36 protein-coding genes and 1 pseudogene are annotated in these 42,887 nt (G+C 31.3%); 26 read left to right on the top strand and 11 right to left on the bottom strand.

Features of this window, described 5'->3' with window-relative positions; all coding sequences use genetic code 11:
* Positions 1-202 precede the first annotated feature (202 nt).
* The 8 genes from ACN0WB_RS11070 to ACN0WB_RS11035 all read left to right on the top strand — a co-directional run bounded on the left by ACN0WB_RS11070 (position 203) and on the right by ACN0WB_RS11035 (position 10,124).
* Positions 203-1,306 carry a M14 family zinc carboxypeptidase gene (locus tag ACN0WB_RS11070; protein WP_417431751.1) on the top strand — a complete coding sequence of 368 codons (1,104 nt, stop codon included), beginning with the start codon at positions 203-205 and terminating at the stop codon, positions 1,304-1,306.
* Between the two features lie 130 nt (positions 1,307-1,436).
* Entirely contained in the window at positions 1,437-2,528 is a 1,092-nt protein-coding gene (ychF, locus tag ACN0WB_RS11065) for a redox-regulated ATPase YchF (RefSeq protein ID WP_417431749.1), read from the top strand.
* 200 nt (positions 2,529-2,728) lie between these two features.
* Positions 2,729-3,274, top strand: a complete 546-nt coding sequence (locus ACN0WB_RS11060; RefSeq protein WP_417431747.1) for an NADPH-dependent FMN reductase — start codon at positions 2,729-2,731, stop codon at positions 3,272-3,274.
* 333 nt (positions 3,275-3,607) lie between these two features.
* Positions 3,608-5,491, top strand: a complete 1,884-nt coding sequence (locus ACN0WB_RS11055) for a DNA topoisomerase IV subunit B (RefSeq protein ID WP_417431745.1) — start codon at positions 3,608-3,610, stop codon at positions 5,489-5,491.
* A 75-nt stretch (positions 5,492-5,566) separates the two neighbouring features.
* Positions 5,567-5,992, top strand: a complete 426-nt coding sequence (locus ACN0WB_RS11050; RefSeq protein ID WP_417431743.1) for a hypothetical protein — start codon at positions 5,567-5,569, stop codon at positions 5,990-5,992.
* Positions 5,989-8,598, top strand: coding sequence for a DNA gyrase/topoisomerase IV subunit A (locus ACN0WB_RS11045; protein ID WP_417431741.1), 2,610 nt, complete (start codon positions 5,989-5,991; stop codon positions 8,596-8,598). Before ACN0WB_RS11050 ends, ACN0WB_RS11045 begins: the two co-directional genes overlap by 4 nt.
* An 8-nt stretch (positions 8,599-8,606) precedes the next feature.
* Complete coding sequence (locus tag ACN0WB_RS11040) at positions 8,607-9,263, top strand: rhomboid family intramembrane serine protease (protein ID WP_417431739.1); 657 nt, start codon at positions 8,607-8,609, stop codon at positions 9,261-9,263.
* 300 nt (positions 9,264-9,563) lie between these two features.
* Positions 9,564-10,124, top strand: a complete 561-nt coding sequence (locus ACN0WB_RS11035) for a hypothetical protein (protein ID WP_417431737.1) — start codon at positions 9,564-9,566, stop codon at positions 10,122-10,124.
* Positions 10,125-10,130: 6 nt separating this feature from the next.
* Here the strand turns inward: ACN0WB_RS11035 and ACN0WB_RS11030 are convergent, their stop codons facing one another.
* Positions 10,131-11,081, bottom strand: coding sequence for an EamA family transporter (locus ACN0WB_RS11030; protein WP_417431735.1), 951 nt, complete (start codon positions 11,079-11,081; stop codon positions 10,131-10,133).
* Between the two features lie 169 nt (positions 11,082-11,250).
* Here ACN0WB_RS11030 and ACN0WB_RS11025 point away from each other — a divergent pair, with 169 nt between their 5' ends.
* Complete coding sequence (locus ACN0WB_RS11025) at positions 11,251-12,321, top strand: DUF2891 domain-containing protein (protein WP_417431733.1); 1,071 nt, start codon at positions 11,251-11,253, stop codon at positions 12,319-12,321.
* 1 nt (position 12,322) lies between these two features.
* Here ACN0WB_RS11025 and ACN0WB_RS11020 read toward each other — a convergent pair whose 3' ends face one another.
* Both ACN0WB_RS11020 and ACN0WB_RS11015 read right to left on the bottom strand, forming a co-directional pair.
* Complete coding sequence (locus ACN0WB_RS11020; protein WP_417431732.1) at positions 12,323-13,054, bottom strand: hypothetical protein; 732 nt, start codon at positions 13,052-13,054, stop codon at positions 12,323-12,325.
* A gap of 5 nt (positions 13,055-13,059) precedes the next feature.
* A complete protein-coding gene (locus tag ACN0WB_RS11015) occupies positions 13,060-14,670 on the bottom strand; it encodes a peptide chain release factor 3 (protein ID WP_417431730.1) in 1,611 nt (536 codons plus the stop codon).
* Positions 14,671-15,012: 342 nt separating this feature from the next.
* Here ACN0WB_RS11015 and ACN0WB_RS11010 point away from each other — a divergent pair, with 342 nt between their 5' ends.
* The 8 genes from ACN0WB_RS11010 to ACN0WB_RS10975 all read left to right on the top strand — a co-directional run bounded on the left by ACN0WB_RS11010 (position 15,013) and on the right by ACN0WB_RS10975 (position 21,353).
* Complete coding sequence (locus tag ACN0WB_RS11010; RefSeq protein WP_417431728.1) at positions 15,013-15,624, top strand: hypothetical protein; 612 nt, start codon at positions 15,013-15,015, stop codon at positions 15,622-15,624.
* Positions 15,625-15,733: 109 nt separating this feature from the next.
* Complete coding sequence (locus ACN0WB_RS11005; RefSeq protein WP_417431726.1) at positions 15,734-16,561, top strand: CPBP family intramembrane glutamic endopeptidase; 828 nt, start codon at positions 15,734-15,736, stop codon at positions 16,559-16,561.
* A 65-nt stretch (positions 16,562-16,626) separates the two neighbouring features.
* Positions 16,627-17,208 carry an RdgB/HAM1 family non-canonical purine NTP pyrophosphatase gene (rdgB, locus tag ACN0WB_RS11000; RefSeq protein ID WP_417431724.1) on the top strand — a complete coding sequence of 194 codons (582 nt, stop codon included), beginning with the start codon at positions 16,627-16,629 and terminating at the stop codon, positions 17,206-17,208.
* A gap of 30 nt (positions 17,209-17,238) precedes the next feature.
* Positions 17,239-18,156, top strand: coding sequence for a ribonuclease Z (locus ACN0WB_RS10995; RefSeq protein ID WP_417431722.1), 918 nt, complete (start codon positions 17,239-17,241; stop codon positions 18,154-18,156).
* A complete protein-coding gene (locus ACN0WB_RS10990; RefSeq protein WP_417431721.1) occupies positions 18,153-18,932 on the top strand; it encodes a TIGR02757 family protein in 780 nt (259 codons plus the stop codon). Before ACN0WB_RS10995 ends, ACN0WB_RS10990 begins: the two co-directional genes overlap by 4 nt.
* Positions 18,933-19,014: 82 nt before the next feature.
* Entirely contained in the window at positions 19,015-20,259 is a 1,245-nt protein-coding gene (locus tag ACN0WB_RS10985; RefSeq protein ID WP_417431719.1) for a TCR/Tet family MFS transporter, read from the top strand.
* A 197-nt stretch (positions 20,260-20,456) separates the two neighbouring features.
* Complete coding sequence (locus ACN0WB_RS10980) at positions 20,457-20,774, top strand: Sec-independent protein translocase subunit TatA/TatB (RefSeq protein ID WP_417431717.1); 318 nt, start codon at positions 20,457-20,459, stop codon at positions 20,772-20,774.
* 6 nt (positions 20,775-20,780) lie between these two features.
* Positions 20,781-21,353 (top strand): phosphatase PAP2 family protein, encoded by a 573-nt coding sequence (locus ACN0WB_RS10975; protein ID WP_417431757.1) that lies wholly within the window; start codon positions 20,781-20,783, stop codon positions 21,351-21,353.
* A 71-nt stretch (positions 21,354-21,424) separates the two neighbouring features.
* Here the strand turns inward: ACN0WB_RS10975 and rlmH are convergent, their stop codons facing one another.
* Positions 21,425-21,898, bottom strand: coding sequence for a 23S rRNA (pseudouridine(1915)-N(3))-methyltransferase RlmH (gene rlmH, locus ACN0WB_RS10970; RefSeq protein ID WP_417431715.1), 474 nt, complete (start codon positions 21,896-21,898; stop codon positions 21,425-21,427).
* A 30-nt stretch (positions 21,899-21,928) separates the two neighbouring features.
* On the opposite strand from rlmH, the gene ACN0WB_RS10965 reads away from it, so the two are divergent.
* Positions 21,929-22,936 (top strand): YihY/virulence factor BrkB family protein, encoded by a 1,008-nt coding sequence (locus tag ACN0WB_RS10965; RefSeq protein WP_417431713.1) that lies wholly within the window; start codon positions 21,929-21,931, stop codon positions 22,934-22,936.
* Here ACN0WB_RS10965 and nhaA read toward each other — a convergent pair.
* The 3 genes from nhaA to ACN0WB_RS10950 all read right to left on the bottom strand — a co-directional run bounded on the left by nhaA (position 22,933) and on the right by ACN0WB_RS10950 (position 26,931).
* The gene (gene nhaA / locus ACN0WB_RS10960; protein ID WP_417431711.1) at positions 22,933-24,135 is read right to left on the bottom strand and encodes a Na+/H+ antiporter NhaA; all 1,203 of its coding nucleotides are present in this window, start codon (positions 24,133-24,135) and stop codon (positions 22,933-22,935) included. The two genes, ACN0WB_RS10965 and nhaA, sit on opposite strands and share 4 nt — an antisense overlap.
* Before the next feature lie 58 nt (positions 24,136-24,193).
* Complete coding sequence (locus ACN0WB_RS10955) at positions 24,194-26,398, bottom strand: RelA/SpoT family protein (RefSeq protein ID WP_417431709.1); 2,205 nt, start codon at positions 26,396-26,398, stop codon at positions 24,194-24,196.
* Between the two features lie 101 nt (positions 26,399-26,499).
* Entirely contained in the window at positions 26,500-26,931 is a 432-nt protein-coding gene (locus ACN0WB_RS10950) for a hypothetical protein (RefSeq protein WP_417431707.1), read from the bottom strand.
* Positions 26,932-27,099: 168 nt separating this feature from the next.
* On the opposite strand from ACN0WB_RS10950, the gene dacB reads away from it, so the two are divergent.
* Both dacB and ACN0WB_RS10940 read left to right on the top strand, forming a co-directional pair.
* The gene (gene dacB / locus ACN0WB_RS10945) at positions 27,100-28,473 is read left to right on the top strand and encodes a D-alanyl-D-alanine carboxypeptidase/D-alanyl-D-alanine-endopeptidase (protein WP_417431705.1); all 1,374 of its coding nucleotides are present in this window, start codon (positions 27,100-27,102) and stop codon (positions 28,471-28,473) included.
* Positions 28,474-28,476: 3 nt separating this feature from the next.
* Positions 28,477-29,634, top strand: coding sequence for a sensor histidine kinase (locus ACN0WB_RS10940; protein WP_417431703.1), 1,158 nt, complete (start codon positions 28,477-28,479; stop codon positions 29,632-29,634).
* A gap of 3 nt (positions 29,635-29,637) precedes the next feature.
* Here the strand turns inward: ACN0WB_RS10940 and ACN0WB_RS10935 are convergent, their stop codons facing one another.
* From ACN0WB_RS10935 to ACN0WB_RS10920, 4 genes are all read right to left on the bottom strand, one after another.
* Positions 29,638-30,210 (bottom strand): sugar O-acetyltransferase, encoded by a 573-nt coding sequence (locus ACN0WB_RS10935; RefSeq protein ID WP_417431701.1) that lies wholly within the window; start codon positions 30,208-30,210, stop codon positions 29,638-29,640.
* Positions 30,211-30,236: 26 nt separating this feature from the next.
* On the bottom strand, positions 30,237-31,874 hold the full coding sequence (locus ACN0WB_RS10930) for a M1 family metallopeptidase (RefSeq protein WP_417431699.1): 1,638 nt from the start codon (positions 31,872-31,874) through the stop codon (positions 30,237-30,239).
* A gap of 6 nt (positions 31,875-31,880) precedes the next feature.
* Positions 31,881-32,708: a twin-arginine translocase subunit TatC gene (gene tatC / locus ACN0WB_RS10925; RefSeq protein ID WP_417431697.1), complete on the bottom strand. Its 828-nt coding sequence runs from the start codon at positions 32,706-32,708 to the stop codon at positions 31,881-31,883.
* Positions 32,709-33,053: 345 nt separating this feature from the next.
* Positions 33,054-33,683 carry a DUF6266 family protein gene (locus tag ACN0WB_RS10920; protein ID WP_417431755.1) on the bottom strand — a complete coding sequence of 210 codons (630 nt, stop codon included), beginning with the start codon at positions 33,681-33,683 and terminating at the stop codon, positions 33,054-33,056.
* Between the two features lie 603 nt (positions 33,684-34,286).
* Between ACN0WB_RS10920 and ACN0WB_RS10915 the strand changes: the two genes are divergently transcribed.
* The 6 genes and pseudogenes from ACN0WB_RS10915 to ACN0WB_RS10890 all read left to right on the top strand — a co-directional run.
* Positions 34,287-37,850 (top strand): DUF6443 domain-containing protein, encoded by a 3,564-nt coding sequence (locus tag ACN0WB_RS10915; RefSeq protein ID WP_417431695.1) that lies wholly within the window; start codon positions 34,287-34,289, stop codon positions 37,848-37,850.
* An 8-nt stretch (positions 37,851-37,858) separates the two neighbouring features.
* The gene (locus ACN0WB_RS10910; RefSeq protein WP_417431693.1) at positions 37,859-38,368 is read left to right on the top strand and encodes a hypothetical protein; all 510 of its coding nucleotides are present in this window, start codon (positions 37,859-37,861) and stop codon (positions 38,366-38,368) included.
* A 40-nt stretch (positions 38,369-38,408) separates the two neighbouring features.
* Positions 38,409-39,443, top strand: coding sequence for an RHS repeat-associated core domain-containing protein (locus ACN0WB_RS10905; protein ID WP_417431753.1), 1,035 nt, complete (start codon positions 38,409-38,411; stop codon positions 39,441-39,443).
* Between the two features lie 537 nt (positions 39,444-39,980).
* Positions 39,981-41,228, top strand: a complete 1,248-nt coding sequence (locus tag ACN0WB_RS10900) for an RHS repeat-associated core domain-containing protein (RefSeq protein WP_417431692.1) — start codon at positions 39,981-39,983, stop codon at positions 41,226-41,228.
* 8 nt (positions 41,229-41,236) lie between these two features.
* A complete protein-coding gene (locus ACN0WB_RS10895) occupies positions 41,237-41,782 on the top strand; it encodes a hypothetical protein (protein ID WP_417431690.1) in 546 nt (181 codons plus the stop codon).
* 37 nt (positions 41,783-41,819) lie between these two features.
* Positions 41,820-42,887, top strand: a pseudogene (locus tag ACN0WB_RS10890) (RHS repeat-associated core domain-containing protein); the annotation flags it as partial.

The following is a 42,887-nucleotide window of genomic DNA, read 5'->3' as shown; positions in this document are numbered from 1 at the left end:
AAATAAGATTTTAATTAATACTTCAATTAAATTTCATAAAGTTTTGATTAAAATAATTTTAAGTATTTAGATTTTGAATAATGTAATCCACAAAAATACCAACAGACAAACTGTCATTTTGACGTGTTTAATAAATATACAAATGTATAATATTGCTTATTTTAAAAAATAGATTAATTTTGAATTTTGTAAATCCTTAAAAATGAGTGAAGATTTTATTTATCATAAAAATCCCAATTTTTCAAACCGCTATATTTCCCCAAAAAAATTATTTTTTTTCCTACAAGAGAATTACAGAAATTGTATTACTAAAATTGGAACTTCAACTTTAAACCACCCTATTTTTAAATTTTCTTTCGGGTCGGGAAAATTAAAGATTGCAGCTTGGTCCCAAATGCACGGAAATGAATCTACTGCAACACTTTCAATGTTAGATTTTCTTTATTCATTAGAAGTAGATTTTAAATTAAAATCTAAATTGGAAAAAGAGATTTCTTTAGATTTTATTTTTATGTTAAATCCCGATGGAAGTGAAAGATGGACACGCAGAAATGCTTTGGAAATTGATCTTAACAGAGATTTTAATCAAGAATCTAGTTTAGAAATAAAAATTTTAAAAAACTTACTTCAGAAGGAAAATTATGATTACGCATTGAATTTGCACGATCAAAGAACAATATTCACCACAGACGGAATTCATCCTGCAACTCTTTCATTTCTTGCACCATCAGAGAATTTTGAACGAGAAATTACCGAAACACGTAAAAAAAGCATGTCCATTATTGCGTTTATTTTTAATAAGTTGAGTACAAAATTACCCAATCAAATTGGACGTTATTCTGATGAATATTATCCAAATTCTGTGGGAGATAACTTAACCCAAATGGGAATTCCAACTCTCTTATTTGAAGGTGGTCATTTTCAAAATGATTATTACAGAAATGAAACCCGTAAATTTTATACTATTGCTCTATTTTATGCAATTTGCGGAATGGTTGAATTAAATAATTCAACAACAAATTTTGAAGATTATTTTACAATTCCAGAAAATATAGAAACGCATTACGATATAATTTATAGAAACGTTAATTTAAATACAGACTTTCCTTGCGTTTTAGATGTTGCAATTCAGTTTCGGGAAGATTATAACAACGGCGAAGAAATTCTTTTCACTCCAATTGTGGTAGAAGTTGGTGATGTTGGCAAAAAGAAAGGCTGGAAAGAGATAGATTGCACAGGAAAATTCTTTAAATCTGCTAAAAAATTTCCAAAATTAAATGAGATTCAAAATTTTGAAATTATTTAAATTGAAGCAATTTTAAACCTTTTCATTCTTTAAAACCCGAAATAAATTTTAAAAAAATCCTCTTTAAAATTCTTATCTTTGCACTCTTAATTTTTGAGTGTCAAATCTCAAATCTCAAATCTCAATATTTATGAAATGTGGAATCGTAGGTTTACCAAATGTTGGAAAATCAACTCTTTTTAATTGTCTTAGTAATGCAAAAGCGCAATCTGCAAATTATCCTTTTTGCACTATAGAACCAAATGTAGGAACTGTTTCTGTTCCAGATCCAAGGTTATTTGAACTAGAGAAATTAGTCAATCCAGAACGAGTTTTACCTGCAGTTGTAGAAATTGTAGATATTGCAGGTTTAGTAAAAGGTGCGAGTAAAGGTGAAGGTTTAGGAAACCAATTTTTAGCAAATATAAGAGAATGTGAAGCTATAATTCACGTTTTAAGATGTTTTGAAAATGACAACATTATTCACGTAGAAGGTTCTGTAGATCCACTTCGCGATAAAGATATTATTGATATTGAACTCCAATTGAAAGATGCAGAAACTTTAAATAAAGCCGTAGATAAAGCAAAAAAACACATAAAATCAGGTAAAAAAGAAGATGTTTTAACTTATGAAACTTTGGTTAAATTGACCAATTTTGTAGAAGAAGGTAATAATGCAAGAGAATTCCCAACTGATGATTTTGGTTTAAAAGTGATGAACGAAATTCAACTTCTTACCAATAAACCGATTTTATATGTTTGCAACGTTGATGAAAATTCTATTAAAAACGGAAATCCTTGGATCACAAAAATTGAAGAAATGGCAGCAAAAGAAAATGCCGAAACCATAGTTTTAGCTGCACAAATTGAAGCCGATATTAATGAATTAGACACTTTTGAAGAACGCCAAATGTTTTTAGAAGAACTTGGTTTAGAAGAACCCGGTGTAAACCGATTGATTCGACAAGCTTATCATTTATTAAAATTACAAACTTATTTCACAGCCGGAGTAAAAGAAGTTCGTGCGTGGACAATTGAAAAAGGATTTACTGCGCCACAAGCTGCAGGAGTAATTCACACTGATTTTGAAAAAGGATTTATCCGTGCAGAAGTAATTAAATATGAAGATTTCATTAAATTTGGTTCTGAAGCTAAAGTAAAAGAAGCAGGGAAATTAGCTGTTGAAGGCAAAGAATACATTGTTCAAGATGGTGATATGATGAATTTTAGATTTAATGTTTAAAAATAATTACACATTTTAAATTTTTTTAATCTGTGTAAATCTGTGAAATCTGTGCCTCAAAAGCACACAGATTTCACAGATTTTTTTTTATTAAACTAAAAGATTTTAAACTATGAATTTCAGAACTTTTTTCTTAATTTGTTAATATTAATTTTTTCACTTAACTTCTCAAATTGTAATTTTAATTAAAATTAAAAATTATGCAAAAAAAAATCGCAGTTTTAGTGGGAAGTTTAAGAAAAGAATCCTTCAACAAAAAAATAGCAAATGAATTGATTCGTTTAGCATCACAAACTTTAGAAATGAAAATTGTAGAAATTGGCGATTTACCTTTCTATAATGAAGATTTAGAAGAAAATTGCCCTGAAAAATGGACGGATTTTAGAGAAAAAATTAAAAACTCAGATGCGGTACTTTTCGTTTCTCCAGAATATAATAGAACAATTCCTGGAGTTTTAAAAAATGCAATTGATGTCGCTTCTCGTCCTGGTGGAAAAAGTGTTTGGAAAGGAAAACCTGGCGCAGTTATCACAGCTTCTCCAAGTGGAATTGGTGGTTTTGGTTCTAATCATAACATCCGTCAAGCGGTTGTTTTTCTTGATATTCCAATGATGCAACAACCAGAAATGTATCTCGGAAAGATAAATGAATCTTTCGAAGATAATGGAAAGACCGTAAATGAAAGAACGCAAAAAATTCTTCAAAAATTTCTGGATGCTTATGAAACTTGGATCAATAGATTTTAATTTTTTTTTTAATTATTTAAAATCCAACAATTTCAATTTGATTTTTTCACTTTTTCAAAATTTTCTGAAGAGTGCTTGTATTTTGACAAAGTTAAAATAGAATCTGTGAAAACTGTACATCAATTTTTCCGCAAACAGATTATAGATTTTTATACATTTTTTTTAAACTGTTTTCTTTAAATTTTAAAATCACAAAGCTTTTATTCCTTTTGTAATTAAAAAAATATCGCAACAATTTATATTAAAATTATATTTCAAAAATTAAAATGGATTTCCTATTTTTGTGATTATCCGAAAATTTTGGATTTTAATTAAAATTTTCTAAAAAAATTAATGAGCGAAAATATACAAACGCACTATTCCGAAGATAATATCAGAACCCTCGATTGGCAAGAACACATCAGAATTCGTCCCGGAATGTATATTGGGAAATTAGGAGATGGTTCTTCTGCAGACGACGGAATTTACATTCTCATAAAAGAAATCATAGATAATTCTATTGATGAATTTGTGATGAAAGCCGGTAAAAAAATTGAAATAAAATTAGACGAAGGCAAAATTACGATTCGTGATTACGGACGTGGAATTCCTTTAGGGAAAGTTGTAGATGCAGTTTCTAAAATGAATACTGGTGGAAAATATGATTCTAAAGCATTCAAAAAATCAGTCGGTTTAAACGGAGTAGGAACGAAAGCGGTGAATGCACTTTCAGATTTTTTTCAAGTAAAATCGGTAAGAGAAGGACAAGTAAAAATTGCTGAGTTTTCTAAAGGTTTAATAAAGGAAGACTCTAAAGTAGCAGAAACTGTGGAGAAAAACGGAACTGAAATCAGTTTTATTCCAGATGCTACCATTTTCACTCATTTTAAATTTCGTAAGGAATATATTGAGAAAATGCTGAAAAATTACGCCTATCTCAATCCAGGTTTGAAATTATATTTTAATGGCGAAATTTTTTACAGTGAAAACGGATTAAAAGATTTATTGGCGGAAGAATTGGAAGAAGAAACACTTTATCCAATTATTCATTTGAAAGATGATGATATTGAAGTTGCGATTACCCATTCTGATAAATCACAATCTGAAACCTATTTTTCTTTTGTTAACGGACAAAATACCACGCAAGGTGGAACTCACTTAAATGCTTTTCGCGAAGCTTACGTCAAAACTATTCGAGAATTTTTTAATAAAAATTTCGAAGCTGCAGATATAAGAAAGTCCATAATTGCTGCGGTTGCAGTTAAAGTTGTAGAACCCGTTTTTGAATCTCAAACAAAAACAAAACTTGGTTCAAACGAAATGGAACCGGGAAAGCAAACGGTTCGAACTTTCGTAATTGATTTTATGAAATCTAAACTGGATAATTTTTTACATAAAAATCCAGATGTTGCAGAAGCTATAAATAGAAAAATAATCGTTTCAGAGCGTGAAAGAAAAGAACTTTCCGGCATTCAGAAATTAGCGCGAGAAAGAGCGAAAAAAGTATCGCTCCACAATAAAAAATTGAGAGATTGCAGACAACATTATAGTGACCAAAAAGCTTCAAGAAAATCGGAATCAACAATTTTTATTACAGAAGGAGATTCTGCTTCTGGTTCAATTACTAAATCTAGAGATGTTGAAACACAAGCTGTTTTTAGTCTTAAAGGAAAACCTTTGAACTGTTACGGAATGACTAAAAAAGTGGTTTATGAAAATGAAGAATTTAATTTGCTACAAGCCGCTTTAAATATTGAAAATTCATTAGAAGATTTACGCTACAATCACGTTGTAATAGCAACTGACGCCGATGTTGATGGAATGCACATTCGTTTGCTTTTGATTACTTTTTTCTTGCAATTTTTTCCAGATTTAATTAAAAATGGACATCTTTATATTTTGCAAACACCACTTTTTAGAGTGAGAAATAAAAAAGAAACTAGATATTGTTACACAGAAGAAGAACGTCTAAAAGCCTTAGAAGAATTAGGTAAAAACCCAGAAATCACCAGATTTAAAGGTTTAGGTGAAATTTCTCCAGATGAATTTAAACATTTTATTGGTAAAGATATTCGCTTAGAACCCGTTGTTTTAGGAAAAGATATTAGTATAGAAAATCTTTTAGAATTTTATATGGGAAAAAATACACCCGATCGACAATTATTTATTTTGGATAATTTGGTAATAGAAGAAAATTTAATAGAAAGTAAAGCGATTTTAGAAACTGCAGAAAAGTAAATTTTTGCTATGAGATTAAGTAATAAAGCGAGAATTCCCAAATATAATCTTTTATTGACGGTTATAAATTTAATCATGTTTGTAAGTGTTTTTGCTTATTTATTAGACATATTCAAATTTAATATTTTAGGGTTTTCCAAGTATATTTTACTATTAATATCCATTTTACTTTATGGTATTTTTATTTTAAGAGGTAAACAAATTTTTGAATATGATAGTGATGGAGAAACTCTTAATATTAGAAATAGAAATATTATTGTTCTTTTTAGTGAAATTAAAAATGATGATTTCCCCAAATATAAATTAGTAAAATTTGAAATTAAAGACTTTATAATTTATAAAAGACTTTACATAACTATAACCAGTAAAAAAAAGAATTTCATCACATTAAAGTATGATATTTCATATTTAACTAGAAGAGAAAAAAGAGACTTAAAATTTTCTCTAAATAGGATTTCTAGATTTAACAGAGAAAAAGCAAAATTCGATACAACGAAATGACAGAAGAAAATTCTAACGAAGAAGAAAGTTTAAAAAAAGTTTCCGGGCTTTATCAAGATTGGTTTTTAGATTACGCCTCTTATGTAATTTTAGATCGCGCCATTCCTTCAATTTTTGATGGTTTCAAACCTGTGCAACGTAGAATTATGCATTCTATGCGTGAACTGGAAGATGGTCGTTACAATAAAGTTGCGAATATTGTTGGAAATACGATGAAATATCATCCGCACGGCGATGCTTCTATCACAGATGCAATGGTACAAATTGGTCAAAAAGATATTTTAATTGACACTCAAGGAAACTGGGGAAATATTTACACAGGAGATTCCGCTGCTGCAGCAAGATATATTGAAGCGCGATTAACACCTTTTGCGTTGGAAGTTGTTTTTAATCCGAAAACTACAGAATGGTCTAAATCTTATGACGGAAGAAATAATGAACCTGTAGATTTACCCGTAAAATTCCCATTACTTTTAGCGCAAGGTGTGGAAGGAATTGGAGTAGGACTTTCCACGAAAATAATGCCACATAATTTTAATGAATTAATTAATGCTTCAATTGCCCATTTAAAAGGCAAAAAATTTGAACTTTTTCCTGATTTTTTAACAGGCGGTTTATTAGATGTTGCGAATTATAACGATGGAGAAAGAGGTGGAAAACTTAGAACCAGAGCAAGAATCATTCAAAAAGATAAAAATACTTTATGCATCACAGAATTACCTTTTGGTAGAAATACAGGAGATTTAATAGATAGCGTAATTAAAGCCAATGAAAAGGGCAAAATAAAAATTAAAAAAATTGAAGACAATACTTCTGATGTTGTTGAAATTAATGTTTATTTAAATTCTGACGTTTCGCCGGATAAAACCATCGATGCACTTTACGCATTCACAGACTGTGAAATTTCAATTTCACCAAATGCGTGTGTAATTGTTGGTGACAAACCGATGTTTCTCACGGTTTCAGAAATCCTACGTAGAAATACAGAATTTACAAGAGATTTATTACAACGAGAATTAGAAATTGAACTCCACGAACTTCAGGAGAAATGGCATTTCGCAAGTCTTGAAAAGATTTTTATTGAAAATGAAATTTACCAAGAAATTAAAAATAGAGCTTCCAAAGAAGAAGTTTATGCCGCAGTTGATAAAGCTTTAAAACCTTTTACCAAAAACCTTTTACGAGAAGTTACAACTGAAGATATTATCAAATTAACGGAACTTCCTTTTATGCGGATTTCTCGTTATGATCAAGATAAAGCAGCGGAAAACATTGTTGGTTTAGAAGGTAAAATGGAAGAAGTAAAACACCATTTAGCAAATTTAACAGCGTATGCAATTGCTTATTTTGAAAATATTCAGAAAAAGTATGGTAAAAACCGCGAACGTAAAACAGAATTAAGAATTTTTGATACCATTGATGCTTCAAAAGTTGCCGTTGCAAATGAGAAATTCTACGCTAATTTTGAAGAAGGTTTTATCGGAACTTCGCTAAAAAAAGACCAATATTTATTTGACTGTTCGGATATCGATGACATCATTATTTTTAGAAAAGATGGCGTGATGCAAGTTGTAAAAGTGGAAGCGAAAACTTTTGTCGGTAAAGATTTATTGCATGTAGGGATTTTTAAGAAAAACGACAAACGAACGGTTTATAACATGATTTACCGCGAAGGCAAAGTCGGGCCTTATTTTATGAAGCGCTTTGCTGTAACTTCAATTACACGAAACACTGAATATTTTTTAGCTTCTGAAACCAAAGGTTCAGAAATATTGTATTTCTCCGCAAATCCAAATGGAGAAGCAGAATTGGTTTCTGTATTATTAAAACCCAATGCAAGAGTTCGGAAAAATAAAATTGATATTGATTTCTCAGAATTGGCGATTAAAGGAAGAAATTCCAAAGGGAATTTGGTCACAAAATATGCTGTTAAAAAAGTAGATTTAAAAGAAGAAGGTCATTCAACTTTAGCACCGCGCAAGATTTGGTTTGATGATACAGTTCGCCGTTTAAACGCAGATGCACGTGGAAATTTACTCGGAACTTTTAAAGGCGATGATAAAATTTTACTCGTTAATTCTCACGGTGAAGCAAAACTCATTTCATTTGATTTGCAAAATCGTTTTGATGATGACTATTTAATTTTAGAAAAATGGAAACCAGAACAAGCGCTTTCTTGTATTTACTTTGACGGTGAAAAAGGGATTTATTTTCTAAAAAGATTTTTATTAGAAAATACTTCAAGTGTGCAAAGTTTTTTCCCTTCAGAACATCCGAAATCATTTGTAGAAATGGTAATTACGGAACCAAATGCAACTGCAGAATTAATTTTCGCCAAAGAAAAAGGCAAAGAAAAAGAAAATGAAATTATTAAAATTGATGAATTTATTTCTGTAAAAGGAATAAAAGCGCTCGGAAATCAATTAACAAAAGGCAAAATAAAACTCATTAATTTGGAAATTCCTGAAGCTACGGAAGAATTTAATCCAGGTTTTGACGAGGTAGAATATACGGAAGGTCACGTCAGTTTTATAGACCACGACGTGAAAGACGAGGATTTTAATGAAGAAGGAACAATCGGTTCACTTTTTGGTGACGAAGAATAAAAAAATTTATGAACAGTATTTTATTAATAATAATCGCCGCAACTGCAATTTTCAGTTATTACGGATGGCAAAATCCACCTATTTTTGAAAAATATAAATTCAACGTAGGCGCAATTTTGCGCAACAAAGAATATGTACGTTTGGTTTCTGCAGGTTTTCTGCACGCAGATCCAACGCATTTGATTTTCAATATGTTGACTTTGTATTTTTTCGGTCCGGTTGTTTTGCAATTTTTTGGTCCGCTTGGTTTTATTGTAGTTTATTTTGGTTCAATAATCTTAGGAAATTTATTTTCACTTTATCTTTATAAACATCAAGCGTGGTATTCCGCAATCGGCGCGAGTGGCGGAGTTTCTGGGATTTTATTTGCCGCGATTGGTATGATTCCTACAATGTCAATTTACTTTTTCTTCATTCCAATTGGTATTCCCGGATTTATTTTTGGCTTTGGTTATTTCGCCTATTCCGTTTATTCTATGTTGAAACCGCGCGCAAATGATAATATTGGTCACGCTGCACATTTAGGTGGCGCTGCATTTGGTTTGGTTTACACCATTTTATTACAACCAGAAAGTGCTCAAGAAAATATTTTATTTTTAGGAATTATGGCTTTACCACTGCTTTATTTGGCTTATGTGGTTTTCGTTCAGAAGAAAATTAATTAAAATTTTTAGAAGCAACACGTTTTCATTTTCTCCGAAAACTGTTCCCGCTTTCCACTATATCTTTTCCTTTTTTTGTAAAAAAAGAAAAAGGATGTCGTTACAATCGGGGCTAAAAAGTTTGGGAATTCTTTTTCATTGGGAAGAAATTACATTTACGAATTAATTTCATATTTGTTCTCTTACTTACATTTAAAAAGTAATTTTAAAAATAATATAAAAAATTATTAATTTTATCTTTTTATATGATTAAATAAGAATAAACTGTTTTGAATAAATAAATTTCACTTGAAACTAGAAGCTATGTCAAAATTATTTATAACTAACTTCTTGGCAATTTTTTTCTGCCTAATTACATTGAATGCAAAATCTCAAATAAAAACTGAAAAAGCAACTTTTTCAGATATGGTAGAAAAATTTGATTCAATGCCTTCCGATTATTATTATCATTTTATAACAGATAATTCTGGCAAATTGATAAAAAAAATAGAAGGCTTTAAGGCTTTTGGTCTTAATTCTTTTAGATTCTGGCCAAAAGAACGAACTTTTGTTTATATTTTAAATGAAAGAGTTTCCACAGGTGGAGCTACCACAGAAACTCATGTGAAAAGAGAAGACACTTTCCAAATTGATGAATCATCAATACAATATATTCCATCCAATAATTCTTACAGTTTTAATGGCTACAAAATTCAAGAAGAAAATATCACTTATAATCCTCGTAAAATTATTAAAAAAACAATCGATGATGATGTTGTTTATTATTTTATGATAAGCAACGGAAAAAAATATTTTAATTCCGTAACAATCCTTACAAGACGTGATGATGGGAATTTAGATACCAGAAGATTTTATGATCAATAAGCAATTCTAAACCCTTTTCCATTTCACATTCATTATTACAATTGCAGCAATAATCAAAGAAATCCCAATCCATTGGGAAAAAGCGACGTGTTCGTGCAATAAAGTGAAAGCCATCATCACAGAAACCGGAAGTTCTAAAGAAGAAACAATACTTCCCAAACCAATTCCTGTTAAAGGAAATCCTGCATTTAACAAAAGTGGCGGAATCACTGTTCCAAATAAAGATAAAACAATCGCCCATTTTGCGAAAATCATAAAATTAAATTCTTTAGGTGTAGAAAAAATTCCCATTAAATGATTAAAGCTTTCAGATTGACTTGGTAAAATTTGAGTAATTATTGTAAAAATTAAAACTAAAATTCCACCGCCAAAAAGCATGTATAAACTTCTTTGCGCTGAAGAAATATTTACAGCAATTCTATTGGCTGTAAACATAGTTGTTGTGAAAGAAGCAGCTGCTAATAAACCGAAAAATAAACCAATTGGATTAAGATGAACAGAAGTATTCATTAAATTCGTCGCTAAAGCGGTTCCAATTAAGACAATTACAACTGCAATAATTTTTAAAGTGGATGGTATTTTTTTCTCTAAAATCATTTCTAAAACTACACCCATCCAAACAGTTTGCATTAATAAAACGATGGCGATAGAAACTGGAATATCAAATTTTACTGCCAAATAATAAAAAATACTTGTCATTCCTGTGGAACTTCCCGCCAACATAAGTTGTCTAATATTTTTCTTTGAAGCTTTTTCTGCGGTATTTTTGTTTTTCTTTTTTAAAAATAGATTAATTAAAAGCATTGCAATGATACCAAAAGAGAATTGTGAAAATGTAATTTCTGCCGTAGTGTAACCTTCTTCATAAGCCATTTTCACAAAAGTTGCAAGCATCCCATAACTTGTCGCGCCCAATGCAACTAAAAAAACACCTTTCAATACTGAATTATTTACCATTTTATTTTTTTAAAAAGACGACAAAGATAATGAATTGAACTTATACAATTTAATTTTGAATGCGATTTTGATTTGTATATTTTAAGTTTTTAAAATAATATTTTTTTAAAACATAGGGAAAATGAAACTAAATTTTTATTTTTATAACTGAATACTTTAAATTTCATCTATGAAAAATTTTTCTTTTTTATTTTTGCTAATTAGTGCAACAGTTTTCGCACAAAAAAATATTGAATTCACTGATGAAGTTGCAGCAAAATTGGCGGAAAAACCAATGCTTTGTATCAATCAGCAATATCCAAATAAAACAGCACATATTATTAATAATGCGGAAGAAGCAGTTTTAACACCGCAAGAATTACATCCTATTTTTTATGGTTGTTTTGATTGGCATTCTTCTGTTCATGGACATTGGATGTTGGTAAAAATTTTAAAAACTAAAACAAGTTTTGCAAAATCTGCAGAAATTATAGCTATTTTAGATAATTCATTTCAGACTGATAAAATGAAAAAAGAAGCTGATTATTTCACAAAATATGAAGTTTCACAAAATTTCGAAAGAACTTATGGATGGGCGAGGCTTTTAAAATTAGATGAAGAATTGGCATTTTGGGACAATCCGAAAGCCAAAATCTGGCATAAAAATTTAAAACCTTTAACCGATGAAATTCTGAGACTTTGGAAAAATTATTTACCCAAACAAACGTATCCAAACAGAACCGGCGTTCATCCAAATACCGCGTTTGCAATGTCTTTTGCATTAGATTTGGCGAGAGCGACCGGCGATAAAGATTTCGAGAAAATGTTGGTAGAAAAGACAAAATATTTTTATTTAAAAGATAAAGATACGCCTGCTTATTTAGAACCGGACGGAAGTGATTTTTTCTCGCCAAGTCTAGAAATTGCAGGTTTAATGCGGAGAATTCTTCCGCAAAATGAATTTGTAACTTGGTTAAATCAATTTTATAATAAAAGAAGTATTGAAAATATTTCTAAAATCCCCGTAATTAGTGATATTAATGATTTTCAAACGGTTCATTTGGTTGGATTGTCTTTTACAAAAGCCTGGTGTATGAAAGGTATTTCCGATGTATTACCTAAAAATCATCCGTTAAAAGAAAAATTCAAAAAAACTGCTAATGTTTTTCTGGAAAATGGATTGCCTTTGGTTTTCGCAGGAAATTATGGCGGAGATCATTGGTTGGCGAGTTTTGCGGTTTATGCGCTTTCGAATGAATAATTTAACTACAATATTTTTCGCGTAATAATTTTGCTCCTTGGTCAGAATTATAACCAATTAATGAAATTCCATAGCCACATTCGATTTCTTTTTTAATTAATAAATCGGCGACAAAATTTTTAAAATATTCAGTGTTTTTAATATTTTCAGGAAGATTGTAAAGTTTATTTAAATCTAAATTGATTTTGTTTTCAATTACCGTTTTCGCAAAATAATCATTAAGACTTTCAATATCATATTTTGAATTAATTAAAAATTCTACTTTAATTTTTTCGTTATTTTTAGCAAGAATTTCAACAAAATTATTTTTTCCAATTTGAAAATAAGGCTCATAAATTCTACTATATAAAACAGAGGGTAAAATGCGCTGACCTTTGTAATAATTAGCCTTTACATTTAGTTTTGAAATTTCATTAAAGTTTATAATTTTATTATTTATTGAAATATATTTTTCATCAAAAATAACTTTTCCTATTATAAAAGCATTTAAATTTTGATATGTAACTGGTGACATATTTGATATATAACCAAATAGTAAACAAATAATGAAAACAAATATTAATAAATTTGATGTTCCATCTTTTATTTCAATAGTTGAGTGAAAACATTTAGTTAAAATTTCGCCATATAATGCGAAAAGAAATAATAAGATAAACGGTCCGAGTGCAAGATATTGCGACCAAGTTATTTCCCCGATCCAAGATTTTCTTTTTATGGTTTGAAATTTTAGCATTAAAACTAAATCTTCTCAAAATTATCCGCATTTCTAAACTCACTTATAAAATGCAGTTTCACATTCGGGAATTTTTCCTGCGTCATATGGATTGTGAAAGAAGAATCTGCTAAAAATACCAGTTGGTTAAATTTGTCTCTTGCTAAAAAACGTTGTTTTAAACGCGCAAATTCTTTAAATTCTTCGGATTTTTCATCGGCTTCGATCCAACACGCTTTATGAATGGAAAGTGGTTCATAACTACATTTTGCACCATATTCATGTTCCAATCTGTATTGAATAACTTCATATTGCAACGCGCCAACTGTTCCGATAATTTTACGGTTATTCATTTCCATTGTAAACAATTGAGCGACACCTTCATCCATTAATTGGTCAATTCCTTTATTTAATTGTTTCGCTTTTAATGGATCAGAGTTATTGATATATCTAAAATGTTCCGGTGAAAAATTGGGAATTCCTTTAAAATTAATTTTTTCTCCAGCAGTTAAAGTATCTCCAATTCTAAAATTTCCAGTATCGTGAAGTCCAACAATATCACCCGGAAAACTTTCTTCCACTATTTCTTTTTTGTCGGCAAAAAAGGCGTTTGGCGAAGAAAATTTTAATTTTTTACCATCACGCACCAAAAGATAATTTTCATTTCTTTTAAAAGTTCCCGAAACGATTTTCACGAACGCCAAACGGTCGCGGTGTTTCGGATCCATATTTGCGTGGATTTTAAAGACAAATCCTGTAAAATCATTTTCTTCGGGTTTTACTAAACGAATATCTGAATTCTTTGGTTGCGGTTTTGGCGCAATTTCTATAAATGCATCAAGCAATTCCCGAACACCAAAATTATTTAAAGCAGAACCGAAAAAGACCGGCTGTAATTCACCTGAAAGATATTCCTCTCTATTAAAAGGTGGATATACCTCCTGAATTAATTCCAATTCTTCACGCAATGTTTCCGCTGCTTTCTTACCGATAACTTCATCGATACTTTCATCATTAATATTATCAAACTTAATGGTTTCGCTTACTCTTTGTTTTTTTTCCTCTAAAAATAATTGAATATTATTTTCCCAAATATTATAAATTCCCTGGAAACTTTCGCCCATTCCGATTGGAAGCGAAAGAGGACAAGTTCGTAAACCTAATTTTTGTTCTACTTCATCTAATAAATCAAACGCATCTTTTCCTTCTCTATCCAATTTATTAATGAAAACCAACATCGGAATATTCCGCATTCTACAAACTTGAACTAATTTTTCAGTTTGCTCTTCTACACCTTTTGCCACGTCTATCACGACAATTACGGAATCTACAGCCGTTAAAGTTCGGTAAGTATCTTCCGCAAAATCTTTGTGACCGGGCGTATCGAGAATATTTATTTTATAATTTTTGTATTCAAAAGCCAAAACAGAAGTTGCCACAGAAATCCCTCTTTGCCGCTCGATTTCCATAAAATCGGAAGTTGCACCTTTTTTTATTTTATTTGATTTTACCGCGCCCGCTTCCTGAATTGCGCCACCAAAAAGCAATAGCTTTTCTGTTAAAGTCGTTTTACCGGCATCTGGATGCGAAATAATTCCAAAGGTTTTCCTTTTATTGATTTCTTTTTGTAAAGACATTTATGAAATTTTAAATTTTTTGATTCTGAATTTTAAATTCAAATCTTTTGTAAACTTTATCTAAATTTAATCAACAAAATAATATTTTCTCTTTTGTCGTAAAATTCAGATTGCAAAAATCGTGTTTTTTTATGGAAAATGAAAACGATCTTTTGGTATGAAAATAAAAGAGGATTTCGTTAAAAAAAATTTAAAGCATTTATTTAATTTCAAATAAATAGATTATTTTTAAAAGTAATTAATGAGAAAGAAATTAAAAATACGACAATTGCCTTATTGTAAAGTAATGTGGTATTATCGAATTTTACAATGATAAATATTTCAATTTTAATAATTCGGATTATGAAAAAACTTACAATTTTACTGTTACTTATTTTTAGTAACACGTTTCTTTTTGCGCAAATTGCGTATAAAATACAAGTCGGAGATCAATTGGTTTACCAAGTTGAAGCGGGAAATGTGGAATACGATTTCATTGTAACTCCAACAAAATTAAGTTCGAGTGGAATTACGTTTGAGTATAAAATGACTGAACCTGCGAATAAAACCGGAACTATTTCGATGAATGAAGAAGCGCTAAATAATGCCACTGCAATGTACAATAGATTTTCTGGTGGAAATGTGAATCTTACCGATCAAACTTCTGTTTTTGCAAGTAAAAAAATGATGAATGAAGCTGAAAAAGGATGTGCAGATTTTTTTATAAATGGCATAAATTCTCCTGCAGAACATTTTGAAACTCTACAAACAGATACAAGTCCAACCACTAATTCTACTTATATAAGATGGATAAAAAATATTAACGGAAATGATTATTTTCTTGACGGTCCAATTATGGAAAATGCAGATGGTTCCAAAGCGATTCGTTTTACTGATGGAGACGGTTTTCCTTTTATTACTTTTATGGAACTTGATTTTAAAATTTATATAAAAGAAATCATTCGAAAAAATTAATTTTTTCCCTTTTTAAATGAATTTGTAATAAACATTCTGAATATAATACCGGGTTCGTTCCTTAGAAGTTTTTCTTCAATTTTAATTTATCTTTGTGAAAATTTAATTATTGGAAACATTCAAAAAAAATAATTTTACGATTGGTTGGCGTGAAATCGGTATTTTATTGGGCGGTTATTTTGCTGCACAAATTGTACTTGGTTTTATAATGGCATTTTATATTTATGTTTTAAAATCAGATTTCCAGTCTTCTTCCAGTTTTCTGTTGATTGCGTATCTTTTAAGTTTAGGTTTGCCGATTTTATTTTTTGATTTATTTGTAACCAGACCAAAAGGTTATAAACTTAATTTCAATTTTTCTTCAAAACCATTTCTTACTTATTTTTTAATCTTTCCGATGATGTTCGGAATGATGTTGATTTCTGAATATTTAACTAATTTAATTCCTACAACAGGTCCGTTTTTCGGTTGGCTTTATTTAAAATTTATGGCGCAAATGAATTCCATTTCAGTGGATCATGTTGCAATGCTAATTATGGTTGCTGTTTTTGCACCGCTTTTAGAAGAGATTTTATTTCGTGGGATTATTTTAAGAGCAATGCTAAACAAAGGTATGAATCCTAAAAAAGCCATTGTTTTTTCAGCTTTAATTTTTGGTGCAATTCACGGTTATCCGTGGCAATTTTTGGGCGCATTTTTGCTTGGCTTAGTTTTAGGATTGGTGTATTGGAAAACAGAATCTTTATTAATGTCAATTTTACTTCACGCTTTTAATAATTTTATTGCAGCAATGTTAATCATTTTTACAAAAGGCCAAAGTTTTACTCAAGGTTTTGGTGTCTCAGAAATTTATATTTTACTCATTGGTTTAGTATTATTTGGGACTTCCTATTATTATTTTATGCACCGAAACAAAGTAGTTTATCAAGATAATTAAGGAATTTTTTTAACAATATTAGACAACTTCACTATCAAACGAATTAAAATAAAACAGAATTAATAATGGAACTTTTAGTTGCAACACATAATCTTCACAAAAAAGAAGAAATTCAACAAATTTTAGGCACAGAATATTTAGTCACAAGTTTAACGGATTATGATATTAATGATGAAATTGTAGAAGACGGAAAAACCTTTCAGGAAAATGCATTAATAAAAGCAAAATATTGTTTCGAAAAAACCGGAAAACCAAGTTTGGGCGATGATTCTGGTTTAGTTGTTGAAGCTTTAGATGGAAGACCGGGAATTTTTTCTGCGCGGTATGCAGGAAATCATGATTTTAAGAAAAATATTGCCAAAGTTTTAGAAGAATTAAAAGACGAACCCAATAGAAAAGCTTATTTTGTTTCTATGCTTTGCTACAAAGATGAAAATGGAGAACATTTTTTTGAAGGCAGAGTTTATGGAAATATTACAGAAAAAACTTTTGGTGAAGAGGGTTTTGGTTACGATCCAATTTTTACGCCGGAAGATCAAAACCAAACTTTTGCGGAAATGCACGCGGAAGATAAAAATAAAATTAGCCATCGTAAGCTTGCTTTAGACCAATTTATTCAGTTTTTAAATGTGGAAAATAAGTTATAATTTGTAACTTCAAATTCTTAAGCAAATATTTTGAGTTCTTATCTTACAATTCTTGGTTTTAATTCTGCAATTCCAACCATTAATACATCTCCAACTGCTCAGTTTTTAGAAATGGAAGATCGCCATTTTCTGATTGATTGTGGAGAAGGAACTCAAGTTCAGTTGAGAAAAGCAAAGGTGAGATTTTCTAAAATAAATCATATTTTTATTTCACATTTACATGGCGATCATTGTTTTGGTTTGCCTGGTTTAATCGCATCTTTCAGACTTTTGGGTAGAGATAAACCTTTAAATGTTTATGGTCCGGAAGGAATAAAAGAAATGCTTGAAACTATTTTTAGAATTACCGAAACTTACCGTGGTTTTGAAATAATTTACCACGAATTAAATAAAAATTATTCCGAAAAAATTTATGAAGATAATAGAGTAGAAGTCTTCACAATACCTTTAAATCACAGGATATATTGCAACGGTTATATATTTAAAGAGAAGGAAAAAGAACGGCATTTAAATATGTCAGAAATTTCAAAATATTCTGAAATTGAAACCTGCGATTATCAAAATATTAAAAACGGAAAAGATTTTGAACTTTCTGATGGTTACGTTTTAAAAAATGAAAAATTGACAACCGAACCATCTCCACCAATTTCTTACGCTTTTTGCAGTGATACTCGGTATTTAGAAGATGTAATTCCAATAATTAAAAATGTAAATGTATTGTATCACGAATCTACTTTTTTACATAATTTAAAAGAAATGGCAGATTATACAGGACATACAACTGCATTTGAAGCGGCTCAAATTGCAAAAGCTGCGAACGTAAAAAAATTAATTTTAGGTCATTTTTCTAATCGATATGGAGATTTGAGTGTGTTTACAGATGAAGCAAGACAAATTTTTCCTGCTACATTTTTACCAAAAGCCTTGGAAACTATTAAATTAGAATGAGCAAAAACAAAGTAAATTTGGATGAAGTTTTTTTATTATTAAATGAAAAAGCGGAACAATACAATCATCCAGATTTTATAGAACTAGATCCAATAAGCATTCCGCATCGTTTTTCACTAAAACAAGATATAGAAATTTCAGGCTTTTTAACTGCGACAATTTCATGGGGAAACCGAAAATCTATTTTAAATTCAGCACAGAAAATGCTGGATTTTATGGATAATTCGCCTTATGATTTTATCCAAAATTTCACGGAAAAAGATTTAAAAATTCTTGAAAATAAAGCGATTCATCGAACCTTTAATGGTGAAGATTTTTCTAATTTTTTAATTAATTTAAAAAGAATTTATCAGAGTTTTGAAAGTCTTGAAGATTTGTTTCTTTTAAAGGAAAATGAAACCAATTTTTATCATTCTTTAGAAAGATTTCGCACCTATTTTTTGCGAGAAAATTCTGGAAGATCTTCGAAACACGTGAGTTCAACTTACAAGAATTCTGCAGCAAAAAGATTGATAATGTTTCTGCGTTGGATGGTTCGCAAAGATTTGAAAAGAGTAGATTTTGGAATTTGGAACAATTTAAATCCACAATATTTATCAATTCCATTAGATGTTCATACCGCAAATATTTCACGTGAATTAGGACTTTTAAATCGTACGCAAAACGATTGGAAAGCGGTGGAAGAATTAGATTTAACCATTAGGAAGTACAATCCAGAAGATCCCGCAGTTTTAGATTTTGCATTGTTTGGAATGGGTGTGAATAAAGATTTTTAAGAGATTTTTAGATTGGATTTTTAGGTTAAAAAAATCAAAAAAAGTTTTGTGTTTTTTATCTAGAAAAAAATATCTTTACGTAATGAAAAAAACTCAAAAATCTGCCGCGGTAGGTTTTATTTTTATTACCATATTAATTGATGTTACAGGATGGGGAATTGTAATTCCTGTTGTACCAAAATTAATACAAGAATTAATTCACGCAGATGTAAGTGAAGCTGCAAAATACGGTGGTTGGCTAAGTTTTGCATATGCTTCTATGCAATTTATTTTCGCGTCTGTCTTAGGTGGATTGAGTGATAAATTTGGAAGAAGACCAATAATTTTATTTTCACTTTTGGGTTTTGCAGGAAACTTTTTTCTTCAAGCTTGGGCGCCTACAATTTTTTGGTTGTTTGTTGGTAGAATTTTTTCTGGCGTTACAGGAGCGAGTATTACAACGGCAAGTGCTTATATTGCAGATGTTTCAACAAATGAAAATCGAGCGAAAAATTTTGGTTTAATTGGGGCAGCTTTTGGTTTAGGATTTATTATAGGACCTGTAATTGGTGGACTTTTGGGACAATTTGGTTCGAGAGTTCCATTCGTTGCTGCAGGAATTTTATGTTTAATTAATTTTCTTTACGGTTATTTTGTTTTGCCAGAAAGTTTGCCGAAAGACCAGAGAAGAAATTTTTCTATTAAAAGAGCAAATCCGATTGGTTCTTTATTAAGATTAAAAAAATATCCGGAAATTTTAGGTTTAATTGCGGCGTTGATTTTAGTTTATATTGGTGGACACGCTGTACAAACGAATTGGACGTATTTCACAATGTATAAATTTAATTGGTCTGAAAAAACGGTGGGACTTTCTTTGGGTGTAGTTGGTTTAATTACAGCTTTAGTTCAAGGCGTTTTAATACGCTACATCAATCCAAAAATTGGGAATGAAAAAAGTATTTATTACGGTTTAATTCTCTATTCTTTTGCGATGATTTTGTTTGCATTTGCTACAAATAGTTGGATGATGTTTGCTTTTTTAGTTCCTTACGGATTGGGCGGAATTGCAGGTCCAGCTTTGCAAAGTGTAATTTCTGCACAAGTTCCCAGAAATGAACAAGGCGAATTACAAGGTGCACTCGCAAGTTTGGTGAGTTTAACTGCCATTATTGGTCCGCCTTTAATGACAAATACTTTTTTCTATTTTACTCATAAAGAAGCGCCATTTCTTTTTCCAGGTGCGCCGTTTTTTCTCGCATCCGTTTTAATGGGAATTGCTGCGATTGTTTCTTATCGTGTTTTTAAAACTGAAAAATTAAAAAAAGAAAATGAGATTATAGATTTATAAAAATTAATATGATAAATTTTAAATATTAAATTAATAATTCTTCGTAAAATCTTTAATATTCAGTATTTCGTAAATATATATTAAAAAGAATTTAGACTTTAATAATAAGAAAAATCTTTTGATACAATACATAAAAGAGAAGTATTAAATATTTCTTAAAATCAATTTTCAATTAAAATCTTTTGTAATTTAGCCGCATGGAATTGAGTTTAGGTGAAATGCTAATGATTGTTTTAGCAATCGTAGTATTATTTGGACCGGATAAAATACCGGAAATCGCCCGCGGTTTAGGGCAAGGTGTTCGCAAAATGCGTGGCGCAATGGAGGATATCAAAACTGATATTATGAAAGAAACAGACAATCCTGTCTCGGAAATAAAAAAGGAAATTGATAAAATTAGAGATGCTGCAAAAGATTTTAATCCTTTAGTGGACGTTGAAAAAACAATCGGCGAAGATTCTTCTGTTCAAAATTTGTTGGAAGATCCAACGCATGAAGGTCCAGTAAGTCGATAAAAAATGATTGAGGAGTTTATAAACAAAGATCAAGAGGCTTTGCTTTTCCTCAATGGTTTAGGGACAAAAAGTTTTGATCCCTTTTGGATTTTAATGTCAGATAAATGGATTTGGGTTCCACTTTACATAATTTTTGTTTACTTACTTTATAAAAATTATAAACTCAGAAATTTAATTTTCATTTTAATTTTCATTGGTCTTGGAATAACAATTTCTGATCAAATAGCAACAATTTTTAAATTTGGAGTTTTAAGATTAAGACCTTGTCACAATCCATTTTTAGAAACGAAAATGAGATTAGTAACTTGTGGCGGAATGTATGGATTTTACTCTTCTCACGCTTCAAATACTTTTTTTCTAGCTACTTTTCTTTCTGCACTTTTAGGAAAAAAATATAAATTTTTCACTATTTCTGTATTTCTTTGGGCGATAATTGTTTCTTACAGTAGAATTTATCTAGGTGTGCATTTTCCTTTTGATGTGGCATTTGGAGCTGCGGCTGGTTTTCTTTTGGGCGGTTTATTTTCAGTTCTAGCGAAGAGAACAATTAGAATTAAAAGATTAAAAAATTACCATTAAGAATTATTAAGTAATTAATAAAATTAAGTTTTGTTAAATTCTAAACTTCACTTTTACCTTTTATCTTTTCCTTAATCATTATGATAAGGTTTACCCTGCAAAATACTTGCTGCACGATAAATTTGTTCCACAAAAAATAAACGAATCATTTGATGTGTAAATGTCATTTTTGAAAGTGATATTTTTTCTGTGGCTTTTTCATAAATTTCATCTGAAAAACCATAAGCTCCACCCACTAAAAAGCAGATTCTTTTCACTGAAGAATTCATATAAAAATCTAATTTTTCTGAAAATTCTCGGCTGGTAAATTGTTTTCCTTTTTCATCTAAAAGAACGACATAATCTGAAGAATCAAATTGATTTTGGAATAATTTTGTTTCTTCTTTTTTAATTAAATCAGGCGTTAAACTTTTGGCATTTTTTACATCGGGTAAAATAATAATTTCAAAATTCCAATGTTTTGGAAGCCGCTGTAAATAATAGGAGAGTAGGCTTGAAATTTCTTTGTCGTCAGTTTTCCCAATGCATATTAAATTGATTCTCATTTCTTATCTTTGTTTTACAAATTTACTTTAATGGGCATAAAAACGCCTCTTTTTATAAAAAAAATCCACAATTATTTAGACGGAATTCATATTCCGTTTTTAGGTATTTCTCTATGGAAAATGTTTGAAATTTACGGAAAAGGAATTTTTAGGATTCAATTAGGAAGACAAGCTGCAAGTATTTCTTGGAGTTTTTTTCTAAGTCTTTTTCCTTTTTTGCTTTTTCTGCTTTCACTTTTACCCATTTTACCACATTATGATAAATTGCAATTTTATGTCTTTGAAATTTTAATGCGCAATATTTTCCCATCGCACATGCAAAGTGATGTTTCTGATTATCTTCAAAATTATATTGTACCCAATTTAAAAAATTTTAGTAATCTTACTATTATCTTCGCTTTAGTTTTTGCAACAAATGGGGCTCATTCTTTAATAAATGGATTTAATATTAATACCAATTTAAAACGAACTTTTGTAAAAGAATATTTGGTTTCATTCGTTATTACAATTGCATTTATTGTGATTATTTTACTTTCCCTTTTAGGAATTTATTACAGCGAAGTGGTTCTAAAATTATTTACACCGCAATATAATATCAGTTGGTTTGTGCAAAATCTTTCAAAAATAATTGGATATATTTCGTTTCCATTTTTCTATTTTATTTTACTTACTTTTTTTTATTGGGTAGGTTGTTTAAAAATTACAACTATGAAACAAGCAGTTCCAGGTGCAATTTTTACTACGGTTTTATTTGTTTTAATCACTTTTATTTTTGCGTTTTATGTTAAAAAATTTGCAAAATATAATGTTCTTTATGGTTCTATTGGTTCTATAATTTTGGTAATGGTTTGGATAAATTTAAATATTATTTTAGTGCTTTTGGGAAATGAACTCAATATTGCGATTAAAAAAGTACGAGTAGAAAAGTTAATAGCAGAAGAATTGGGGAATTTTGATGAAAATTTTAATCCTTCTAATCTTCCTACTGCAGCGGAAGATGATGAAAAACATAATTTAATTTTGACAGATAAAAATTAAAACTTTTTGTGGTATTTTTTTCTGTAATTTGATAAAAACATTTTTTTCTGTTTTGAATATTTTAATAATAAATAGCCAGAAAAACCTGAAATTAATGAAGCTGCTAAAATGGCAAATTTTGCTTCGTCTTGAATATTTGGATGTCCTTTAAAGCTCAATAATGCAATAAAAATAGACATTGTAAAACCAATTCCTGCTAAAAGTCCAACTCCAATCATTTGATTCCATCGGCTTTTGTAAGGTAATTCACTCAAACCTAATTTGATTGCAATCCAAGAGAATAAATTTATTCCAACAATTTTCCCGAGAACTAAACCTAAAATAATTCCTGCGCCAAAATTGGTAAAAAGTCCGTCTATCATTCCTGTGTGAAATGTAATATTGGTATTTGTTAAAGCAAAAATCGGCATTATAAAAAAACTAACTGGAACATGAAGTTTGGATTCTAATTTTTCTAATGGTGACGGAATATCTTTTGAAATATTTGTAGGAATTGTAAAAGCTAAAATTACACCCGCAATTGTGGCGTGAATCCCAGAATGTATCATGAAATACCAAAGAAAAACACCGGGAATTAAATAATAAAAATAATTTTTAAATTTAAAAAAGTTAAGTAAAATTAAAATGACCACGATTAATAAACAAATCCCGAGATTTATCCAATGCAAAGAATCTGTATAAAAAAACGCAATAATTAAAATAGCGCCCAAATCATCTACAATTGCTAAAGCGGCAAGAAATATTTTAATAGAAGCAGGAACCGCTTTTCCAAGCATTCCTACAATTGCTAAAGAAAATGCAATATCAGTTGCCATCGGAATCGCCCATCCTTTCGCATAAGCATTACTGTGATTGAAAAAAATATAAATTAAAGCAGGAATTATCATTCCGCCAACTGCTGCAAAAATAGGCAATGACGCACTTTTTATTGTGGAAAGTTCACCTTCTACAATCTCTCGTTTAATTTCTAAACCAACTAAAAGAAAAAAAACAGCCATCAAACCATCATTAATCCAATGACTTACAGAAAATTTTAAATTTATAGATTCTAAACCTATGTAAGTATGTAAAAAATTATTAAATCCATCAGATGCAGAAGAATTGGCGATAAACAATGAAATAATTACACAGATAATGAGTAAAACACCAGAAGCTTCACTGCTTGTAAAAAATTTTTTGAAATAATTGGTTAAAATCATATTTGGTTATGGAGAATGTTCTTAAGTTATTGTTATTGTTTAATTTATAAAAAATAATTTAAAGTCTTTTTACTTTATTTACGCCATTAATATTTTTTAATTGTTTGAAACTTTCTTCTAATTGTGTTTTATTTCGAACTTCAAGACTGATGGTTCCACGGAAAATTCCGTCGTTAGATTCTATTGTCATACTTTTCATGTCCATATTCATTCCGTTGCTTATTACAGCGGTTATATCGTTAATCATTCCCATTCTGTCTAAACCTTCAATTTCTACTTTAATTCTGTTTTTAAAACGCTCTTCATTTACCCATTTTGCAGGCATCACGCGATAATCATAATTGGCGCGAAGATTTATGGCATTTGGGCACTGATCATTATGAACTTTAATTCCATCAGAAATGGTGATGAATCCAAACATTTTATCACCAGGAATTACAGTGCAACATTTTGCAAAAGAATAATTTAATTTTTCTTCATCTTTACCAAAAACTATTAAATCTAAATCAGTTTGTGGTGCTTCTTGATATTCAATATTTTTAGGAGAAGTTTTCTTAAATCTATTTAATAAATTATTGAATATTCCTTTTCCTTCAGTATATCTTTTTATGTCAGAAACGTCTAAAGTACCGTTTTGAAAGGATAAAAATAATTCTTGTGAAGTTTTTAAATTGAAGAAAACTTGCATTTTATTAATTTCTTCATCATTAAAATTCAGTTTCGCATGTCGCAATTTTCTTTGTAGAATTTCTTTTCCTTCTTCTACAAGATGACTTTTCTCTGAATTTAGAATTGCTTTTATTTTAGATTTTGCTTTGGAAGTCACTACAAAATCCAGCCAATCACTTTTTGGTTTTTGATTTTGAGACGATAAAATATCCACTTGATCTCCATTTTGCAAAACATAACTTATGGGAACTAACTTTCCATTCACTTTTGCTCCCAAACATTTCATTCCTAAATCTGAATGCACTGAAAAGGCAAAATCTAAAGCAGTGGAACCAATTGGCAAAATTTTAATTTCACCTTTTGGAGTAAAAACAAAGACTTCTTTGCTGTACAAATTTAATTTTACCGTATCTAAAAGTTCAGAAGTGGTTAAAGATTGTTGGTTTTCTAAAACGTCACGAATTTCTGAAACCCAAGCTTCAAAATTTCTATCGTCCGAATTTTGTTTGTAACCTTCTTTATATTTATAATGTGCAGCAACTCCTTTTTCTGCAATATCATCCATTCTTTCACTTCGAATTTGCACTTCAATCCACTTTTTATCTGGACCTAAAACGGTAAGATGTAAACTTTCATAACCTGTAGAACGTGGTTGCGAAATCCAATCGCGCATTCTTTGAGGATTACTGTGGTATAAATCTGTTACGATGGAATATATTTTCCAAGCTATAAATTTTTCATTTTTCGCATCAGATTTATAAATAATTCGAATGGCATAATTATCGTAAACTTCCTCAAAAGTTACGTTCTGCTTTTGCATTTTTCTATAAATAGAGCTAATTGCTTTTACTCTGCCTTTAATTGTAAAATTTAAATGTTCTGCTTCTAATTGCTCAGAAACTTCTTTTTCAAATTCTTCTACATATTTTTTTCTAGCTTCTTCGGCTGATTCTAATTTTTTAGTAATTTCATTAAATACCTCGGGATTATTATATTTTAAAGATAAATCTTCTAATTCAGATTTTATCCCATAAAGCCCCAATCTGTGAGCTAAAGGTGCGTAAATATAAACCGTTTCACTTGCGATTTTGCGTTGTTTACTTGGAGCCATAGAATCCAAAGTCCGCATATTGTGAAGTCTGTCTGCAATTTTAATTAAAATCACACGAAAATCTTCTGAAAGTGTGAGTAGTAATTTGCGGTAATTTTCAGATTGTACAGAAATATTTTGATGGTTCATTACCGAAATTTTGGTTAAACCATTTACAATTTCTGCAATTTTATCTCCGAAAATTTTTCTTAAATCATCATCTGTATAATCTGAATCTTCCACCACATCGTGGAGTAAAGCACAAGCGATAGAAGTTGCGCCTAAACCAATTTCATTTGCAACAATTTTTGCAACATCTATTGGATGATAAATATAAGGTTCGCCACTTTTTCGGCGTTGATCTTTGTGAGCGTCTAATGCAACATCAAAAGCTTTCCGGATGAGTTTATTGTTTTCCTCATCTAAAGTTCTGTAAGTATTAGAAATTAAATCTTTATAACGCGCAAGAATTTCCTTATTTTCTTGCTCTAAGTCGTATGGCATCTTCCGTGTCTATTTCTCACGAAAATACGAAAAATAGTTTTTTATTCCTATTTAAATTTTCAGGAAATAAAAAAAATATTAAATAGTATAAAATATAAATCTTACCCGAAAAAAACTTCTGAGTTAATTCCTTCATTTTGACCACGACGTTTAATTTCAGGGCTCGAAGAAATTAAAGCTCTTGCTCTTATTGCAACGATTCTTTTTAAAAATTGCAAAGATCTGGCGTCTCTAAATTTTATATTTTCAATATAATTTTGGTGAATGCAATCATTGTCTTTGAAAATCTGCGTGACTTTCTCTTTAGAATCTGCATCTTTTACTTTTACACTCACCACCAAACTTTCATCTGCGACTTTGGTATTATCACCAAAAAAAGAGCGCCAAATTGAAGTTTTCACTTCCTCAGAAATGGGTTTGTCGTGTAAATAAATGATAAAATTATTCTCTGGGAAACCTGCGTTTTCTAAATCTTGTGAGATTTCAGTCGATTGGCTTTGGCTTTTAAAAAGACCTGTAATTATTGAAGACATAATGTTATATTTTTTTAAATTCCCAACAAAAGGTACAAATAATTTTTAAATAACACAACATTTTATATTTTTAGTTGGAAAAATATAATCTCTATATTTTTTAGCTACGGAGTTTTCTAATCATTCTTAAATATATAATTTCTTTATATTTGAAAAGAATTTACCAATATGAAATCAATTGTCATTCTCTTTTTCTTTTCTTTTCAAATAATTTTCGCACAATCTGTAACTCAAAAATTAGAAAATGCAACAAAAACTTTAATGGATTCTCCAAGTGCATATTCTGCGAATTTATCATTTTTCGTTTCTGACACAGCTGGAAATCTAGTATATGAGTACAATGGGAATAAAGGTTTATCCACAGCTTCCACACAAAAAATATTTACTGCAGTGGCTGCTTTAGAAACTTTAGGAAAAGATTATAAATATTCTACAACCGCTTCTTACAATGGGAAAATTTCAAATAATGAACTTTCTGGCGATTTAATAATTACTTCTAACGGTGATCCAACTTTGGGAAGTTGGAGATATGATGGTTATAAACCCGAAGTTTTTAAGAAAAAATTGATTGCTGCTTTAAAAGAAAAAAATATTACAAAAATTACAGGAGATATTGTAATTGATGATACTTATTTTGATTTTCAAACAATTCCTGGAGGATGGCCGTGGAATGATTTGGGAAATTATTATGGCGCTGGAGTTTGGAGCGTTAATTGGCGTGAAAACCAATTTGATCTTAATATCAATGGAGATAAATTTAAAAATTTTAATATTGATTTAGGTGGTGTAAAATGGGTAAATGAATTAAAAACGGGGGGGAATTCTGACCAAAGTTTAATCTTTACTGCGCCACTTTCTGAGGTGGCATATATTAATGGAACTTTACCTGCAGGAAAAATAACAACAGTTTCTGGTTCTACTCCAAATCCACCTTTGCAATTGGGAATTGAGATTGAAGATGCAATAAGAGCTGAAGGAATTGGTCTCAATGGAAAAGTAGTGACAAATTCTCAAAATTTAGTTAATGGAGAAAAAATAATTTCAAGCCCAAAAGAAAACGTATTTTTCACTTACAATTCGCCAACTTTGGATAAAATTGTGTATTGGTTTTTGAAAAAAAGTATTAATCTTTATGGAGAAACTTTTATTAAAACAATGGCAAAAGAAAAACGCAAAGTGGGAAGTTTTGAAGAGGGAGTAGATTATCTTAAAGATTTCTGGAAAGCAAAAGGAATTAAATCTCAAATGATCAATTTTGCTGATGGAAGCGGACTTTCACCACAAAATTATGTTTCTGCAAGAGCAGAAGTTCAAGCTTTAATTTATGCCAAAAAGCAAGATTATTTTGCTGAATTTTACGATGGATTTCCCACGCAAGGAAATGGAATGAAAATGAAAAGCGGAACAATTAAAGACAGTAAATCTTTTGCAGGATATATTAAATCTAAAAGTGGGGATTATGTTTTTTCAATCATCATCAATAATTATAGTGGAAATGACGTTAGTAATGCTTTGTACAAAGTTTTAAATGTTTTAAAATAACATATGAAAAGACTTAGTTTTTTCTCCCGTTTTAATAATTGGTTTGTTTTTAGTTTGTTTTCAGCGATGATAATTGCTGTGATTTTGGCAACAACTATTTTGATTAATTATTTAAGAAAAGAAGAAATTAAGCGCATTAATCTTTTTGCAACCGCTATAAAATACCAACAGGAAATAAAATCGCCATCGCCCGAAGTTTTAGATTTGGTTTTGCAAATTGGGCAGTCCAATAATTCAATGCCCGTAATTGTAACAGATAAAAATAATACACCAACTTTTCAAGCAAATATTCCAGAAGAAATTGAGAAAAGTCCGGAGAAAATGCAAAAATTAATTCAGCGGATGAAAAAGATATATCCGCCAATTGAAATTCAATTTCCAGATGATAACAACCAATTTGTTTACTATGATAATTCGGCTTTATTAAACAATTTACGTTATTATCCTTTTGCTTTGGGTTTGTTTATTTTTGCTTATTTACTATTTTCTTTTTGGTTTTTTAGAACAATTAAAAAAACGGATGAAGGATTTCTTTGGGCGGGTTTGGCTAAAGAAACGGCGCATCAAATCGGAACTCCTTTATCTTCTATGATTGGTTGGATTGAAGTTTTACGTGGTGAAAATCCCGATTCTGAAGGTGTAAAAGAATTTGAAAAAGATATTTACAGACTAAAAACAATAAGCGAAAGGTTTTCAAAAATTGGATCTGTTCCTACTTTAAATGATTTGAATATTAACGAAACTTTACAACAAAATTTTGATTATTTAAAAAATAGAATTTCAACTAAAATTAATTTTAATTTAAAACTTCCGAATCATGAAATATTAATTCCTCACAGCAAAATTTTGATGAGTTGGGTGATAGAAAATTTAGTGAAAAACGCAGTAGATGCAATGAGAGGTGAGGGTAATTTAGAAATAAGTTTAGTAGAAAAAAATAATTTACTAACGATTGAAATTAAAGATTCTGGTAGCGGAATGACCACCACGCAAATTAGAAATGCTTTTAATCCTGGATTTTCTACTAAGAAACGCGGTTGGGGTTTAGGTTTGTCTTTGGCGAAAAGAGTGATAAAAGAATATCATAAAGGCGATATTAAAATTGTAAATTCTGAAGTTGGGAACGGAACTACTTTTCGGATTTCAATGAAGAATTCTTAGGAATTATTTTAAAGTTCTTTCAAAATCAGTTTTATCTTTTGTAGTAATTTCTCTTAAAACTTTACATGGATTTCCTACTGCGATTACATTTTCGGGAATATTTTTTGTGACTACACTTCCAGAACCGATAATAGAATTTGTACCAATTGTAACGCCTGGATTTACCGTTACATTTGCGCCAATCCAAACATTATTTTCAATAATAATTTCCTTAGAAATCTCAAAGCCTTCTTGTCGTAAATCTTTATCAATCGGATGATTTACTGTGATTAAACTTACATTTGGGCCAATCAAAACACGATCACCAATTGTTACTTTTGCTGCATCTAAAACAGTAAAATTATAATTAGCGTAGAAGTTTTTCCCGATTTCAATATTGTAGCCATAATCGCACCTTAAAGGTGGTTCTAAATAAAAACTGCCTTTTATTTTGCCAAATAATGATTTTATTAATTGATGGCGTTCTTTAATTTTAGAAGGTGGAAGATTGTTAAATTCAAAAAGTAATTCTTTGGCATTTTGTCTTTCATGAAATAATTCTTTTCCAAACGCTTTGTAAGGTACGCCAGTAAGCATTTTTTCCTTTTCAGATTTCATTTAATCTAATTGGTTTCTGGAGTTATTTCTTCATAACTGACATAATAATTTTTATCAAATGAAACGGGTGTTTCGTTGTCAAGAGTAATGTACTGAATTTTATCTGAAGGATTTATCAAAATTAGTTTTCCGCCATTATTAATTCTGATTGGCAATTTAAAATTCTCAACTGTATTCTTCCAAATAATTTGAAGATCTTTTCCTTTCTGGAAATATCCAAGTATCGGAATCTTTGTAGTTTCTAAATATTGTTTAAAAACAGAAGTGAAATCAATCCCAGATTTTTGATTGATATATTCTTCCACTTGCTTTCCAGTAACGGTTTGGTGATAAAAATCTTTATTTAAACCGCGCAGAATTTGACGGAATTTCTCATCATCATTTATTACCTGACGAATTGTGTGCAACATATTTGCGCCTTTGTAATACATATCACCACTTCCTTCATTTCTCACACCAAATTTTCCAATAATTGGTTTGTCATTTTGAATATTTTTTCTCAAACCAATAACGTATTTTTCCGCCGCTTCTTTTCCCATAAAATTTTGGGTAAAAAGCGTTTCGGAATAACAGGTAAAACTTTCGTGAATCCACATATCTGCTTGATCTTTTGCGGTAATATTATTCGCAAACCATTCGTGTCCACTTTCATGAATGATGATAAAATCCCAGTTTAATCCAACTCCAGTTCCAGATAAATCTCGTCCGAGATAACCATTTTCATAATGATTTCCATAAGCCACAGAACTTTGATGTTCCATCCCGAGATACGGACTTTCAACTAATTTATAAGAATCTTCATAAAAAGGATATGGTCCAAACCAATATTCAAAAGCTTTAAGCATTGGTTTTACTTGCTGAAATTGTTTTTTTGCTTTATCTAAATTATAATCTAAAACCCAATAATCTAAATCTAATTTTCCTTTTTCACCGTTGAAAGTGTCTTTAAAATTGACATATTTCCCCATATTTGGAATAATAGAGTAGTCGCCAATTGGATTTACAACTCTCCAAGTGTAAACTTTAGAATCTCCATCAGTTTTAGCGGAAATTAATCTGCCGTTTCCAACGCCCACTAAATCTTTTGGAGTTTTAATTTTTAAAATTAAACCGTCATCTGGTTCATCGCTCCAAATATCTTTCAAAGGCAACCAAACAGATGCACCAATTCCTTCATCTGCAACAGAAATCCACGGGTTTTTATTTTTATCTGTTGTGAAAACCCAACCACCGTCCCATGGTGCATTTTTAGTAATAATTGGTTTGCCAAAAAATTGGATTGTTAAAGAAAATTTTTCACCTTTTTTAAATTTTTGATTGGTTTCCAAAAAAATAAAATCTCCGTCTCTTTTATCGCTTTTAAATTTAATATTGGAAGATAAAATCTTATAATCCATCGGCTGTTGCAGATCAATTTGGAAAGTTGGATTTTCTACATCTTTGCTAATTTCAAAAGATATTTTATTAGTTCCAGTAATTGATTTGTCTTCAGATTTTGGCGCAACAAAAACTTCATATTTTTTCACATCCCAGAAATTTCTGAATTCTGTATTTGAACCTTTTAAAGTATCAGATTTGGTGAAAGTTTGCGCCGATGCAAAACTTGAAATTGCCAAAAATATTAAGATTGTTTTTTTGTTCATTTTAAATTATTTAGTTTTTACCAATTCTGTAGATTTTTTATCTTTTTGCATTCTTTTGTAAACCAATGCACTTACTAAAATACTAAATTCATATAATAAAAATAATGGAAGCGCCGCAGCTAACATACTTAGAACATCTGCAGGTGTAATAATTGCAGCTACAACCATAATTAAAACTGTTGCGTGACGACGGTATTTTCTCATAAAAAGCGGCGTTAAAATGCCCAAACTGGTCATGAAATAAACAATGACAGGAAATAGAAAAACAAGTCCCATTCCAATTACAACTTGTAAGAAAAGGGCGGTGTAATCAGTCAAATCAAATAATTGTTGAATGGAATCTGAAATACTAAACATTAATCCGAAATTAATAACCAATGGTAGAATTAAAAAATAACCTGTTACAATACCACACAAAAATAAAATCCAAATAAAATTAATAATAAATCTGGAATTTTTTCTTTCTCTTGGATGTAAAGCAGGACTTATAAAACGCCATAATTCCCAAATAATATAAGGAAACGCCAATATCATGCCCCCAAAAATGGAAACTGACATCATTACATTAAATTGCTGCATCATTTGCTTTTGCTGAACTCTGAAATGATCGGGTAAAACCATTCCTTTTTCTCCAAACCAAGCCATAGAATAATGATTGATAAACTCAAATGTGACAAAACTATTTTTGGTTGGACCAAAAAAAACGTGATCCATAATCCAGTTGATATTAAATCCAACAATGATTGCACCTACAATTATTGCGATAATCGACCGAATTAAATGTCCTCTTAATTCTCCAATGTGTCCTAAAAAAGACATTTCTTTTTGTTCCATTCTTGTTATTGCGAGTATCGCGAAGCAATCTCGTCTTTTTATTTTATCCCTGCGAAATTAATGATTAATCTATAAAAAAATCTGATTATTAACAAAAAATTATTTAGGATTTTCGTTAAAATACGATATAAGGTGGCTATTAAGTTTTAAGTGATTTTCTGGTTTGCATTTAGAGATTAATAAAAAATACTTGCCGATTGGATTAATACTTCGTATATTTATTTGACTGCCAATTACTTAAAGGTATGAATCGGCTTAGTCAAAATCATGAAATTGTTTTAAAATAAATGTCAAAATACTTGCAAAAAAATAGCACAGACTTTAAGATTCTGTGCTTTTTTGTGGTTAGACAATTGAGCCGGCGTAAACGGAATTGGAGACCAATTCGCCGGCAGTGTCACGGAAGGCGAGCCAGACATAGAGCTCTTTGCCCTGCATCTGCACGGGAACGTTGGCGGCATAGGTGGCGGCATCGCGCTGTGCAGCATTCTCGATGAAAAATGTTAGGGGTTCGTCTTTTGCAGCGATGAGAATCTGTAGCCAGTCGGTTGAGCGTTCCGGATTTGCTGCTGAATTATCCTGCCATGTGACCGTGAGGGTTTCCGGGGTATCTAGTGTAAGAGTAAGTGGCACGACGGCAAGTAGTGATCCTTTAGAAAATGAAATAAAAGGATACTGCGGTGTAATGGTCTCTGTGACATAATCAATAATGAAATTGGTCATCAGATTGGTCATTGCGAGATTATAGCAGGATTTCATGCCGATGCGTTTGCCATAATAGAGACAAGCATAATTGCGGAATGACTGCATAAATTCGGCACATTTTTTCATGCGAAGCTGTATGAGCTGCTGCTTGAGAGATGGCGGTGAGGTTCTTTTTCGGGGGCGAATTTTGGAGAATTCGTGCCCAAACATGTTGGCTACTACAATCCGACCTGTACGTCCGGAGGTCCCTGATAATAGGGAGTCATAAATTTTTCCTATGGTAATAAATTTTTGGGGGTTAGTGGTGTAAAGTTGGGAAATTTATGAACGTCTATTTAAAAGGGCTAAAAACTTTCCAAAAGTTGCCTTATTTTTCCATTAAAGGGAAGAAAAGGGCAGTATTGGGCAAATAGGGTGGTGGTATTTTTTGAGGGTGTTTTGCTGCAAACGATTTGTAGGAAAGGGATTCAGATGATAGGAGGTGGTTTTTGGGGAAATAAAATTGGTCTATTTGTATTGGTGTTGTTCGAGTGTTGTATATCCGCTGTATATCTATTGTATATCCATTGTATATAGACTGTTCGTAGATTGTTCGATGTTTGGGAGTGATGAGTGATGAATGATGAATTATGAATGGTGAATGGTGAATGGTGAATGATGAATGATGAATGATGAAAGATGAATGATGAGTGGAGGAGATCCTTCAGCAGGCTCAGGATGACAAAAAGGTAGATGAGGGGGACAGTGGATAATAAGCTTTTATTATTTCCTAAAGTTTCCTAAAATCTCTTAATGTTTGTTAAATTTATTTAACAAATAATTCTTAAATTTGCGCCCTCAATAAAACAATTATCTGCAATAAAGGTTAACTTTATGAAAAGACTTTTAGAATTATTTTGTTTGGTGGTATTTGTAAATTTGTTTGCACAAACCGTTGCGCCTTCAGGAATTTCTACCACTGAGAATTATGTTTACAGCAGGACATATCTTGAGCCCGTTACTACGAGTTCCACTACAGCCAAACAAGTGCAAAGCGTAGGTTATTTTGATGGTTTGGGTAGGGCAAAACAAAGCATTGCCATAAAAGCAACCGCCACCGGTCAGGATTTTGTGACCACGATTCCTTATGACGGTTTTGGCAGACAGGTAGATTCCTATTTTCCTGCACCGATGAGTACAAATAATGGCGGCATCCAAACTGGTGTAGAAGCCGCCGCCGCAACCGCCTACTCGGACACAAATCCTTTTTCACATAAAGTTTTAGAAAACTCACCTTTAGATAGAATTCAACAGCAGATCGATCCTGGAACGGACTGGCAAAACAAACCCGTCAATTTTACGTACGAGGCTAATGATTCATTAGAAGTTAAAAAATACACGGCTACATCAACCTGGGTAAATAATGCCACGTCTTCCACACTTTCTGTCTCAGGAAGTTACGCCGCTGCTACACTGTATAAAAATACGGTTACCGATGAAGACGGCAATGTTTCTATTGAATTTAAAAACGGACAGGGACAAACCCTTTTGGTCAGAAAAAATGACGGAACAAACAATATCGACACCTACTACGTTTACAACGAATACAACCAGTTGGCATTTGTGGTGCCACCTTTGGCTGCAGCAAATACAAGTATTTCACAAGCCGATTTAGACAATCTTTGTTACCAGTACCGATACGACGGAAAAAACCGTTTAGCAGAAAAAAAGCTACCTGGCAAAGGTTGGGAATATATGGTGTATGATCAGCAAAACCGCTTGGTTCTTACACAAGACGCCAATCTTCGGACTACGACTAATAATTTCCTAAATAAAGGCTGGCTTTTCACCAAGTACGACCAATTCGGAAGAGTCGTTTACACGGGATTTTTTAAAAATACGGCAACGAGAAGTTCGATGCAGACTGCTCTCAATAATATGGCAGCTAATGCAGGAAACAATGAAGTAAGAGTTTCCTCGCCATCTATCACACTTCAAGGTTTACCGCTTTATTATTCTAAAAATGCTTTTCCGACTGGAAGTATGACACTTCTATCCGTCAACTATTATGACACTTATCCCACAGGAAGTCCAACTTTTGATAATGTTTTGGCACAATCGCCAAGTCCAAACCTGCTTACCGCCACTTACACCGCAGATGGGCGAAGCACAAAATCTCTACCTCTCGCCAGTTTTGTAAAAAACATTGAAACGGATGACTGGACTAAAAACTACAGTTTTTACGACACCAAAGCCAGAGCTTTTGCCACTTACAGTTTCAACCATTTGGGCGGCTACACGAAGACGGAATCTGAACTGGATTTTGCAGCAATACCACAAAAAACCTTTACGTTCCATAAAAGATTAAATGCTGATACAGAAGTTCAAATTAAAGAACGTTTTGAATACAATGCCTATAATAATGCTTTGGAAAAACATTACCACCAAGTCAATTCTCAGCCAGAAGAACTTTTAACGGAAAACCACTACAATGAACTCGGACAATTAGAATACAAAAATGTTGGAAATCTTTTGGGAAGTTCTTTGCAAAAGTTAGATTATAAATACAACATTCGTGGTTGGATGACCCAGATTAATGACCCCGTTAATTTAGGGACAAAACTCTTTGGTTACAAGATAAAATACAATAATGTAGATGGCTTGCAAATTCCCAATACAGATTTCGCGAATGACAAAGTAATACCCAAATACAACGGCAATATTGCAGAAGTAGATTGGAAAACTGCTTATGCATCAAACGAACCTTTAAGAAGATACGGCTATGTCTATGACGGACTAAACCGACTTACCGCAGGTTATTACCAAAACGCTCAAAATCCTTCTGCCAAAGAATATTTTGAACATTTATTATATGACAGCAATGGAAACATTACACAATTAAAACGCTCAAGCGCAGTATTGCCAGGAAATACAACTGCAGATTTGATAGATAATTTAACTTATTCTTACACAGGAAACCAATTGCAAACCGTTGCTGATGCGCAGCAAAATTCTGATGGTTATCCTTATAAAGCCACTCCAAATCTGATTACCTATGATGCTAATGGAAATATGACTTCTATGCAGGATAAAGGAATCAATGTGATTAATTATAATTATTTAAATGTTCCCAATTCAATTTCAAAATTACAAGGCGCAACTGTATTCAATTACAATTATATTTACCGTGCAGATGGTGTGAAATTGAATAAAATTACTAGCAACAATAGAAGAGGTAGCGTTCCCGTAAGCACAGATTATTTAGACGGCTTCCAATATCAGAACCAAGTTTTGCAATTTATACCCACCGCAGAAGGTTATTATGACTTTACAAAAAATGCGTATATTTACAATTCCACAGACCATTTAGGAAATGTGAGGTTGAGTTACAGCAAAAACCCAAGCACAGGCGCTCTTGATATTATAGAAGAAAACAATTATTATGCATTTGGCTTAAAACACGAAGGTTATAATGACATTTCGTCAAGTTCTACTTACAACTACAAGTACAACGGCAAGGAACTGCAGGAAACCGGGATGTACGCGATGGACTTCCGCCAATATATGCCGGATATTGGAAGATTTACTGGAATGGATGCTCTTTCTGAAATGTATGCAGACCAAACTCCTTATCATTTTTCTTTAAATAATCCAGCAAATTTTTCTGATCCTACAGGATTATACACAAGGGATTCCCAAGGAAATGTCAGCACTTCAAATAAGCAAGAAATAAGTGATTTACTTAGTTATTTTAAAGGAGGCGGCAGTATAAATGGTGTTGATAATTTCATAAGTGGTAATTCTAATTTTGCACAGGATCTCGAAGGTGTAGTTATGCAAGGAAAGGCAGGAGGTGGTACTGGTGTGAATAATCCGTTTGGAGGTCAATATGGAGCATTAAATTCGGCATATTTAGACAGCGGTATTAATAATGCTAGACAAGGACATAACTTCCAACAAGCACAATATACACTTACAGAAGCCGTTACAGAAACTAAAATAGGACAATCTGTAGCAGGTGTTGAAAATTTCTTGTTTAGAGATATTCCTCTACAATTTGCAGGTGGATCTTTACTTTCTGCAGGTTGGCGAGCAGCAGGAGCAGGTAAATTTTTATTAGGTGTAGCAAATAATCTATATGCAAGATTTGCCCCTAAAGTTTTAGCCAATTTTAGTGAAACTGGGGCGTATTCTGTATATCATGGTTTAGAAAATGGTGTTGTGAAATATGTGGGTATTACTGGAAGAGAAGAAGGTTTAAGATGGGCAGAACATAGAGCAGCAGGTGGAGCAAAAGCGCTATTAGATTTTAGAACTGTTGGTGCGGGTTTGACTAAATCTCAAGCACGTTCTTTGGAACAAAGTATGATTAATAAATATGGTCTTCCAAATCTTTATAATAAAATAAATTCTATAGCACCCAAAAATTGGACAACTTATGGCGTAACAGCCCCTTAATAAAAAAAATGGCAAAGCGATTAAAAACCAAAATAGGTGATATTTTTTCAATCCCTATAAATGAAGAAGAAAAAAGATATATGCAACTTATTGCGTTTGATTTAAATCAACTCAATAGTGATGTAGTTAGAATATTTGAAAAGAAATATTTTCACGGCGAAACTCCAAGTATTGAAGATATTATTAAAGATGATGTTAATTCCTATGTCCATTGTGCTGTAGATTTTGGAATTAAATTAAATCTTTGGGACAAGATTGGAAATAATAACGTAATTGGAGATATTAATAAAATTATTTTTCGTGATAGCAACGATTATGGTCACAAAGAAGGTGAAGAACCTATCCTAATTTCTAATGATTGGAATATTTGGAGAATTAAAGATGAAAAATTTACACGAGTAAAAAAACTAGAAGGAGAAAACAGAAAATCATATGTGGGGTTAGTAATCAATCCATATGGTATATTAGAAATAGCGAAAGGAAATGAATACCCACTTAATTACCCTACTTTTGAGTGATTTTTTTAATAAATAAAAGCAAACCACCCGCTGCCGCACGATTGCATCGTGTGGTCATAAAATAAAAGAACAAGTTTTAGGAGTTGGTTTTGCCGTAGAAGGCTATTATGATTTTACAAAAAATGCGTACATTTACAACTACACAGACCATCTGGGAAATGTACGTTTAAGTTACACCAAAGACAAAAGCACAGGCGCTCTTACTATTTTAGAAGAAAACAATTATTATGCATTTGGTTTAAAACACACTGGCTATAATGAAACTCCTACTGCAATTGCAGGTTACAACTACAAGTACCAAGGACAAGAGTTGCAGGAAACTGGTTTTTACTCGTTTAAGTGGAGAAATTATATGCCCGATGTGGGAAGATTTTTCAATATTGACCCTTTAAGTGAAAAATATTCTTACCAGTCACCTTATAATTTTTCAGAAGATCGTGTGATTGATGCGAGAGAATTGGAAGGGTTAGAAGCGAAAAAACTCAATGATAACAATTATGAGTTCCATGTAAATCCAGTAGGATTAAATTCAACGCAATTAGCCACTATTAAAGCTGATGCCATCGTAGCGAGTGGAATAATTAGCCAAAATGGAGTTACCATGAATGTTATTGTTGATTCTAAGGCGTCATATAATGTAGTTGGAGTTCAAAATGTTTTTTTCGATAAAGATGACAAAGGTAACCTTGTAGCGATAAACGGTAAAACTATGCCATTAGGAAATCCGATTGATGGCACAGTAAAATATGTTCTAGGATTGGGTGACACTTTAGCTCATGAATTATTGCATGCGATGGGTCTTGATCATATTTGGGTAAATAATCCCAATACCAATCCGGTTACAAACACACCTGCTAACCGAAATAATGTAATGAATTCTGGTGCGAATCCAGACCCTAACAATACTAGTGATCTTCGTACGAATCTTACCACTGACCAAACAGAAATAATGAAAAGAACAGTAGATGCATCACAGTCAAGATTACCACAGCCATTACTATTGCCACAACCTTCACCACTACCATTACCGCAACCATCACCGCAACCGCAACCATTACCCCAACCAACAAATTAATCATGATAGTATTGAGAATAGTATTTTTATGTTTTCTTTTTTTCTTTTGCAATGTGAAAAGCCAAAATATTTGTACATCTGAGAAATTTAGAAAGAATCAAACTAAAAAAGAGATAAGGTTCGAAAAATCTTATTTCGATGATAGTTTGAATATTAAAAAAAATCGAAGAAATTATGTAGTTATTATCAATAATACTTCATTCATAGACAATCCATATAAAGTAAATAATAATGATGCAATTTCAATAAGTGGATATAGTAGTTGTTATGGTGTAAGACAATATTATATAAGCAAAAAAAGAAAATATTTTGATTTTTGGAGTGAGAGAATGGGCAAAAAGAGAATCTATTTTAAGAAAAATTTTGATTACATTTATGTCGGAAAATCTTATACTAATAACTTATCTATATTATATTCTCAATATATACCAGACTTTAGCTGTGAGTAAATTACCCGATGACCCGAGAATGCGGATATCGATCTCCCTCGCTCCGCATTCTATGACAAAAAGCACATAAAAATTGTTAAAATTTAGGATGCAAATTTGTAGGAGTTATGACGATAATGGCAATATGCTCTCAGAAAAAGATAAAAATATAACTGCAATTGCCTATAATTTTTTAAATTTACCAAACCAAGTGACACAAACTACAGCCACCACCAGTTATGTGTACAGCGCAGCAGGTCTTAAACTTAAAAAAACTTATCAAGAAAACTGTTCTCTCTGCGGATCTTCACCTTTAATTATAGATTATTTAGACGGTTTTCAGTATAACACCACATTCGGTTCGGCGGTTTTACAATTTATCCCAACTTCAGAAGGCTATTACGATTTTATAAAAAAATCTTACATTTATAATTACACAGACCATTTAGGAAACGTGAGGCTTAGTTATTATAAAAACAATGCAGGAGTTCTTACAATTGTAGAAGAAAACAATTACTATCCTTTTGGCTTAAAACACGAGGGTTATAATGAAGCTCCTACTGCAATTGCAGGTTATAATTACAAGTACAACGGCAAAGAGTTGCAAGAGACTGGAATGTATGATTACGGACAACGTCATTATATGCCAGATATAGGTCGTTTTAATCGTCCAGATAGATTTTCAGAAAAATATTTTGATTTATCTTCATATTCGTATGTTGCAAATAACCCAGTTCGTTATATTGATGTAAAAGGTGATAGCATAAGACTAAGTTTAACGATTGACTATTCAATGACAGCCAATCCTAATGGATTGAGTGATTTAGGAGTGACAAATTATTCAAATGGAAATTTAACAGGAGTTAGCAATTCCAATGTTAATATTGATATTCCTGTTGATATACATTTATCTGCGTCGTTCAAAGGAACTTCTTCATCTACAAATATTGAAACTCAAAACCCCGGTTTAGAAAGAGAAGTAGTAGCACACGAAAAAAGTCATAAAGACCAGATTATGGATGCTGCAAAAAGTCCAATTAGCATAAATGTTACATTAGATGGGAAAAGTCAATCATACACTGGACCTCCGGATAAAGTAATATTAGATGCAGCTAAAGCATTTGTTGGTTCAACAGATGCTTCAAAAATGAATAAGGCTGACAAACAAAATTTTACTACTAACAACATAGTAAATCCTGCTCTAAATGAAATGGGTAACAATATGTCTAAAGTAGCAACTGACCCAAATAAAGAAACTGACGCTAACAATCGAGCAGCATCTGCATTAGGTTCGTCTACAATAAAATATAATAATGGTAAAACTCCAGTTGTATATAATGGTAAAACACTTAAGTAAAAAATGGAATGAAAAAAAAATTAATTATTACAATCGTATTTTTTTATTCAATATTTGGTTTTGCCCAAGTTAAGGATTCCTTAAGGGATATAATTTTAAACACGAGTCTTTCAAGAGAGGAATATATCGGAAATCAAATTAAACTGTATGAGGACAGTCTAATCTCTAAGCCCAAAGAAACGAGATTTATATTTAATCCTTGTTTTGATTTAAATGGTAGTTTTTGGGAAGATATTCATCATCCAACCACCAAATCATATAGATGGGAAATTGTTAAACAGATAAATAATGAAAGTTTGTTAAAAGAGTTGTTGCTATTATCTAATACAAAGTTAGATGATAAGTGTAAATGTAAAAATTCTAAAGACATTCCACTAATCAATTATTCTTTTAAAGGTTTATTAAAAAAGAGATATAAAGAATTAAAAAAAAATCCCCGCTGCGCAAAGTCTCCGACTTTGAGCAATAATAAAAACCAACTTTTAGGGGGTGATGTTCCAAAAGTGTTGGTTTGTTTTAACGAGAGGATTTTACAAAAGAAAAACAAAATGTAAAAAAGAACAGACATTTGTCTGTTCTTTTTAATTTTAAATGAAAAAACAAGCCTTTACAGAAGTTCAGATTAAAGAGCGATTTGAGTATAATGCTTTTAATAATGCTTTGGAGAAACATTACCACCAAGTCAATTCTCAGCCCGAAGAACTTTTAACTGAAAACCACTACAATGAGGTAGGACAACTGACAAATAAAAAAGTAGGCAATAATATCCAGCAAATGGATTACACCTACAACATCCGCGGTTGGATGACGGGGATTAATGATCCCAATAATTTAGGGACAAACTTATTTGGGTACGAAATAAAATACAATAATCCTGTAAACCCATCGGTTGCGGCTGCTAAATACAACGGCAATATTGCAGAAATTGATTGGGCAAACTCTGACGATGGGATATTGCGAAGATACGGTTATAATTATGATAAATTAAACCGACTTCTGCAAGCCACTTATCAGAAACCAAACCTTACAAATCCTATTACTCATGCTTATGATGAGGGCTTAACATATGATCTTAATGGAAATATACAAACCTTAATCCGATTTGGAGGCTCAGATACAAATAGCCCAATGAAAATAGATGATATTGCCTACACATATATTGGAAATCAACTTGTTGATGTGTGGGATTCAAGTGGAAACTACTTAGGTCTTGATGGGGGCGATGAAATGGAATACGATAATAACGGTAATGTGGTTTATGATGCTGCACATTTAATTAATTCAATTGATTATAACTATCTAAATTTACCTGTTAATATTCTGAAAGATGATGAAAAATTTCATTATACTTATGCGTCGGATGGAACAAAATTATCTTCAATTTATGAAGAGCAGCAACTTTCAGAGATAACAGCCACTGATTATATTGATGGTTTCCAATATAAAAACGGGATTTTACAGTTTATACCTACCGCAGAAGGTTATTATGATTTTATAAAAAATGCTTACATTTACAACTACACAGATCATTTAGGAAATGTGAGGTTGAGTTACTATAAAAACAGCGCAGGCGTTCTTACTATTGATAAAGAAAGCAATTATTATCCTTTTGGGTTAGAACATACAGGTTATAATAATTTGGTTGGGAATTTAGATTAT

Source organism: Halpernia sp., from assembly GCF_048269545.1.
In the GTDB taxonomy this organism is placed as follows: Bacteria; Bacteroidota; Bacteroidia; order Flavobacteriales; family Weeksellaceae; genus Halpernia.
This window is presented reverse-complemented; position numbering and strand designations above follow the sequence as displayed.

Coding starts and splice junctions, on each gene's coding strand:
- ACN0WB_RS10900 (WP_417431692.1), top strand. CDS start 39,981: ATGCAAATTTGTAGGAGTTATGACGATAATGGCAATATGCTCTCAGAA.
- dacB (WP_417431705.1), top strand. CDS start 27,100: ATGAAATCAATTGTCATTCTCTTTTTCTTTTCTTTTCAAATAATTTTC.
- ACN0WB_RS10935 (WP_417431701.1), bottom strand. CDS start 30,210: ATGCTTACTGGCGTACCTTACAAAGCGTTTGGAAAAGAATTATTTCAT.
- ACN0WB_RS11070 (WP_417431751.1), top strand. CDS start 203: ATGAGTGAAGATTTTATTTATCATAAAAATCCCAATTTTTCAAACCGC.
- ACN0WB_RS10940 (WP_417431703.1), top strand. CDS start 28,477: ATGAAAAGACTTAGTTTTTTCTCCCGTTTTAATAATTGGTTTGTTTTT.
- ACN0WB_RS10930 (WP_417431699.1), bottom strand. CDS start 31,874: ATGAACAAAAAAACAATCTTAATATTTTTGGCAATTTCAAGTTTTGCA.
- ACN0WB_RS11050 (WP_417431743.1), top strand. CDS start 5,567: ATGTTTGTAAGTGTTTTTGCTTATTTATTAGACATATTCAAATTTAAT.
- tatC (WP_417431697.1), bottom strand. CDS start 32,708: ATGGAACAAAAAGAAATGTCTTTTTTAGGACACATTGGAGAATTAAGA.
- ACN0WB_RS11055 (WP_417431745.1), top strand. CDS start 3,608: ATGAGCGAAAATATACAAACGCACTATTCCGAAGATAATATCAGAACC.
- rdgB (WP_417431724.1), top strand. CDS start 16,627: ATGGAACTTTTAGTTGCAACACATAATCTTCACAAAAAAGAAGAAATT.
- ACN0WB_RS10955 (WP_417431709.1), bottom strand. CDS start 26,398: ATGCCATACGACTTAGAGCAAGAAAATAAGGAAATTCTTGCGCGTTAT.
- ACN0WB_RS10895 (WP_417431690.1), top strand. CDS start 41,237: ATGAAAAAAAAATTAATTATTACAATCGTATTTTTTTATTCAATATTT.
- ACN0WB_RS10980 (WP_417431717.1), top strand. CDS start 20,457: ATGGAATTGAGTTTAGGTGAAATGCTAATGATTGTTTTAGCAATCGTA.
- ACN0WB_RS11040 (WP_417431739.1), top strand. CDS start 8,607: ATGAACAGTATTTTATTAATAATAATCGCCGCAACTGCAATTTTCAGT.
- ACN0WB_RS11015 (WP_417431730.1), bottom strand. CDS start 14,670: ATGTCTTTACAAAAAGAAATCAATAAAAGGAAAACCTTTGGAATTATT.
- nhaA (WP_417431711.1), bottom strand. CDS start 24,135: ATGATTTTAACCAATTATTTCAAAAAATTTTTTACAAGCAGTGAAGCT.
- ACN0WB_RS10910 (WP_417431693.1), top strand. CDS start 37,859: ATGGCAAAGCGATTAAAAACCAAAATAGGTGATATTTTTTCAATCCCT.
- ACN0WB_RS11060 (WP_417431747.1), top strand. CDS start 2,729: ATGCAAAAAAAAATCGCAGTTTTAGTGGGAAGTTTAAGAAAAGAATCC.
- ACN0WB_RS11045 (WP_417431741.1), top strand. CDS start 5,989: ATGACAGAAGAAAATTCTAACGAAGAAGAAAGTTTAAAAAAAGTTTCC.
- ACN0WB_RS11035 (WP_417431737.1), top strand. CDS start 9,564: ATGTCAAAATTATTTATAACTAACTTCTTGGCAATTTTTTTCTGCCTA.
- ACN0WB_RS11010 (WP_417431728.1), top strand. CDS start 15,013: ATGAAAAAACTTACAATTTTACTGTTACTTATTTTTAGTAACACGTTT.
- ACN0WB_RS10950 (WP_417431707.1), bottom strand. CDS start 26,931: ATGTCTTCAATAATTACAGGTCTTTTTAAAAGCCAAAGCCAATCGACT.
- ACN0WB_RS11020 (WP_417431732.1), bottom strand. CDS start 13,054: ATGCTAAAATTTCAAACCATAAAAAGAAAATCTTGGATCGGGGAAATA.
- ACN0WB_RS10965 (WP_417431713.1), top strand. CDS start 21,929: ATGGGCATAAAAACGCCTCTTTTTATAAAAAAAATCCACAATTATTTA.
- rlmH (WP_417431715.1), bottom strand. CDS start 21,898: ATGAGAATCAATTTAATATGCATTGGGAAAACTGACGACAAAGAAATT.
- ACN0WB_RS10990 (WP_417431721.1), top strand. CDS start 18,153: ATGAGCAAAAACAAAGTAAATTTGGATGAAGTTTTTTTATTATTAAAT.
- ACN0WB_RS10915 (WP_417431695.1), top strand. CDS start 34,287: ATGAAAAGACTTTTAGAATTATTTTGTTTGGTGGTATTTGTAAATTTG.
- ACN0WB_RS11025 (WP_417431733.1), top strand. CDS start 11,251: ATGAAAAATTTTTCTTTTTTATTTTTGCTAATTAGTGCAACAGTTTTC.
- ACN0WB_RS11030 (WP_417431735.1), bottom strand. CDS start 11,081: ATGGTAAATAATTCAGTATTGAAAGGTGTTTTTTTAGTTGCATTGGGC.
- ychF (WP_417431749.1), top strand. CDS start 1,437: ATGAAATGTGGAATCGTAGGTTTACCAAATGTTGGAAAATCAACTCTT.
- ACN0WB_RS10985 (WP_417431719.1), top strand. CDS start 19,015: ATGAAAAAAACTCAAAAATCTGCCGCGGTAGGTTTTATTTTTATTACC.